Origin of the sequence: Limibacter armeniacum, assembly GCF_036880985.1 — a bacterium.
Classification (GTDB): Bacteria; Bacteroidota; Bacteroidia; order Cytophagales; family Flammeovirgaceae; genus Limibacter; species Limibacter armeniacum.
Window position 1 is genome coordinate 173,015 of the sequence record NZ_JBAJNO010000003.1, and the last position, 57,671, is coordinate 230,685.

The window sequence follows — 57,671 nt, forward strand, 5'->3', positions numbered from 1 at the left end:
TGCAATGGATAAGCACCAGTGTTCTTAATGGCAAACTGTCTTTTGACAACTTCACCTGAATTAAGCGTTACTTCAATCGTATCCGGTACGATTTCAATTACCGGAGGTAAAACTGAAGACCCTGTCATGACAATTTTTGTCTCACCGTTTTTAGGGTCATTACTGTTGATCGTCAGAACGGCATTGAATTGCCCTACCGCTTCTGGTTTAAACCTGATCTTCAGCTTCATGGATTCTCTCATGTCAATGGTCTCCACCCCTTCAAAGTCGGTAGTGAATAACGCATTGTCAGAAGTTATGCTATTGATATCCAAGGAACCAATCCCTACATTTTCCAACGTCAGCTCAAAATCCTTTTCAGCACCCAGCAATACTGAACCGAAGTCCTTAATCTGGTGATCCACCTTGAGCTCACCAATCTGTCCTGTTACCTCCAATGAGACAGGTATAATATGGTTCAGGTCATCGTAATCATTTGTACTGAATGACAGCGGTGTATAGTAGTTTCCATTTGGTAACTCAGTCGCATCGATAGTCACCTCAACTGTCATGGATTCAGAAGGAGCCACTGTACCTCTCACTGGCAATACACTGGTAAAGTTATGATAACCACCACCCTGGAATGCCAATGCTGATACTTGTGAATTGTTAGGGAAAATACCTACCAGTTCCGTTGCACCAGTAGTGGTATCCACTACGCGCAACTCTCCTCTTTCCTCAATATAGTTGTAAGCCGAAAGGTAAATGATATTAGATTTCGGATCCCATGACATACTTTGGTTGTAGTTGGCAGTAAATCCAACATGACCAACAGGTTTCGCTTCGGCAGTAGTTTTGTCAATGTGATAGATGTTGCCATCATTCAACTTGAAGCCCCACATTTCTCCTTCACCGTCACAAGCAATCGCTACCATGATACCGTCACCCATTGAACCAACTTTTGTCGCTCCACCTGTCTTCACATCCAAAATGTACAAGTCAGAAGTATAGCCATTGAAATCAGTACCATATACTACGTTTGCAAATTTATCCGTAGTGATATCATTGAATGGTAAGGTAGCGCCAATGACAGTACGCTCTCCCGTCTCAATATTCAGCTTCATCAAGGTTTCTGTATTATCATTGATGAAGTACATATTAGTTGCATCACCTTTCAGGAAATCAGCTGAAAGCACATTGTAATCAATAAGTCCTCCCTGAGAAATGTACTCACCTGGCTCTGTCGTAGAGAAAGTGATTAAAAACTCTTCTGGGTGAATTTGGTGCGCATAAGCGATAGCACCAGCACTGTATTTAGCTACCGGAACTGACGCATCTACTTCTGAGCTTACATATGGCGCTACGTCTGCTGATACCGGAACATCCAAAGCCATTGGTTGAGCTGTAACCGCTGCAATTGACACTTTTGGTACCTCAATCTCGTTTTCGAAATCAAAAACCAGGTCACCATCTCCAGTATTCGTAATTGTTACTGTTTCAGTAGCGATTGTATTGACAGCAGCATCAATTGATGTAATAATCGAATCTGGTGTCACCACCATTTCCGGCTCCAACAAACCTGTGATGGTTGCTTTGGCATCTACAACAGTTACAGGGTTGATCGGGTCATTACTAACCACATACAGGTCGAAATCGTAATCCCCATTTCTTACAATATCAGCAGCGTCATAAGTTACCTGAATAGCTTGTGATGCCAATGGTTCTACAACCCCTTGATTGATATCCAGTTCCAGACCTTCTACTGTTCTTTCAATTGCTCTAACAGCCCAAACATAATCCTCATATCCAGGGATACTTTGTATATCTATCCACTCACCATTCATGTAAGCAAGGTTTGTATTCGCACGATGACCACCATCTACGATATCATACCCGTACTCTACACGATTTTCAGGGAATACAAATGCTACCCAGAACTGATCACCTGTCTCGAATACAAGAGGCATTTCCAGTGGAATATCCAGGAACCAGTTTCCTTCTTTGTTATCGATATCCTGTGAAAGCAGTAATTCTCCCTCCAAAGGTGTTTCGCCACCTTTAATAATCACGAGTCTTGTCTCTTCCTTCGCTGCGTCAAAGCTCACTTGCATATAAGCCTTAATATGAGAAAGAATAAAGCTATCCTCCATCTCCGGCACTTCAAAAGAGGTAGCCGAAGTCCATGGAATGTAGTTACCATCCACGTTGGTTACTTTCAAAGCCCCTGCGACTTCGTCATCACCATCATCATAAGCAAGGACATTCTTCTCTTCATTCATGAAGTTTAGTCCTACACTTGCAGAAGAACCCGAATTAATTACCTGATTGTCGAAAACCTGATGCACAGAAGTAGTCTGCATTTCAGGGAACGCTACGTCTGTAGCAGTACCTGGATACAGCAATGTAGAAGTCACAGTATTCTCAACTATACCACCATAGATTGGTAGAATGTTATAAGTAAGTGCTTTGTTAGCACCTGTATTCTGAATAGTGAAAGTTCCTGTAGCTGTTGTCTCAATTGACACGTCAATGCTTACACTTGGATCTCCACTGATAGCGATAGTAGGTGCATCTTCTGTAGTTCCAGTCACGACATTTGAGATCTCAGAGCTATTTCTAAAATAGTCTGCTGACTTGATCGCAAAGTAATAAGTAGTCGCCGGAAGTAGACTGTTTACCACTACTGTCTCACTTGCCCTGGTCTTGAAGGCTTTTCCGTTACAAATAAAGTTGCGTCACCAAAGTTGTCCGCATCAATAGGTTGTGTCGAATATCTCAACTCATATGTAGTAACCTGAGATTCATTTGGCAAATCACCTGGAGCTGTCCAAGTAAACATCGCTGATTGGTCACTGATTTCACTTATTGCAAGATCAGTGATTGCCGCTGGACCTACGCCATCATTATCAGCTAGGGCTTTGTAAGCATTTACTCTACCCGTACCCCAGTACTCTGAACCTTCAAAAGAAAGTGGGTCTGTAGTATTCACCAACCTACTTCTGACATGGTCAGGAGTAAGCCCTTGATCTTTGAATTTTGATACAATCAGTGCTGCTACACCCGAAACGTGCGGACAAGCCATAGATGTACCTGAATATTTTCCAGAGTAGCCGTCATTGACTGTTGAACTGAAAATGTTCTCACCCGGAGCAGCGATATCAACCCAGTCACCATAGTTAGATGCATAGAATTTGTAATCTGTATGGTTGGTACCTGCTACCGCAATCACCTTGTCGTCATAACCAGGATAGTACTCATCATTATCAGCGTCGTTACCTGCCGCAAAGATCACAATACCACCTGCCATTGGACCTACCTGATTGCCAGCCTCATCATAACCAGCTTCAGCAATAAAGTAATCGATCGCATCCATCACGGACTGCTCATAAGAACCTGGAACTGTATATCCCCAGCTATTCTGAGAAATAACAGAGCCGTTATCTGCTGCGTACACATAAGAAGCTGCAAATCCACGGCTACCAGAGCCTGTGAATACCTGACAAGACATCATTCTAACCCCATCATCAGCACCCGTACCACCTGCTACACCAGAACCACCTATACCATTGTTGGACTCCGCAGCGACAGTACCCGCTACGTGCGTACCGTGGTTACCAGGTGTGATAGCTCCTTTGCCTTCAGCAAAGTTATATCCGTATATATCGTCAATGAAACCATTGTTGTCATCATCAATTCCGTTGTTAGGAATTTCGGCCGTGTTGATCCACATATTGCCTGCCAAATCTTCATGGTCAAAGTCCACCCCTTCATCATGGATTGATACGATCACATCCATGCTACCTGTTTCCAACAACCAAGCGTTGTCAAGGTCAATATCAGCATCTACCTTACCACCAGTTTGTCCATTGTTTTCATAATGCCACTGGTCTACATAGTTAGGGTCATTTACACCATCCGGCAATGAAAGTGTTTTTGTCATATTACCTGATGGCATGATTTCCTCATAGATCCTGCTGCTTTTCTTGTAAACCAGCTCACTAGTGGAAATCTCGCTTAAGGCATAGAATTCATTTTTTGCACTTAGTACATCAGCACCACCTTCTATCTCCACTTCGTACCAAAGGTGCAAACCATGCTTTTGGTGTTTTGCCTCAAACTTACCAGCATAAGGGAACACCCTTTTCATTTTGACTACCCCGTGTTTTTGTGTGAGTAGATCGACATTACTTAACCCTGTCTCAATGTGTCCATGCGCATTGAGTCTAGTTTTCATTTGAGTCAGTTGGTGTTCAGAGGACTTTTCGAATTTCACTCGAAACACCTGCTTTTCATAGTGCTGTGCCTTTACTGTAGTTATGGCGCATAACACAGCCATAAACAGCATACACAACTTCAATTGTAGCAGCTTTTTCATAATTAATTTTTAGATGTGTTTGTTAGTTTTCTTTCTCTTGGCATCCTGCGTGAAATCATTTTTCAGCTGCTTGATACCCCTTGAAAAAGAAATAAATACTCATGCTGTAAAACTATGGGAGTGGGCTCGGTTTTGACGAAAAACACCTATGCATAAATACACTACAAAATACCAAATGATACTCCAGACTAGTGCACAATTGGTGCACAAGCACTCCTAAAATGGCCAAATAGAGCCTAATAGAGGGGGTTGATCAAGATTTAATGGGTATTTAATAAACGGTTAAAGGTTCTATCAGCATAGAAGCTGACCTAATTATACCGCCGCGAAAAAATCCGCCAAACTGGTCTCCATATTGGTCAGCTGAAGCTTCTTTCTGAGACGGGTTCGAGCCACATTGATACTTCGTACACTCTGCCCTGTCAACGATGAGATTTCCTTGGAGGTCATGTTCAGTTTGACAAATGCACAAAGCCTTTTTTCGTTAGGAGTCAGGTTTGGAAATTTCTGCTCCAATGTCTTGTAAAAATCTTGGTGGGTTTCATTGAACAACAACTCAAATTCTGCCCAAGTCTCATCCTTCGTTCCCTGCTCCAAATTTTTGATCACCTTCTGAATGGTGGATACTTGCCCTGCCTCCATCTGCTCTGACAGGTCCTTAAGTTGTTGAATGACACGGTGGATAAGTTCCTGCTTCTTGTATTGGTACAATGCTTTGGTTACCATCTCCTTATTTTTATAATCCAAAGAAAGGCTCAGGGTTTCTCGCTCCCTTTCAACAGTTCTTTTCTGTAACTTGAGGTAAAAGATGCTTCCCATTGCAACCAATACTGTAAGGAAGAAAATGAGACTTATTATCAGGTAGGTATTGAAACGCTTCTTTTCCAGTTCCAGCTTGTTAGCAGCCTGCTCTTTTTCAAAGTCATAGGAATATTCCATTTCAGCAATCTCCATGACCATCCGTAAATTGTAAAGGCTATCATTGAGTGTTTCATGCAGCTTTTGCTCCTGAAGTGCTCTTTCAAATTGCCCTTTTGCTTCATACACCTTTATCAGCCCTTGCTGCAAATTGATATGGTCTGTTAAGTCTCCAGTTATTTTTGAGGCAGCTATCCCTTTCTGGAAATAGAATTCAGCAGAATCCAGTTGTGACAAGCGCAAAAAATATCGTCCCAGATTATCATAGTTCTGGGCCATCCCTTTGGTATCGTCCTGTGCTCTCCTGATCTGAAGCGAGTTATGAATGTTAGTATAAGCCTCATTCATTTTTCCTTGACCTAGCTGAATATTGCCAATATTATTCAGGATCAATGAAATGTTCCGCTTATCGTTATTGGCAATAGAATATGTAAGTGCCTTATCATAGTATTCCATGATTTTGACCGTATCTTTTTTGTGCTCATATATTATTGCCAGGTTATTATAGATTGACGATAGGTATAGGATCTTCTTGGGAAATGCTCCTGCTGAAGCGCTTTCTTCTATCAGCCTGATCGACTCAAGGCAAGTTTCTTCCCATTTATCAATATCACCTAACCTGAAGTGTACGACACCCATATTGATCAGCAGCTTTATATAGAGTGCTTTATCCTCCAATGCTTCTGCCTGTTTCATCCCCGAAATAAAATGGGTAATCGCCTGATCAAACTTCCCTTTTTTGGTATAGGTTCTACCCAACAAATTATGAACATGAACAAGTAAACTGTCCTGAAGATTTTCCTCTTCCCCCAAAGTCAAAGCCGTCTTCGCATACAGGTAAGCCGAGTCGAGGTTTCGGCTCTGGTATTTATTCCCTAGCTCTAGCAGTATTTTTAACCTGCTTTCGCTGGTAAGATCTTTGGAAAGACAATGCCTCAAGCTATCAACTTTAGATGTTGGAGATTGGGTATAAGCTTGTACAGCAAACAGGATTACTGTAAGTAAAGGCAAAAGGTATTTTGTAAATAGAGAAGTACGCATCGCAAAAAGTTTTATAACAATGATGTCTTTAGTTTAGGTTAAATCAGGCTTATAGCTTTAATGTTCCCTGCCATTAAACAACTCGGACACTAGCTTTTAGGCACTTATAAAAGAAAAGCCTTAGTAACAAAAGTCGCCAAGGCTTTCCTGTTTAAAATCATATGTAGGGACAACAAGGACAGTTATTCAAGTAGTGTCCAGCTAGTATAAATAAATGCTGTCCTCATATTACCCCATTTTGGTTTGTTACGGACAAACCAAGTTTGCCCGTAACAACTCCCATTACTTTTTAATGACTTTACGAACGGCTGTCTTGCCTTCAGACACCAGCTGAACATAATAAATACCAGCTGGCTTTCCTGTTAAATCAACCGTGTAAGTCTCTGATGATTTTACTTCATCACTGAATAGTACCACACCGATTGCATTCACCAATTTAACTGTGATGTTACCTTGGCTATTTGCCCAACGGATATTCAGGTAATCACTTGTAGGGTTAGGGTACAATTGCAACCCTGTCACCTCAAGATCATCATTAACTCCTAACACAACCTCTTCCGTTACTTCAAGTGCCATATCAAAAGTTTTCTCTGCACCTTCCGTATCAGTAGCTGTTATTGTGATAAAAGTCTGTCCGATAGATACCGGCGTAACGATTGCTTTGGTACCTGAAACATATACTTCAGCGATTGATGCATCTGCACTGCTTAATGTATACGTCAGCATGTCTCCATCAGGATCAGCGAATACAGAATCAAATGTAAATGTGTATTGCTTGCTGATTTCAACTTCCACTGCTGTCAGCTCAGATACTACTTCAGGCGCACGGTTAGTGTTAAGCACAGCCACCTGCAAATCATAAGCTTTTTCTGCTCCGTACTCATCAGCCGCTATAAAAGTGAATGTATAGTTACCTGCCATTTCATAACCTGTACCGAATGATACAGCTAATGCACCATCAGCATAGGTAGCTGTTAGGCCATCATATACATCTGCCGCTGAAACTGAAGTAATGCTATCCATATCAGCATCTGTTACTGGAATGCTCAACATAAGCGTATCTCCTTCATTTACTGTTTGCGATACAGGCATACTCATCACTGGTGCAGAATTGACACGCAGATTGACATGTACTTTGGCATCCTCAGCATATGGGTCATTACTACCAATCTTCAGGAATGCCTTATGCGTACCTGCTGCCAATTTTGATGCATCAATAGCTACATTTACTGTTTGCTCCTGCTGGCTGGACACCTTGCCATGAGCAGGGTCAAGCGTTACCCAATGCTCAGGATTAGCTGACATTGCGCGCATCTTAATAGCGGTAGTGTAATAAGTTATCTCATACAGCTCGTACCAATTTGAACCATCATCAGGTGTTACAAAATAGTGGCCGTATGCTGTCTTGCTTTCAAGGTCAAGTGGAGCTGTATAAACGATGTCTTCCGGTATTGCTACCATGATGAAGAATGACTCCCCATTTTCAAACAGGAATTTCTCATCCAACTCTACTGTATCCCAAGCGCCTACTTCATCACCACCGAAGTACTCCTGTGTCAACATAACTTCAGCTGAAGCAATGTCATTTCCTTTCAGTACTGTGATTACGAAAGGAGCCGTTGAGTTCTCTCTGCGGAAATAATACTTTAAGTGCGTCAGGTAGAAACCTTCAGGCTGGTTCACATCATATTTTGTTGCCAGCTTAATCTGGTTTGTCCCTTCTCCAAAAGAGTAAATTCCGTAAGGCTCCGTTTTAGGCTCATCGTATGCCAATGAGTCTGCAAATACTTCTGGTGTATAAGCGTCTTCAGCTACCGACATTTCCATTACTGGAAGTACTGACATTTGCTCAGCCTTGAATGGTGATGGAATAGGACTCATCATATTCATTGGCATTGCTGAAGTTGTTGCCATAGCTCCAACACCTCTTTCTGCATCCCATCCCCAGTGAGCAAGACCAAATGACATTCCGTAATCCAATGTTGCCTCCTCACTATCATTAGAGAAAGTGTAGGCAAATTGCTGTTGCGTTCCTTCGTTGACAATCCAATTTAAGGTATCAGTACTATAAGAAAGTACCGCAGCAATCAAGGCATCACCACTAACTGGCAATGAGAATTCCTGCTCGTCAGCAACAAACACAAGGTTAGCAGCATGTACATCAGCATCCATCGCATTAAAAGTCAACTCCACTTCCAAGCTTCCAAATGCAGGAATCACAGCACCAGAATCAAGACTCGTATCAAAGTAAGCTGTATCTGCATCAAACAGCACTGAAGTTACAGGTGCTGGCTTACTACCTTCATTATACACTGTAAAGGATGTTGTTGCCGTCGCAGAACCGTCATTCAAGAAGAATACTTCACCAAAGTCCACTGAAGCAACACTGAGTGACAGATCTGACGCACCGTATACATCCAAAGCAATTGGTGTCTCTGTCAGCTGAGCGCTAGCATCATTGGTAAATACCTTGATTACATCCGTATATGAATCTACATCCATACCTGTTGCTGTGTACTGAAATGGAACTTCAACTGTTTCTCCATTAGCCAGCTTTCCAAAGAATGGTGGTTGGATCATTACAGCTCTGTATGACCACTCAGATTGACCCGAAGTCCTCTTGGTTTTGTTTACAACCAAGCCATACTCCTCACTTGGATCTTCAATACCAATCATATAGGAATTGTAATCCATGTCATCCGAATCAAAGGTATTGTACTGGAATTTTATCCTGCCATCAGCATACAGGTGTAGCTGGAAGGTATATGAACCTCCATATCCTCTATAGTAATAGCCCACCTCATTCCACTGAAGGACTGCATATTCGTCAGTTTCATAGAAGTAAACATCAGAGGTTTCATTCAGAAGATGTGAACTCGTCCAGAATGGCGCTACAATTGCCCAGGACCATATGTGTAAGGGAAACTGTAAGAGGGTACATTACCATAAGTTGTCTCTGACAAGTCAAATGCGATAAACCCGTAATGGAACGCATTGAAAGTAGTATATTCTCTACCAAAATAAGGGAATACAAACTTCGTCAGTTCAAGTTGTGTACTGCGTTTGTTGTTGGCATACTTATCTTTAAGTGATATACCAATCTCAGAGATATCTTCCCATTCATAATCAATCTCAGTGTAAGTATAGCCGAATCCATTGTCCATAGAATCTGCATCAACCTTTCTGTTGTTGATCTTCATCCACTCCGGTGCGTACACTGTATAGATCAGGTCTGTTCCCGGTTTCGTGTTGGAGATAGTCACTGTCGCAGACTTACCTGCTTCTGTTCCGTAAGCCAAACTGTCTTTTGACAAATCGTCACCGTTCCATGCAAAAGATGCCTTTGGTGATGGAAGTGCTACACCACTCAAAACAATATTAAAGGTGTCAAGTGCTGCTCCCTTGCTGGCATCCAATGTAATAACTGATACAGTATCTGTATAAGTACCCTCTTCTATAGGAGAGAAGAAAAGGCCGTATGATTTCACTGCATTTGGTGCCAAAGTAGCCGTACCGGAAGAATCCGATGCAGTGAAACGCTCGAATGAGAACACTGATGAATCAGACAGGGCTACTACTTTGTAGTACTGCTTATCAGAACCAGTATTTGAGAATTCAAATCCTCTTGCTACTGTCTCACCACTTCCGGCAATCAGTTCCCCAAAGTCAATCACCGTTGTTGTATCCACCTCAAAGTTTGGCTCACCCGCTACAAATGCTTTTGCAGCGTACACAGACTTAGTACTTCCATCGTATTTCATTGAAACTATGAAAGACTTAGCGTATGTAGTCGCATTCTGACCTATCAAATTCAAGGTAAAGTTCACTGCCAATGTATCTCCTGGCTGGAGTGCCCCACTTGCTGGAGAAATATTGATGATATCAGCATCTTCTTGATCAAACTCGAAGTTCGCCACTTGGTTACCTGTATTCATAATCAGGAAAGTAGAATCAACCTGAACACCAGACATCAGTGTATCATATACCGTCACTGAATCATCAGTAGTAAGCAATGTCATATATTCCACCTGAGGGCCTACGATGTAATTGACCTTCATAGGAATTTGCAAGCTATCATTATCAGCATTCAGGTTCAGATTTGTATAAATTGAACTTTCCAACCCTGAGGACTGGCTGTTTGCCCTAACCCTGATCTTCGTTTCATAACCTGGCTTTAACTCAGCAACGGTTTTAGGGTAGATGTAGAATTTAGATGCATCAGCACCCTCTACCACAATTTGAAGGTTGGTAAGTGTTTCCTTTCCTTCATTTTTCAGCATTACTTCCACATAGTCAGAAGCCTTGCTTTTGAAGAGTGTTCCGAAGTCAATTTCAGCAACACTAGCAGTCAGTTCTGGATTATGCCCCGTAACTGTTACGTGTGCATACTTTCTGATGGCACCTTGCTTTGGATCATCATGCATCATAATCAATGGAATCTCGTATCTGCCATTGTTCAGTGCCTGACCATCAAAGCGAGGAGTGATCTCAATCTCCTGATTTGGCTCAATTCTACCTGATGGAATGTCAAACCTCACCAATTCAGCGTTTCGTTTGCCTTCATATGCGCGTACCATAAACACCTCACCCCATACCTGTCCGGCATCTGTGTAGTAGTGAAGTCCTTTGTGCAACCTTACAAAGCTAGCACCTGTTTTAGCAAGCGTTTGTGTACCAATTGGGTAAGAAATACCATCCGGAGTTCCAACTACAACCCAGAAGGTTTGACCTGCTTTCACATTTACCTTCGCTGAAAGTGTTGTCTCAAACCAGCCACCATTTCTTAGGCCTCTTACATACTTTCCAGTTGATGCCAACGGCTCACCAGTTGGTCCATCCTCGCCGCCAACATAAATACCAAAATCATACTTGATTGGATCGTAAATTTCAGTTGCAATAAATGCTGATACATGCGTAAGCTCCATATCACGCTCAGCTACAAACTTGTTGGCAATCACTACCCCAAGTTTGTCACCATCGTGAAACTCACTGAAACTTCTCATAAAATCAGGATTGTCCTTTGTATCATGACGAACAGTATCCAAATAGGTATAAAAATTTGGACTCTCATCAAAACTAGGACTTAACAGTGGTTGAATTCCTGTATCAACTGGAGCCTGATACTCCAAGGCTGAAGGCGCAAAAGTCTCAGAAGCTGAAGACGCATGTGGTAGTGAAGCTGCTACAGCTGCTGCTGCTTCCTCCTCCATTTCTCCAAAACCTTCTACCAGCCAGTAAAACCTTGACACGCCTTCACCTGTATTCTTGAATGAGAACGGAGCATTTGCATACTGACCATTTTCCACATTGATATTTACCTCCAAAGGAGTCTCATCTGTAAGTGCCAATACACCTGCTCTCCAAGTTGTAGCTACCAATGGTGCTGAAACCGGCGAAAAGTTTCCATCCACGTCTTTTGCCCTAATACAAACTGTATATGTTGTATTTGGCTCCAATGGTGAAATCAACAAGTTACCAACTGTACCAGTGGTCGTTACGTGGTGCTCATAAGCAGTTGCAACCTCAACAATACTAGCCAGTTCCTCCTCACTATATACACTGTCTTCTCCATGGAACCTTCCTTCTGCTACCAAAACCTGATAGTCGTTGATTCTAACACCAAACTTATTGGTAACCAGTAACCAACCAATATCAAATGAGTTTTCATCATAACCGTAGAAACCCCAATCTGCAATTGCCGGAACTTCCTCCGCATCGTCTACCAAAGCAGCATACGCATCAATACGTCCAGCACCCAAGTAACCAGCCATTGTTGGGTTGTAGTCATCAATATTTTTGGCTGTTGCCTGAAGACGTGCCTTTACCTGATCTGGTGTTAACTCATACAGGTATTTAGATGCAAGCAAAGCCGCTATACCTGTCACATGGGGGCTGGCCATTGAAGTACCTGTCCATGCCGGACCTCCGTACTTATTGCCAGGAAGCGTTGAATAAATCGCAGTACCCGGTGCCGAAATATCGATTTGAGGGCCAAAACATGATGAAAGGTGTTTCCTGTCAGCATGATCTGTATTGGCAACTGCAAATACTTGCTCCAGATTTGCCGGATACATAACATTTGGACGTGTATAAGCACTAGTAGCAGAGAAGTTACCAGCTGCAAAAATTGGAAGACCACCCTTCAGAGCTCCTTCAAACTCACCTGTAACAGGGTTCTTACCTGCATTTGCAATGTAGTAATTGATACAGTCTTCCATCAATACAGATGGTAGACCACCGCCCCAAGAGTTATTTGAGATGGTAGCGCCATTATCAGCTGCATATATAAATGCCTCTTCAAAACCTCCTACTATATCACCATAATTTGGGTGATAACTGAAAGTAACACAGGTCATCAGGCGAATACCATCACCTTTACCGCTACCACCTGCAACACCTGCAAGTCCAATACCGTTATTGTTCGTCGCAGCGATAGTACCAGCTACGTGCGTACCGTGTGAACCAACGATAATGTGCGACATGTTATCTGCAAAATTCCAACCATGGATATCATCTACATAACCGTTACGGTCATCATCAATTCCGTTGTTAGGAATTTCATCCTCATTCACCCACAGGTTATCTTTCAGGTCTTCATGGTTGATGTCAATACCACCATCCAGAACGGCTACCACTACTTCAGGACGTCCTGTTTCAATCGTCCACGCCTTTCTTACATTGGCATCAGACCCTACTCTACCTTCAGTCTGTCCCACGTTTTCGTAGTGCCACTGATTATGGTAAAGCGGATCATTTGGCTTCTCTGTCATTGTACGGTTGTGAGCACCACTTTCCTCAACCTGACCGAACTTTCTGTAAGAAGCCTGCATCTCTACATGCTCAACCTCAGTCAGTTCACCATACTTAGTGATTAGTTCTTCGGTTGAGATAGTGCTATCCACCCTTACTTCATACCATAGGTCTAACCCGTATTCACGGTGCCTTGTCTCAAACCTTCCAGCAGGTCGGAAAACCCTCTTCAGTTTTGTAGCACGAAACTCACCATTCAAGATATTGAAGTCCACCAACCCTGTACGTACAGGATCAATCCCTTCTTCTTCTGAAATGTTGACTGCTTCTTCAGTCAATTGGGAAGCTGCTTCGGGCGTTAATTTAACCCGAATCACCCCCTTTGTAAACCCTCCTTCTGTGTCCTGGGCAGTAGCAATACTCCCCCCTATAATTAGGGAACCCAGTAGAACGAGTAGTTTAAAAGTTAGTAACTTCTTTTTCATAAATTTTTGTTTGTAGTATAAAAGATTGGGCCCCTCATCTAATCAAATAATAATTGAATTGGTTGTATTGATGTGAACCACTTTGTAATAAAATTTTGACAATTGTTTTAGCATTAACAGTGGTTCAATATTGACAATAATTAAATGAGTTGCACAGTGTTACTCCTTAACCCTTTTACTACAGGCATTAAAAACAACCATAACAACACCACTCAAAGCCCAAAAAGATGTTTTTTAAATGGGAAAAGTACTTTTTAGATAGGGTTAAAAAACAAGAAGGGAGGTTTGAATCACCAAAACATTAAAATGAAATACACCACACACACAATACAATCAATCACACAACACACCAAAAGCAAGTAATAAAAAGTAAAATACAGCTAAACAACGAATGATAATATGTTTTTCTTAAGTGATATAATGGGATAGGAATATGAAAACAGCAATATCACATCAAGATTGACCAATGTGAAAGAAAAGTATAATACTACATTATTTTTACATGATCTTATATTTCACTAAAAGCCATATTTTAAAACTAAAAACCAACCAATTGTTATATATATAACTAGTTATTTTAAACAACAATAGCTCATATTTATATAGATTTTAGATTCGCAATAATAAATAAAAATATAATCTCATCCTGCTTAATCTATTGACCATTAAACACAAAAATCCATCATAAACCTGAATCAGGCTTATGATGGATTTATATACATTTTATCTCTTTGTATTCTAGGTTCCTACCCTACGTAGATCTCACAAACTAGCTTCCCTTACATCTCCATTAAGAAAGTATTCAGGTTGGTACTTGTATTTGTAAGTTTTAGCTTTTTTCTCAGTCGTGATCGGGCTACCTCAACACTCTTAACACTTTGATGGGTAATATCTGCAATTTCCTTGGAGGACATTCCCAACCTCAGTAAGGCTGACAACTTTTCTTCTCCCTGAGTCAGATCAGGAAAATCTTCTCGCAGTTTTTCATAAAACCCCTTGTGCACTTTCTGGTACCTGACTTCAAACTCCTCCCAAACTGTTTTGTTGATACTCGAATTGACATCTTTGATTACCTGCTTAAGTACTTCCTTATCTTCAGGTTGTACTTTTTCTTTTAAAGATGACAGTTGGATCACAACTCCTTCCATTGCCGCATTCTTTTCCAACAGGTATATTTCCTTCATTACCAGTTCCCTTTGCCTGAGCTCAAGGTCCTTTTCCAATGACTGTTTTTCAAAGTAAGTACTCGCTGCACGGCTCCGATTCAACCACAGAATCAACCAAGTTATCACCACTGCAAAAACCAGCAGGATAATAATGATACTATAAATAAGTCTTGTTCTTTCCTGTTCTGCCTTTGCGACCTCCTCCTTTTTCTCAAAATCATATAGCATATGGAGGCGTGTGATTTCCTTGATACTTTGCTCGTTGAAAATACTGTCATGGTAAGTCAGGAAATTCTCATGAGCTTGCAATGCCTGATCACTTCTACCTAATTCCTTATAAATAGTGTAAAGGAAATAAGAAGCACTTTCCATATGATCCAAGGCACCGATCTGGTCAGCACTGCTCAAAGCGTCCTCTGCTCTTTTCAATGCTTCCTTCGGCAATTCCTTCTTCAGGTAATAATTAGCCAAAAGCAAGTTACTCTCAATTAACTGTAACTGGTTGTTGGTTTGCTTACTATGCACTTTTGCCTTTTGAAGATACTCAAAAGCCTCTTTATCATTGTCCATGTGAAGGGCATTGTCCGCAAGGTTATTGTAAAGTGCACTAAATCCTGATAGGTCATCTATGTCATAGGTATTGGCGATTTCAAGTGCTTTCAGAAAATATTCTTTTGACTTATCAAAATCCTTTTGTTCTGAGCTGATACTACCAAGGTTGTTGTAGAACTTGTAGACCTGATTGATATTGGATGAATCCCCTTTTTCCAGCAATTTCTCTTGCTCCGAAATCACGTACCTTGAGAGTTCAGCAGCTTTGTCATACTCTTTCATCTGCATATGGACAATACAGATATTGCTGATCTGCCCTATTTCACGACTGGTATCACCCAACTTCTCATATATCTTACGACACTTGATAAAATAGTCAAGTGCCTTACTGTGTTGTCCACTCTGAAACAGTAAAATGGCGATCTTGTTATTGGCAAAACCTTCCATTTCAAGATTTTCTATCTTTTTGGAAAGCACCAATGCCGCCTCGGCATATTCTAAACTTTTATCAAAATCATTGCTTAGGTAAAGTTTGGATAAATCCAAAAGCAGCAACGCTCTGACACTATCATCAACAGCTACTTCGAGCTGGTGTCTCAAGCTATCTACAGCAGTCTGCTTTTGCGCTATTCCACTAACCGACAGCAGCAAACCTATAATTAGACTAATTATCCTCTTGCTCATTTTCTTATGCCTGAAATGCTATTCCCGCTGTTGGTTTTTAACTTACCTCTTTATTTTTAGTAAGGATGAATCAACTCTCTCTGTCATACAAGTGGTCACACCCTCAACCGCAATTTATATATTATTTTAATAAAAATATAGATTATTTTTACACCTTTCATTGTAAATAAGACACTTTTATTCCTCTTTTCACCTAAAACTCAGATGAAAACTACATTCTCAATAAGTTTTCATCACTCCCTGTTCTCATATGCACATGAATCGATTTAGAATGGAATTTCTTTGATAATTTTGTTTTTGCGCAATCGATTGCATAATTTCATGGCAGCTACAACCAAAATTTAAAAAGTCCTTCTCCAAAAACTAAGGAGTATGGATACATATAAGGTATTTTCTTAAAACCAAAGACAATGCAATCGATAACACAGACCCAAACGATTTTTACTGAAAACTTTCTGCTCCAAAACAAGACAGCAGAAGCGCTCTACCATGAGTATGCCAAGAGTCTTCCGATTATTGACTATCACTGCCACCTCCCTCCTAACGAGTTGGCTGCCAACAAACAGTTTGAAAACCTGACACAGGTTTGGCTGTATGGCGATCACTATAAGTGGAGAGCGATGAGGACTTACGGTATTGATGAAAAGTATGTCACTGGTCAGGCGAGTGATCAGGAGAAGTTCCAGATGTGGGCGAAGACGGTTCCGCAGACTGTCCGCAATCCACTTTTCCATTGGACCCACCTTGAGCTGAACCGCTATTTCGGGATAGATGAGTACTTGAATGAAAAATCAGCTGACTCAATTTATCAAGCCTGTAACGAAAAGCTGACGTCAGGAGATTTTTCTGCAAGGGCTTTACCTGTACAGATGAATGTAAAAGTAATCTGTACGACAGATGATCCGACAGACTCACTGGAGCATCACCTGAAATTACAAGCTGAGAATTATGCGGTAAAAGTGCTGCCCACTTTCCGTCCTGATAATGTGCTGCGCATTGATGAACCTGCTTTTTTCCTAGACTATATCCAAAAATTGGAAAAAGCGGCTAACCAAGATATTGCTACGCTGGATGATCTGCTATCTGCACTAATGAGTAGAGTTGAGTTTTTCCATCAGGTGGGTGGTCGCCTTTCTGACCACGGACTGAATTACCTATTCTCCGCAGACTTCCATTTGGACACTGTTAAGAATGCTTTTCTAAAAGCTCGAAACGGACAGGCAGTAAACCCTGAAAATGCAGAGCAGTACAAATCGTATGTCCTATACGAATTGGGCAAGATGTATCATGCCAAAGGCTGGACACAACAGTTCCACCTAGGGGCTATCCGTAATAACAACGAGCGATTCCTTCGCACGTTAGGCGCTGATTGTGGAGTAGATTCAATTGGTGATTTCAGCCATGCGGAAAATATGTCACGTTACTTCAACCGCCTTGACAATGAAGATGCATTGGCTAAAACGATCATCTATAACCTGAACCCTGCGGACAACGAGATATTCGCTACCATGATTGGTAATTTTCAGGATGGCAGGACTGCTGGCAAGATGCAATTTGGTTCAGGCTGGTGGTTCCTTGACCAAAAGGATGGGATGGAAAAACAAATGAATGCGCTTTCCAATATGGGATTGATCAGTCAGTTTGTGGGTATGCTTACTGACTCACGCAGTTTCCTTTCCTACCCAAGGCACGAGTACTTTAGAAGGGTACTCTGTAACCTGTTTGCTAAGGATATGGAAAGCGGGCTATTGCCACACGATATGCAATGGATGGGTGGCATTATTAGCGATATCTGCTACTACAATGCAGAAAAATATTTCAGGTTTTAACCCAAAAGCAATTCAATAATGATTACGCAAGAAAATATAGTAAACAATAAAAAAGAGAAAGTAGCCCTTCCGATTAGGGTACTGCAGTTTGGGGAAGGAAATTTTCTCCGTGCTTTCGCTGACTGGGTGATTGATACCCTCAATGAGAAAGCGGACTTCAATACAGGTGTGGCTGTCGCTCAACCGATCCAACATGGCATGACCGATGTACTGGCAGCACAAGCCGGTCAGTATCACCACCTGATTCGTGGTATTCAAAAAGGAAAGCAGGTCAACGATATCAGGCTAGTCAATTGTATCCAGCAGTCGATCAATCCTTTTGAAACTCCTGAAGCCTTATTTGATTTGGCGAAAAGTGAGGAACTTGAGTTTGTGATTTCTAATACCACTGAAGCAGGTATTCAGTTTAAGGAAGAAGCAAAACCTGAAGGACTTGTCCTAGCAGAGACCTTTCCCGGCAAGCTGACACAACTGCTGAAAATCCGTTTTGACTACTTCAATGGCGATGAAAGCAAAGGATTGATTCTGATTCCTTGCGAACTGATCGAGCAAAACGGTGATACGTTGAAAGCTTGTATTATCTCCTATGCCAAGCAATGGAATTTAGGGGAGGACTTTGTAAAGTGGATTGAAAACAGCAACCATTTCTGTAATACCTTGGTAGACCGCATTGTACCGGGTTATCCAAAAGATGAGTTGGCACAACTGAAAGACAAACTGACTTTCGATGATAAGTTGGTAGTTGCTTCTGAGGTATTTCACTTGTGGGTAATTGAAGCCTCACAATATGCAAGAGAGCGTTTCCCTGCAGATAAATTCGGATTGAATGTCGTCTATACGGATGACATTACGCCTTACCGCACCCGTAAGGTGAGAATCCTGAATGGCGCGCATACTTCTATGGTTCCTGTTGGTTTGCTTTCGGGTATTGAGACTGTAAGGGAAAGTATGGAAGATAAAGTGGTCGGTGATTATATCCGAAAAGCCATGCTGGAGGAAATTGCCCCTACCATTGACTTGCCGAAACAAGAGATTGAGGACTTTGCTCACGAGGTAATGGAGCGTTTCTTGAATCCATTTATCAGACATGAGCTGAAAAGTATTTCCCTCAATTCTGTTTCGAAATACAAGGTTCGGGTACTGCCTACAGTTAAAGACTACTACCAATCCAATGGCAAGTTACCACAAAGACTGGTACTGGCTTTGGCATGTCTGATCAAGCTTTACCTGTCTGATGATTTCCAGATCAATGACAATGAAGAGGTCAAAGTATTTTTCGGTGAGTTGAAAAAACAGGCAGGCTCTGTTCAACAAATTACAGAGAAAGTCCTTTCCAATACTGAATTCTGGGAAGAAAACCTTTTGGATTTGGGTAACATGTCTGAACTGGTAAGCAATTTCCTGACACAGATAGCAGAAAAAGGTATTACGGAAACCCTTCAATCAATTCAGTCATGAAAGCAATAACGATACATCCCGATGACAACTTGGCGGTAGCATTGAATAACTTACCGAAAGACGCTTCGGTATCCGTTAACGGAAACAACTATACGCTTCAGGAAAACATCACCCTAAAACACAAGTTTGCCCTTGAAGACCTAGCAGCTGGTGACGAACTGTATATGTACGGCTTGGTAGTAGGCACTGCCAATCGTCCAATACAAAAGGGGACTGCCATCACCACTGAAAACGTTACACATAAAGCTGCTGCCTATGACCTTGACCGAATGGAAGAATACGTATGGGTAAGGCCTGACGTATCCAAATGGGAAAATAAAACCTTCAATGGCTACCACCGTACTGACGGTCAGGTTGGTACACAAAATATATGGTTGGTGTTTCCGCTTGTATTCTGCGAAAACCGTAATGTGGAAGTGATCAAAAAAGCGTTAGGCAAAGCCTTGGGTTACGACACAGACAACCAATACGAAAGGCTAGCCAAGCAACTGGTCAATCAATACGAAACGGGGTCTACTGATACAGAAACCGTTGTCGCTACTGAAACCAAGAAAGAGGTATTTGACAATGTAAAGGTACGTTTTATCACACACCAAGGTGGTTGTGGTGGTATCCGTCAGGATGCTGAAGCCCTTTGCAGATTGCTAGCAGGTTATATCAAAAATCCCAATGTCGCAGGTGCTACTGTACTAAGTCTTGGCTGCCAGAATGCAGAAGTAAGTCTTTTCCAAAAAGCACTGAAATTACAACAAGTAGACAAGCCCGTTATTATTCTTGACCAACAACAAACTGGTAAAGAAGAAGACCTTGTCAGTACAGCAATAAGAGAAACATTCGACCAACTGGTAAAAGCCAATCAACTTACCAGAAAACCTGCACCACTTAGCAAACTTAATGTTGGGCTAGAGTGTGGAGGCTCTGATGGTTTCTCAGGTATCTCTGCCAACCCTTCTGTTGGACAAGCCGCAGACCTAATCGCCGCTTTAGGTGGAAAGGTAATGCTTGCAGAGTTTCCAGAACTTTGTGGCGTAGAGCAGGAACTGATCAACAGGATAGGCAACAAGCCTTTGGCTGAAAAGTTTACAGGTCTGATGCGTCGCTATGAGCAAACTGCCATCGAGGCTGGATCGGGCTTTGATATGAACCCTTCTCCAGGTAATATCAAGGATGGACTAATCACCGATGCCATGAAGTCCGCTGGCGCAGCACGAAAAGGTGGTTTCTCTCCTGTCCACGATGTATTGGATTATACCGAATATGCACAAAAAGGCGGACTAAGTCTGCTTTGTACACCAGGCAATGATGTGGAATCTACTACAGCACTGGCTGGTTCCGGAGCCAATATGATCCTGTTCACTACGGGCTTGGGCACACCAACAGGAAATCCTGTAGCGCCTGTCATCAAGATTTCATCCAATACCCAACTCTCAGAGCGAATGCCTGATATTATTGACCTAAATGCAGGTCAGGTAATTGATGGCAAAACAAGTATTGAGCAAATGGGTGAACAGATGTTGGATTTGATTATCAAGGTGGCTTCAGGAGAGGTGGAAACCAAAGCCATGACATTGGAACAATATGACTTTATCCCTTGGAAACGGGGGGTATCGCTGTAAATGAAGTTTTGTGAGTTATTTTATAAAAAACACCTTCAAAGACCTTTGGTATTTGAAGGTGTTTAGTGTATCAATAAGTTGAAATCATAATCTAGCATACAAGCCTAATCTTTATCTAAATTAATATTAAGGAGGATCTCTGATTTTACTTTTTTACCATCTAAAATCCCCGGCTCCCATTTACCCATTCCTTTCAAAACAACTCCTATTTGTTTCTTAAGCACAGGCAAGTGTTTTTCATTGATTGGCTTTAAAATATGGGAACTATCAAAACTCCAATCCAACATTTCCCCTGTATTGTCAATCGTAACAATCACTTCTATATATTGATGCAAATGCATAGGAATTGTATCCCACCCTTTCGGATAAATTAGGTCCCTTTTTATAAAATACTCTGGATAGGTCATTTTATAAGTAGGGTTTTGATCTAAATGCCAATACATATAGGTTTTTGTCTGCCAAGCTGCTAAATAAATACTGTCTGCCTTTTTCTCCATACTATCAATAAAACCTTGACTGAATCGGGATTTTACCACACTATCCATATAGTAACCATAGCAATTTCTTTCAACTGTAGTACATGACAACCTGCTATCAAAGTGGATATTCTCTTTTGACCACAGTTCTTTAAGCTCTTCGTTGTAACGTGGCGTTCGCCCATAATATACTGTAAAAGTCAAGCTATCTTTTTCGGCATCAACTTTTGCCTTTTCTAGCTGCTCAAGACATTCTGTAGATGAATAATCTAATCCAAATTCCCATATATAGTTTTCGACCAAAGCTTCCTCTTTATCCGAAGTAGTATTTTCAGATTTGTTGCAGCTCACCAGAAGAACAAGTAAAAGAGATATACTTACGGTAAAATACTTCATCATATTCAATAGTTAGCAGTTATCAGTTTTCTGACCATAATAATGAGCATCCTAGGAATCGTTACAATATCAAATTACTTTCTAGACTAACTGATGATCATAGCAAAAGCTCATGATAGCTAGTTTCTTGCCATTTTGTTTTCACAAAAAAACAGCGAGCGTCTTATTCAACCCTCGCTGTCAAATGGCTATTTATGCCTGTACTGTTTTTTTCTATAAAACTTCCAGCTTTGCTTATTTTTATTTAGCGTAGCATTAATTGTCTCAAAGCCATGTGGAAAACAAAAAGAGCAGCCCATTAGCTCTCCCAATTCCAACCTAGAAACTTTTACATTCGAGATTTTAGACGGAAAATCTGCAAAACCAAACTCATTTTCCCCAAAGGCATTCAAGAACACTTTTTTGTCTTTCATATCATTGCATTTAGATGAAACCATCTAATGCAATGCACCTTTTTTAAAAGTGATTAATCTTATCAATTGGACTTTGTTTAATATAAATTTCTATATACAAACAAAACAATAAATGGCTTATACCAAAAACCCGACTTACAATGTAAGCCGGGTTTCCTTCAGCAAATATGAAAACATGTTTTTTTACTACTCCTTGATAAACATCTTGAGCCTTGTAGGTCCATGTGATTTCAATTGAATGATATAGATTCCTTTTGGCAGCATACTGATATCCACACCAGTTTGCTGGTCTTCCAATTTGATTTTCAACATTTCCTTTCCTTGCAAGCTGACTATTCTCACTTCCTCCGCACCTGTAAAATCAGGTACTTCAAGGGTAAAGAAGTTGGTTGCTGGATTTGGAAACAGGTTTACATCTGCCAGCTTATCCATGACTTCCATCCGCTTTCCAAGTCTTGCACCACTGCTGATTTTACCAACCCCTGCATTGGCTACTATCACAGATGGCACATTGGCAGAAGTTGTCAGAATTGAAGTATAGCTGTAAGGGATACTCGCTGTACAATCCAATGGGTCGTTCACATCTGACTGAGACAGGTTCCAAGTCACATTGTCAAAGGTATTGCCACTTTCATCAGTTGCGCCCAAGGTGCTGCTATAAGCTGATACAATTGGGTTCTGTGAATCCTTAAAGTAGTTGTTTTCTACCTTCAGACAGGCTCCCATTCTTGAGTTGACTCCCGTGGAAGCTATACCACTGTAATAGTTATTAAAGATATGCCCGCTACCGAAACGGAAGAGCGGCATTCTTGAGTTCACATTGTCAAAGTAGTTATGGTGGATGGTGATTTTTCGGTCGTAGTTATCAGAATCAGAACTACCAACCAGCATCATTTTCCAACTGTCATGCATATAGTTATAGGAGTAAGTAATGTACTCAGCATCTTTTTTAGCATCCAGCAAGCCGTCATAGTAATCCTTATCCACACCATCGTATTCTGCATACAATTCACAGTGATCCACCCAAACATGATCGGCAGGACCTTCAATGCTGACCGCATCCTTATCGCCAATATTCACATGGTGTACCGTTACATTCTGAATAATCACGTTGCCTGCCCTGTACACCTTGATGCCAATACCATCAAACACACCTGAAGTACCTACTCCTATAATGGATACATCTCTTACATCCTTGATGTCAATCTTGGTAAAGGATGTATTCGACGGTGTTACCGTACCATTTACATAAATAGTCAATGGCTGTGAAATGATGTCATCCTTCTTTTGATCAATCAGATCCATAATACAGTCGCCTGTACTACAGGTATAGCTGACACCTCCCTGTCCTCCGGTAGTACCTCCTGCCAAAGATGCATACCCGATTGGTCCTCCTGTTGATGGTGGCGGCGTTGATGTTGAGATAAAGTTTGCTACAATTGATTTGTTTGCATCCAATGTAAGTGTCAATGGGTTTGTTGAGCCAGATGCATCACCTCCCCAACCTGAGAACTCATAGCCACTGGCAGCTGTAGCAGTTACTGTAACCTGTGTGCCATTATCATAGGTACCACTTGATGGGGTAACACTTCCCTGCCCTGTTACACTGGCTGACAATGTATAGGTTGTGGTTCCACCTCCACCATTGTCTCCACCACCAGTACTGCCTGATGCATTGTACACTTCAAACTCTGCGATCTGTGGAGCTGAGGAAGCAGAAAGAATCACAAGGTTAATCTTATCCAATGTAACATCTGAGAATGTAATCGTCTTCTCTGACCCTAACCCACTTCCTGTTGCCAAAACGTCACCTGTATCGTGGTTGACCACTTCCCAACTACCTACGACATCCCCGATTTCCTTTATGACGATGGTATTACAGGTTACACTACTGCTCCACTTGATAGAAATCCGCTCATTGCTTGTACTACTTGGTTCCCAATAGGTACTGGTGTCACCATCTCGCACATTGCCATAAGATGTTCCTCCACCTTTACTTGTTCCATCAGAGCCGACTCCCGGACCTGTTATTGCCAGATTGTCTCCCAAGTCTCCGCCACCTGACTGCGTATCTTCTATAAAGGTGGCTGTAATGGACTTGTTACTACTCATCGTTATGGTCAATGGATTGGATGCACCTGAAGCATCTCCACTCCAGCTACTGAATGACCAACCACTTGCTGCTGTTGCAGTAAGCGTTACACCTGTACCATCATCAAAGGTTCCACTTGATGGGCTTACTGAGCCTTGTCCTGATGAAGTTACTGACAAAGTATATTGTGGAATTTGAATCTCAGTAAAGTTAGCTGTCATAGATTTATGGTTATCCATTGTCAAGGTCAGTGGATTTGTTGTACCAGACGCATCTCCACTCCAACCTGTAAACTCGTATCCAGATGCTGGCGTAGCAGTTACAGTTGCCTGATCTCCGTCATTGTAGGTACCACTTGTTGGTGAAACACTACCCTGACCTGTATAATTGGCTGTCAATGTATAAGTAGTGATAGTTGGCGTTCCTGTTGCATTGTAGACTTCAAACTCGGTAATCTGTGGAGCTGAAGAAGCTGAGACAATAATCAGGTCTATCTTACCAAGGGTTACATCATCAAAGGTGATGGTTTTACTTGTACCCAAACCACTTCCTGTTGCCAGTACATCTCCATTATCATGGTTGACCACTTCCCAACTACTCACCACATCCCCGATTTCCTTTATCACGATGGTATTACAGGTCACATCACTACTCCATTTGACCGAAATACGTTCATTACTAGTACCACTTGGCTGCCAATAGGTACTGGTATCACCATCTCGCACATTGCCGTAAGAAGTACCACCGCCTTTACTTGTTCCGTCAGAGCCTACTCCCGGACCTGTAATGGCTAAGTTATCCCCTAAGTCTCCACCTCCTGACTGTGTGTCTTCAGTAAAGACCGCTGTAATAGATTTATTTCCATCCATGGTAATCGTCAGTGGGTTAGAGGAACCTGATGCATCTCCACTCCAGCCACTAAACAACCAGCCACTAACTGGAGTAGCTGTCAATGATACAGAAGCCCCATCAGCAAAAGAGCCTCCAGATGGACTTACTGATCCCTGACCCGATGAAGCCACCGTCAATGTGTAGCTTTGCCCTGATACTTCTGTGAAGTTGGCAACAATGGACTTGTTTCCATCCATTGTTAAACTCAATGGGTTCGAGCTGCCTGATGCATCTCCACTCCAACCTGTAAACTCCCAACCACTTGCAGCCGTAGCTGTCACTGATACCGTTTCATTTGCATTAAACGTCCCACTGCTTGGCGTTACACTACCTGAACCATTGACAGAAGAAGAAAGTGTATATGTAGTAGGCGGTGTTACAGTCCCTCCATATTCAATGGCTCCTATATCAAGTGCTGAACCATTGTAAGCCACTCCTGAAACTGTGCATCCTGCATCAATAAAACCACTGCTGCTAGCCAAGTTCAGGAAGCCATTGGACGTTGGGTCGCTGTCAGGACCTGGTGTCATGGTTTGAAAATCTGATGTGGTAGTCACCAATGTCCACTGTGTATCGGTATCATCAAAGGCATTACAACCTGTTGGTGCATCTCCCACAATCCTGTCAGTATGATTTCCACTCAACGTGATATTGTTTCTGAAAATGTGTGTTGCATTATCCCTTGTGTGATAGTTGTAATCGCCATTGTTGTAAGAAGTATTGTTGTAGAACTTAATGCTACCAATATTTCCGTTATCCGTAAATCCGTGTTTTCCATTGTTGAAGGCGATACAACGCAAAACTGTATGGTTCACTGTATTGGAAGATGACCCTAGCTTAAAGCCGTTCTTGTCTCCACCTCCTGAAGTACTTCCGTCACTCAATGTTCCATTATTGTGGGCAATACAATCTTCCAACAGTATTTCCCCAATTGGTCCTGTTTCAGACTTGGTGTACATATCCCAACCATCATCGATATTATGGTGAGAAACACATCCACGAAAGACATTGCCATCCCCTACCGTCAGCTTGGGAGCAAAACCGTCTGCATCCTCCGCATCACTGTCTGCATTATCATGCGACTCGCAATTCAGAATCAGGTTATACGCAGGCCATTCACTTTTCGTGTCTGCACTAGTGCTATAACGGCTCAGCTGTAACCCCGAATCATGGTTATAGCGGAACACACACTCCTCAATGATACAGTAGTTGGCCGAAAGCAGCATGCCGTTATCACCTGCCTTCTCGATGATAATCCCTTTCCAGTGCCAATAGTGGGCATCCTGTACAATTCCCCGACTTGAGGAAAGTTCCACGTCATCAAACTGAAGTACAGGCACTTCACTTCCATAAGCCAATACGGATATCATTGCACCGGAAGTACCACTTTTTGAGCGGTCAATCACAAAGGAGGTTCCCATTGAGTAAGTTCCTCCTCTCAGGTAGATGTTGTCTCCTGGTGTTACCATACTCACTGCTTGTCCCAAAGTAAGGAAGGGTGCAGAGATTGACCCTGAGTTACTGTCATTGCCATTAGTGGCAACATAGTAGTCTGCTGCGAAGGCATTCATCCATACCGAGAGCAGCATGAGCGTAGCAAGTAGAATAGTTTTTTTCATTGCATTCAAATCTTATGTGAAATAAAGGTTCATTGGTTGGTTACAATCAAACCTATCAAAAGTGATATGAATACAAGTCCCAAAAACATAACCGCCCGTTGAGCAAAGTGAACAGATGTTGCAAATTGGAATGGAGTGGTACCGCCATAATTTTATGCTAACAGATTGTGAAATTATGCAGAGTGGTGATCCATATTTCGCAGGTAACGACTCGGGGAAACCCCTATATGCTTACTAAAAGTTTTTGAGAAGGAGTTGGGAGAACTGAACCCGGTTTCCTTTGCGATGTCTGCAATACTTAGCTTCCGTTCTTTAAGTAGCTCAATCGCTTTTTTGATTCGGAATGCATACAAATACTCTGAAGGTGTCTGACCTGTCTGTGACTTCAGCTTGCGAAACAACTGGCTTCGGCTCATGCAAAGGTCTTCAGCCAATTCTTCTACACTCAATTCTGTATTGCTGTAATGCTCATTCACCACATCCAGTAACCTCGACAAAAAATTCATATCCAATTTTCCATCTCCCTTCCCGGATTCAATCAGTAAACCGTCCTGAATGTTCTGCAGCAACCGTTCTCGGTTCTTTAGCATAGCCAGCAACTTTGCCTTCAGTACCTCCGCATCAAAAGGTTTGATAATATAGTCGTCTGCTCCTTGCTGATACCACTCAACCTGATCCTGCTGTCGGCCACTGTCAGCCAAGACAACCACCGCCATATGATTTGTGACGACATTCCCTTTCAACTCCTCATAGCATGCAAAGCGACTTTCTTCCTTTTTCATACTCCCTAACAATATAAGGTTAGGTTCAAAATCAAAGAGTGCTTTTTCAGCTGACTTCCAATGCTGTATTGCCAGCACCTGAAACGTATCGCATAAAACATGTGTCAGGAAACGGAGTAAATCCGCATTCTTTTCTACGATAATAAGTTTGTAACTGGTAGACGCAAAATCTACTAAGGGAATGGGGTCCAGCTTGTCTTCTGTGTTATTTTCATCAGGAAAAGCCTGTATATCCTGTGAAGTATTTTCTTCAAACAGGTCTACCAGTTGCTCGAAGGCACCTTTTAGCTGACCTCCAACCTCAAGAGTGCATTCCACTTCCCTTTTCAAAAGTGAGGATTTAGTGGATTGTTTCGTCAAGCTAGCCAAGGAAGTCAGCATTAATGTTAGTGGTGTTCGAAACCGTTGAGTCGCTTCATAAAGACCTTTAATTTTTTCAGTTTGCTCTTCTGATTGTTGCCTGTGTTTTTTAAGACTATTCTGAAGCACTTTATACCTGACCCAAAAAAGATATAATAGATGAATGGTAAAGATAAAACCCAAAAGTAAAATCGAATATGCTATTGCTCCCAAACGTTCTTGAAGGTGCCATTCATTTGTCAGAAGCAATACAGATAAGATAAAGTCCGGTACAACATACAGCCACTCAAAAAAGGTCAAATCATAAAAATAAAGTTTCAGTAAAGATAGTGGTGTTTCGGTTAGGAAGTAGATTAGTTTCATACACAGTCAACATACTGTTGCTTTAACACTTAAAGCAAAACAATGAAAAAAAAGCCGATGACCTGAATTATAGTATCGGCAGTATAATGTGATTTTTAATATACAGAATACAATTTTTGAAGACTCTTCCATATTCAACAAATGCTATTCACATTCTAATAAATATAATAGTACCATATACAGTTATTATTGCTTTAAAACTTGATTGATGTATTGAAAATCATTAGAATAGGGCACAAACAGAAACCTATTGATAAACCGGACAGTTGCCCTAGCAATAACCGTCATTTTTCATTGCTGATTAGCAGTACACTGCTTCCGATACTAACAATTTGAAGATGCAAAGACATCAACTCTCTATTCTATTTTTACTGTGCTTGCTTAGTGTTTATTCTTTCGGGAAGGAACAATATCAACCAAAAATAACAGACCCCATGCTAGAGCCTTGGAGGTATGTTGATTTTCCAGAACTGAACGGTAAAGGAGTCAGGTGCATGACTTCAACTTCTGAAAATGAACTATACTGGTTTGGGCTTGACTCAGGAGTAGTTTCCTATAACGGCTACGACTGGCATTACTATGGAAAAAAAGAAGGACTCACTGGAACTCCTGTACAGCAGTTATTTTCAAATAATAAAGGCGAGGTCTATGCCGGTACAGCTAAAGGTTTGTATCTATTCAGCAACAATGAATGGCAACCTGTTTTTGAGTTATCAGAAAAAATAACCCTCTCATTTCAGTCAATTTCTCAACTGAAAAGTGGCACATTGGTATGTGGAACCAACCTTGGCGCTTTTCTGATTCAGGATAAGCAACAAGTAGTCCTGACTAGCCAAGAGAAATGGAAAAAGCTACAGGAAGAAACTGCCAAACTCAGGTTTGTCGAAATACCAAATGAGTTATTGTTGAAAGGAAACTTCCAGCGTATCTCTGATATTTTTGAGTTAACTGACGGGCAGTTATGGTTAGCCACTACTTTCTCGTCGGAAGATGAGATTGGAGATATCATGATGTTTTCCGAAAAAGAGATCCTTAGCGGAAAAACAATCCACTATAACCTTTTAAGCCGTTTCTACTCCATCAAATTAGGCTATGAGCAGAAAATATTCAGGGAGTCCAACGGCAATATATGGATTATCAACAAGTCAAATAAAGTTCCTACCTCCCGCTTTTCCAATGGCAAATGGCAATATATAGAACACGGTGCCCAGTTTGGTAATGACGAATATTCTGAAGCCATTATCGAGACTGCTGATGGGAAAATATGGATAGCCGGAATTGGTAATCTGTACTGTCTAAATAGAAGTGGACAATGGTCAAAATATGATTTCCAGACTTTGGATATTCCACAGGGACATTTGGGGTTGCACTCTGGAAATGGCACCGACCTATGGATATTCGGTTACCAGTCAGAGGTTTCAAAAATTGACCTTTCAACCGATAAGTGGTTATCTTATCTTGATCTGAATTTTCAAGGTAACCAACAAAATGGCACAGAGTGGTTTCTTAATTTTGAAGGGGATGTCATTCAGCATCAGGATAACAATTGGAAAGTTTTCAATCATGCCGATGGGTTGATGGATGCTCCCGTAAGTCTTTTTATTACTTCCAACGACATTGTTTGGGCTATCGGCAGTGATCAGGAAGTGTCATGTGCTGGCTATCTCAAAGATGGTAAATGGACCAACTTTCATTTTGATTCACTCTCATGGGGTGTAGACTACAGGGCATTTTATGAAGCAAAAGATGGCAGTATCTGGATTGGTGGCAGCACAGATGTTTACCTTGACAAAGGACAGAATGGTGGGGTACTTCAAATTGTAAACCCTTATGAAAAAGACAAAAAAGTAGTCTATCACAAACCACGTACAAATGGTCTAAATCAGTTGAATGCCTATGGCATTACACAATCCGCAAACGGTTATATCTGGATTGGTGGCAGCAGGCTTTGTTATTATGATGGATCCATTTGGCAATCATTGGATAATAAAAGGCTCGACAACTTTGTCAATACGGTACACAGTGACAGTAATGGAAAACTGTTTGTTGGGACCAGACAGTATGGCTTATATATATATGAGCAAAACGAATGGAAAAACTACTATGTAGGAAATGGGCTTATCAGTAATAATATCATTAGCATAGCCACAGATGATGAAAACAATGCCATTTGGCTAGCGACTGACAAGGATTTCAGTTTTTACAATGGAGAAACATGGATCAATAACATCTTTCCAAAAGATCTCACTCTTTCATACGAAGGAGGTGCTTTGGTTTTTAATCATAAAAATGAAGTATGGGTCAACAAGTCCCTAAGAGAATGGAAAAGAAGAATTTATACTGGAAAAACCCCTAGAAAATCCATTCGGGATAAATTTGTCACCTACCGTTTTATCAAGGACAATCACTTGCCCGAAACTTCAATTGATATCTATTCAGATGAAGTTGATTACTCAGGAAACAATACTGTTTTCTGGTCAGGAAGGCATTTTTTCAATAAGTCAAAACCATCAGAACTATACTTTTCATTTCAACTGAATGATGGAAATTGGTCTAGCTTCAGCAAGAAGGACAACCATACTTTTATTGACTTACCGGATGGGGATTACACCTTTAGGGTGAGGGCTATGGATCAGGAAGGTAATGTAGACCCAACGCCTGCAACGGTTAGTTTTACTGTAAAACCTCCTATCTGGAAACAAGGCTGGTTCCTGCTATTGATAGCCACTTTCCTGATTACCGTTGCTTTCTTCCAATTCCAAATCCTGAAAAAGAGAAAGATTCTGGAAAAACTGAACCTCTCTCTTCAGGATGCGAACAGTAGACTTGAATCCAGCAATAAAGAAATTGCCATTCAAAGGGACAACTTGGGAGAACTGGTAGAAAAAAACAGTGAACTGACCAAAGCCAAGTTGAGATTCTTTACCAATATTACACATGAGTTCAGAACACCATTGAGCTTAATTCTTGGTCCTATCGAGCAATTGTTACAAGAAAACGGCTCGGATAGTCAGACTTCTGTAACCAACTCCTACAACCTGATCAAGAAAAATGCGCTCAGGCTACACCGATTGATTAACCAGTTACTGGAAATCAGAAGAATTGAATCTGGCTCCTTAGAACTGAACCTTCAGAAAGATGATCTTGTAAGGTTTGTTTCTGACACCAAAAGCCTTTTTCACAACAAAGCCGCTGGAGATAGTATTTCACTATTTTTCCATTCTGAATACAAACAACTGTCCATCTATTTTGATCAGGATAAAGTCGAAAAAATCCTATTTAATTTGCTCTCTAATGCATTCAAGCATACGCTTAAAAATGGAAAGATTTCGATCAAGTTACTGAAGCCTGATACCACATACCCCGACTACTTCCGTATTATGGTAGAGGATAGCGGGCAGGGAATTGATGAAGAGATTCAGGACCTGATTTTTGACCGATTCACTGTCGGAAACAAGTTGAGCAGTACTGACATTGACGAGAGTAGTGGGATCGGACTCTCCTATATCAAAGATTTGATTGAGTTCCACAAAGGGCATATCCGCGTTAGCAGTAAAAAGGGTATTGGCAGTACATTTACAGTCTATTTGCCAGATCACTTAAAGCCTTCTACTGAAACGGATGGTATCTCGGATTTCGATATCATGGGTACGGTAGATGCCAATATTATGACTACCAAATCCCTGCTTTCTTATGAAATAGCCAGCAATACAGATGGTGGAGAATTACCTACTTTGCTGATCGTGGAAGACCATAAGGATATGCGCTTTTTTATTGCAAACCTGTTGGATAAACAATATAGAATCCTGACAGCCGAAGATGGCTCTGAAGGGTTAAAAATATTGGAAGATGAAGATGTTGACCTTGTAATCAGTGACATTATGATGCCAGAAGTTGATGGCATTACATTCTGTGAAAGGGTCAAATCCAATCCTGTGACAAGTCATATTCCAGTCATTTTGCTAACAGCCTTAGCCATGGATGAAAAACGGATTATGGGATATGAATCAGGAGCAGACTCCTATATTGTCAAACCCTTTAAGCCTGAGCTACTGAATGCACGTGTCAAAAACCTGCTGGAAGCAAGAGACGAGATCAGAAAGAAACTTTCTGAAGACCTTCGTTTCAGACCTAAGGAAATCAGGGTAACATCTATGGATGAGCAGTTTATGGAAAAGCTTGCCTCACTTATAGATGAGAACATCTCCAACTCAGAGTTTGATGTATCTACCATGTGCGAGATGATGAACATGAGTCATATGCACTTTATCAGAAAAGTGAAACAACTTACTGGTAAAAAACCGATAGACCTGTTGAAGCATTACCGCATTACAAGAGCCAAACAATTGCTGGAGCAAAATAAGCTCAACATTTCGGAAGTGAGTTATATGGTCGGGTATGATTTACCCAACTCTTTTGCACGGGCATTTAAAAAAGAAGTGGGGATCTCCCCCACTCAGTTTATCCAAGAAAATGCAAGTAAAACAGTCTCTCAGGAGATCGATAACTGATAGACTTTCAAATAAAAGAACACCTTGTCTGACGAGTTCAGACAAGGTGTTTATATTTTATCCCATCAACCATTCGCTCCTTTGGTTGCCTTATAATTCAAAATAGAAAAAGGTATCCACCAAATAGCGATAAGCCAATATGTCAATGCAGGGTCATATTCGGGAAATAACTTAGCCCCTACAATAATCAATGCTGCAAAAAGTAGCGACAGTGCAATATTGAGAAATACTGTTTTCCTTGAGTTCATCATATCATTCTGTTTTAGCCAAACCATTTCGATCAGGCAAATCCAATTACAAACTTTCATTGAGAAATAGCTTCCCATTCTTCCTTTCCCAACCTATACCAGTTTACAGGTTCTCCTTCATACTCAAATATTTCTATAAATTTAAAACCTACTTTCAATATGATTTTGTTTGAAGCAATATGGTCAACATCTGCCGCAGCAAAGATCTCCTTTAGTCCCAACTCTGTAAAACCATACTTCAGTGCTGCCAATGCTGCCTCAGTTGCAATTCCTTGCCCCCAATAGGCTTGCTTTAGCCGATAGCCCAAGTCATAATATTTTAATTCTGGTCTAAGCATTTGCTCATATTTCAGCCCTGCCCACCCCACAAAATCTTGGGTTTCTTTATCAATCACAGCCCAACGCCCAATACCAAATTCCTGATACTGTTTTCTGATATTCGCAATGATTTCTTTTGACTGCTCAATATCCGTTACTGGATTGTTACCTAAGTATCGATGCACTTCAGGGTCTGAGTCCAATTCATAAAATCCCATTAGGTCATCCTCTATAACCTCTCTTAGGATTAACCTTTCCGTTTCTACAATCGCTTCCAATTTGATCCTGTTTAGTATTAAAAAATAGACTTGGGTAATTTTTTGCCTTTACTTTCTAAAAGTCATTTAGTTTCAACAAGATAAAAAATGTAAGTAGTAGGTCACCAGTTCTATTCAATTATTGTCACAACTCTACCCATATTTCACATTGTATATTATGAAATTTACGCTCTTGATATATTAGTATTTATCACGATTAACAATCTATGTATTAACAAGTCTTCTCCTTCGAGATCTGAAGTTATGTAAACCCGCTCCAATTTTCATCACTCTATCTAATGCCCCTTCTCTTCTTAGCCTGAAAATATCCTTGAGGATTCTGAGCCTTTTAATCCCGCAGATAGCATGCTCAACACGAACCCTTATACTTGCCAGCTTTCTATTCGCCTCTTTCATAAAATCAGGTAGCTCAATCCCTTTGTGTTTTTTGATAGGCACAATGAATGTAACATTATCAAGATCAATGCCCTTGAAGGCTAAGTCCCCCAGTAGCTTGATACCTTTTTTAGGAAAGGCAAACTGTTGTTGATCAAAAAGCTTTTTATCATGAATACTACCTGCTACAGTCTCAGAAAGATAGAGCACTTGCTTACCCTCTTTGTCGGTGATGACAAGGTTCTTGGTAGTATGTCTCTTCTTCTTTCCACTGTAGTTCATCTTTTGCTTTTCCGAGTCCTTTGGACGCTGTATGAGGCGTTCTACTCCATCCACTAAGAATACTTCACTCCAGTAAGGCTTAAGTTTTTTTCGAAACTCTTCCATTACATTGGCAGGTAGCTCTCCTACATAATTTAATGTTTGTAGTAAGCAGTTTCCCAGGAAATATAGCCATTCACTTACCTTACTTTGACTGATATTGAAATACAATCCTAGTGATTCTTGCGTGGGATTCTCCTTCAAGCTATATAGAATAAAAAAGAGTTTAGTCTCTATCCCTTGGAGACTGCTGTTACGGTAATCATCCAGCTTCTTCAAAGGCTTCCTGCGAGGCCTCCCTTTCATGGTATACTGCTGTAAGGCTTCAACATAAACATATGAGAAAATTCCTTCCAATTCTCTCAACTCTTCCTTGGTCAAGGACGTTAAACTCTGTAGGCGACGGGCACTTATGGATTTAGGTTTCACAACTAAATGAGTGCTTTGTCGCCTTCTTTTGTTCCTAATTCACAACTTTTTGTTAATCGTGATAATGTCTATTGATTAAGCACCTGAAATACTTATACATACCTCCTTTAAACTTATGGGAAGTTAATCTACTTTTAATCTTTTTTACGCTTGTGATAGTGTATTTTTTTATCAGAAAATATTTTATTGACCATATCAGAAAGCTTTAGCGTTCTACAACAAACGTAGTCTTAAAGCGAAGCAGTACTTCATATTTTCTAATAGTAGTATAAAAAAGGGATCCCATTATGGAATCCCCTTTCTGTTACAATTTACTCAACTTCAACTTATTTAATAAGCAGCTTCTTGGTGAAACGCTCTCCCTGAGCCTGAATGCGCAGCAGGTAAATACCTGATGGCATCTTGCCCCTGTTCAAGGTCGTTTTCTGACCAGTCAGCTTTTCAGTTCTGATCAATGCACCTGTCAGGTCATAGAATTGAACCACTGATTGCGCATCCACTTGCCCATTGAAACTGATTGTAAAGTAATCCGCATTCATTGGGTTTGGATAAACGTTCAATTTTTCAGACACATCCAGTTGCTCCCTTGTAAAGCCCGCAACTCTCGAAGAAGAACCACCAACAGGTTCCAGTACCCACTTGGCACTTCCCCATGCATCATAGATGGTGCCGTGTTGCGCATGTCCTTGCAAGTTCTCCACATGGATATAGTTATTGCTTTGCCACGCATTGCGGATTCTTGACTCTCCATTTCCTGCATCTTCCACTGCCCAGCGTGAGCTGTACCAGCCAAATGTTCTGGTGGTAGCCTGCACATAACCTGTCAGGTTCTCGATATGCATATACTCTCCAGTTCCTACGTTCTTGATCTCCACATATCCACCACCTACATCTTCCAGCTCCCACTCAAAGTTGCTGCCTGATGCTGTCGTATTGTAGGTAACCCGATCGCCACCGTCCGCTAGATAGGTATTCTGCCATACATTTCGGATACGGTATGCAGATGCGCTTCCTCCTCCACTTGAGGTAACTGTTACCGTGCTGCTTGCTGTATAACCACCGTCTGCTGTCGTTACCGTGATGGTTGCCGACCCTGCCGCTACTGCTGTTACCAAACCGGAACCACTCACCGTTGCTACGGATGTATTATTTGAACTCCACGAAACAGCTTGGTTGCTTGCATTGGATGGCGCTACTGTTGCTGACAGCTGCTGTGTGTTTCCTTCGCTCAATGATACGGATGTTGGGGAGACACTCACACCCGATACCGGTACGGAGCTTGGAGAACCAACTGTAACAGTTACGTCATCCGAGCTGCTCAATGAACCATCGCTGACAGTCAATCGGAACACATAAGTATTGCCATCTGCCAAGCCTGATACCGTTGCATTGGCACTGCTTGCATTATTGATTGTAACTGATGCGCCACTTACCTGCGTCCAGGCGAAAGTGATCGGGTCATTGTCAGCATCAGCACCTGAGCCACTCAAACTGGCTGATGTACTACCTGAAGCCAAAGACTGATCGTTGCCTGCATTGGCAGATGGCGCCTGATTGCTTGGCACACCACTACAGTCGGTCAAGTAGATCGATCCGAACAAACTTGGATTGCTCCAACCTGCATCGCTTGTCGCGATAGAAACGACTTGTGCATCACGGTCACCGCCGTTGTCGTCGTCATCGACTGCCACATCAAAACCGATTGCTGTCCCGATATTCGGTGTTGTACCGATTGTAGACCAAGGAATGGCTGCTTCCAGTACATAACCACTTCCTGATGCATACATACTGAAACTGATGCCTGTCGTATTCTGAACGGAGTTGCCTCCTACATTAACCGAGGCATCATTCCAACGGAATGCCAACTGGAAGTCATTCAAACCATCGTAAGAAGTCCCTTTGCTGTTATCCCCATCGATAAAAATCTCCACCACATCGTCATTCCACCAGTTTGCACCTGAATCATTGGTACGGGTTGCATCTCCAACTTCTACCAGTACATACAGGTTGTTGTTGTCATACAACGCTCTCCATTGACCAGAATAATCACCTGGTGTTCCACCAATCGTTGTATTGCTGATATTCTTGGATGGAGCACTTCCCCAAACCGACTCTATACTTTGGTCGATTGCAGGAGTAGTAGAAGCATAGCCAATGATAGGAGCCGTACAAGGCGGGAAGTCATTGTCCGCAATGGTAACCGTCGCCGATGTGCTGCCTCCCAACTGATAACCACTACCTGACAGCAGTGTAATCTGCAAGGTTTCCGCTCCCTCAAATTCAGCATCATCCGAAGGGGTAATGGTAATTGTCTGGGAAGGATTGGAAGGCGTCAGTGTTACAGAACCGCTCAGTGATGGGCTGCTGCTGTAATCACTGCTTGAAGCTGTACCACCTACCGAATAATTTACCGTGATGTTCTGTGCAATGCTGGACGTACTGATCACGAATGTACCCGTGTTGCCACCTTCCGCAGCTGATGCATCCGTTGCTGTAATATTCACGGCTGCATTCACCGTTACCGAAGTGGTTGCCGTAAAGCCTCCGTCTTCTGTCGTCACAGTGATAGTCGCCGTACCTGGAGCTACCGCTGTCACCAAACCTGCTGCATTGACTGTTGCCACATTCGCATTGGATGTCGCATAGGTCACGTTCTGGTTGGTCGCATTGGCAGGCTGAATATTCGTAGACAACTGCTGCGTCTGTCCTTCAGCCAAAGAGAAATTCTGTGGTGAAAGGCTTACACCTGTAACCGCCTGATTGCCTAGCGTGTTTATCAAAAAGTTCGGGTCCGACTCATTCTGGATGGAAGCCGTTGGTGTGTTGTAGATATTCAGGTTCTGGGTGGTCATAAAACCATCCACTTCCGGCAATACCAGCAGACCGTGCCCCTGATAATCATCATAATCACCTGATGTATAGTTGTTGGCGTTGCCATCCATACCTGCGCCATCGATCGTCACATTGATCAGCTCCACGTTGGTGATGGTATAGTTGGAAGCGACATCGTAGATCATGATGGCATCCTTCTGTGAGTTCAGGATATCCACGTTTCTCAGTCTCAGGTTCTGCACGTTGTAGAGCCTTGTAAAGATATCCACGGCACCATAACGGTTGAACCACAGGTTGGCATTGGTACCACAACCAATCACGGTTGTCTCATAGATTTCCATCCACTCTGTTGTGCTGAACTGGTGATTGACAGGGAAGTCAGAGTTCACACGGATTCCCGTCTCGACGTTATCCTTGATGATCAGGTGGTGCCCTTTGTGACCTCCGCCACCGAAGAAACCGATACCTGCCGCACGCCACGTATTCTCCGCTGTACAGTAACGGAACTCGTTGTTCACACTCGCTGATGGCCCGTCCGCAGACCAAGTAGCCATTGCATCATCCCCATTGTTACGCATATCGGAATGTTCACAGATCGAGTTACGGGTACCTTTTGCGAAGTTTACACCATCTGCATAGTTGTTTCTGAAACGGCAATTTGAGATCACCAATCCATCTGTCACATCTGTGCTCTGGTAGTTGGCAATCCATGCGCCTACTTCAAAGTGCTCTACCCAAACACGCTCAATAGTAGAGTTTGTGTACAGTCCTACAAAAGCTTTGTAGGCATCCGTTCTCGTAGTGTTTTCAGAACCCAAATGGAAGTCCTGGAAGTGAAGGTTAGAACCTCTTGTCTCGAAACCACCATTGTTGGAAGAGGCATTGTAGCAGTACAAATCCGTATGCCAGATACCTGCCCCTTGGAATGTCAGGTTACTGCCATCCACCCAAAGTCTTCCGATTCTGAAGTGTCCTGCCGGTACATATACAGATTTTCCTTGTGTAATCGCTGCTTGGATACAATTCTGGAATGCCTCCTGATCGCTGTTCAGGTCTGTTCCGTCTGCCCCATAATCCAGTACAGACAGGGAGTTGGTAGGCTGAGGAATCACTGGCTCAATTGGTTCCAGCTCCACAAAGTCCACCACATAATCGATATTGCCTGAAGCGCTTGTCTTCTGGATTTTCACCTCAGCGCCTACTGGAATCTGCGAAGCCAGTTTTACACGCACCTCATCGAATTTCATTCTGGAAGTATAACCTGCAATCGGTGTATTGGATGGATGCTTGGTACCATCTCCCGGATTCGGGCTGAAGTACTGCCATGCCCATTTCGAGCTGACATCAATATCCTGCACAAAGTTTCCGTCAACATACAGTGCCAGCTTGCCACTCTGTCCACCACCACCTGCTGCATCTGGCATACTGAAACGCATTACCAAACCTTGTCCCGCTGCTGTGGTTGTCCATTTTACAAAGGAATTTACAGCGCTTAATTTGGCACAAACCTGATCGGTTGCTTCTGATTCCACCTTGGTCTGATCAAAAGATGGTCCCATCAGGACAGCACCTCCACCCAACGAGCTGGCATCTGACTCATATCGGGTATATGGCATCATATAGGCACCTCTTGAGGTTCCGTCACCGCCACCTCCTGTAGAGCCAGGGTTGTTCACCGTCAAGGTAACATCATCTGTCGCACTCAGTTCACCGTCGCTTACTGTTAACCTGAAGGTGTATGAATTGCCATCTGTCAAACCTGATACCGCAGTGGCTGCACTGTTGGTGCTGCTGATGGTTACCGCATTACCACTTACCTGTGTCCATGCATAAGTTAGTGTACCATTCTCAGGGTCAGCTCCCGAACCGCTTAGGTTGGCTGAAGTGGAGCCTGCCGCCAGTATCTGGTTGCTGCCTGCTTCAGCTGTCGGTGCCTGATTGGCTGCTGGCGAATTAACAATTACCTGTACATCGTCAGATGCGGTAATCTCTCCGTCATTAACCGTCAGCCTAAATACATATGTATTGCCATCTGCCAGTCCTGTTACTGACGTGCCTGCGCTAGCAGCATTGCTGATTGAAGCTGCCGGACCGCTCACCTGACTCCATGTGTAGGTCAAGGCATCACCATCTGGGTCTGTCGCTGAACCATTCAGGTTTACAGAAGTGGTGCCTGCCACCACAGTCTGGTCGCTGCCTGCATTTACCGATGGCACCTGATTGCTTGGTGCACCGCTACAGTCAGTCAGGTAAATCGATCCGAAAATACTTGGGTTGCTCCAGCCTGCATCTGTTGTTGCGATCGATACCATTTGCGCATCCCTGTCTCCCCCGTTATCGTCATCATCCACTGCTACATCGAAACCGATCTGCGTACCAATCACGGGTGTAGTACCTATGGTAGACCAAGGAATGGCTGCCTCCAATACATAACCACTACCTGCCGCATACATGCTGAAGTTGATCCCTGAAGTATTCTGAACAGAGTTGCCTCCTGCATGGACTGTGGCATCATTCCAACGGAATCCCAACTGGAAGTCATTCAAGCCATCATAGGTAGTGCCTTTGCTGTTGTTTCCATCAATAAAGATTTCCACCACATCGTCATTCCACCATTCGGAACCTGAGTCATTGGTGCGCGTTGCATCACTCACTTCCACCAGTACATACAGGTTGTTGGCATCGTAAAGTGCTTTCCACTGTCCTGTATAATCACCTGGTGTTCCGCCAATCGTCGCATTACTGATTCCTTTGGCAGGAGCGGTTGACCATACTGCGTCTATGTTCTGATCAATGGATGGCGCTGTCGCGATATAACCGATCACCGGAGCAGTACAAGGAGGGTTTTCATTGTCGCTAATGGAAATCGTAGCCGAAGTGTTACCACCCAACTGGTAACCTGTTCCCGGAAGTAGGGTCAGCTGCAAGGTTTCCTGCCCCTCAAAGGAGGTGTCATCGGTAGGGTTTATCGTAATGGTCTGTGACAGATTGGTTGGCGTAAGCGTTACCGAACCTGTCAGGGCTGGATTGGCTGCATAGTCTGAAGCAGAAGCTGTACCGCCTACTGAGTAATTTACCGTGATATTCTGTGAAGTCGATGAAATGGCAATGGTGAACTCACCTGTATCACCACTTTCGCTCGCCTGATTGTCCGTAGCAATAATATTGACCGCTGCGCTAACCGTCACCGTTGTACTTGCCGTGATGGAAGGATTCTCTACAGAAGTTGCCGTAATGGTCGTTGTTCCTGTCCCGACTCCTGTCACCTGCAAGCTTTGTGCATCAAATGTCGCTACAGCAGGGTTTGAGTTACTCCAAGTCACGCCCTTATTGGTAGCATTGGTTGGGTTAAAGCCAATGGCTATCTGCTCAGTCTCCCCTACTACCATATCTACCGGAGCTGGTGACAGGGTGATACCCGTCAGGTCAATCTGCGTATCAATCACATTCAGGTTGAAGCCAGCATTGCGGTTCAGGATATCCTTGTTGCCGTCCTCATTGACTGACTCAATATCTGACATGGCAATCTTGTTCACGGTGAGCGTACCGCTGTTGGCCTGTACCATCATTGCCAGACCGCCGTACACATCACCAGCGATATTTCTGACTGTTGCATCCTTTCCGGTGCCATCCACCGTGATGTTATTGAAATTCACATCATTGAAGCCATTTCCTTCAATCTGAATGGCATGTCGCTGCGAATTCAGGATATCAATGTTCTCAAACAACACATTGTTCAGTCCTTGCGGTACGTTGATCTCGATTGATCCTCTTTTCCTGTCCCACAGGTCATAGCTTGTACCACAGCCGATAATGGTGTTCTCATAGATTTTCATCAGCCCTGAAGCCTTGAACTTGGGAGACTCAGGGGTTGAGAAGTCCGTAGTCAGTCGGATACCGGAACCCGCAAAACCATCCTTGATGATACAGTGGTGAATCTCATGGTTACTTCCCCCAAAAAGGGCAGCACCACCCGCCCGGTAAATATGCTCTACAGTATTGTAACGGAAGATATTTCCTTCTGCAAATACAGTGGTTCCACTGCCGTCAGGCCATACTGCCATCCCGTCGTCACCGCCGTTACGGACGTTACTATGTTCCAGTACACAGAAAGAGGATCCGTTCGCAAAGTTACAGCCATCCGCATAGTTGTTACGGATTCTCATTCTGGAGAATGTGGTGTTCATGGCGATGTTACGAGGCATATGATCGTAGTCACCCATCCAGATTCCCACCTCGAAGTGTTCTTGCCATACGTCATGGATATTGGATTGCGCGAAGGTTCCCATAAACGCCTTATAAATCTTGTATGGCGTCCCTGGTGCTTCACTGTATCCTTCATGGTAATCCATACGGTCGTTGTTGACTGTATTGATATAGAAATTACCCATGGTCACATTGGTAGCACCATCTCCATAGATACCACCCCCAAACTGGTCGTTGTTGGAGAAGTACAGGTTGGTATGCCACATACCAGCACCCGTTACGGTAACATTACTTTGTGGGACTATCCATCGGAAATCTAGGTACCATGTTCCTTCCGGAATGTAGACACCTGTTCCGCTTGCAGCCGCAGCCGCCATACAGCTTTCCAGTGCCGGAAGGTCATCGCCAGTATCGTTGGCTACCGCTCCATAATCACGGATATCCAGAAATCCTGCCGGCTTCTGAATGGCAGCAGGCACAGGTTCTACCTCGATAAAGTCAATCCCATATTCTGTTCCATCACTCGCATTCTTGGCTATGGTGATGGTACTTCCTGCTGTTACATTCTGGTTCAGTTTGAAGTGCACCTCATCAAAGCGCATCCTTACCTTGTTTCCCGCACCGGGACTGTTGGAAGGATGGATGCTTCCAGTGGCCAGGTACTGGTAAGCCCAATACGAACTCACATCCACTACCTGATCAAGGTTGCCATTGACATACACTGCCAATGTTCCATTGATGCCGTCACCTCCTGCCGCATCAGGCATTGTGAAACGCATGGTCACCCCCTGACCCGATGTTGTGGTGGTGAATGTTACGGCACTGCCATTGCTCGGCAATCCTACATACTTTTGGTTGGAGGCTTCTGAAGCCGTTTGTGACTGGTCAAAAGCGTTTGCCTGATAAAGTGTGCCGCTAAAAGATGCATCTTCTGCCTCGTAGCGAGTATAAGGCATTTGATAGGCACCCCGTGGCAATCCGTCACTTTGCGCATTTAGCCACAGGGGTATAAACAGCATACATAGGGTTATTGCTGTTGTCATTGTAGATTTTGCAAGGTGTTGGACCCATTGTTTAGGCGTAATCCGCCCTGCTGTATGGAGAGACGTTCCCCTCCCACAGGCTAAAACTTGGTCATACATTGTCATTGGTTTAGAAAATTGAAATAAGAAAAGAAGGAACCGGTACCGAATGACCGGTTGCTTGAAGAAATAGTTACAGATTCAAATGTGGTGCGCTGCTGCATTCAACAGAAAAATGTTGGGTAAAACTGCCGGGAAGAGCTCCCGACAGTCATTTCAAAGTGAACTTGTTCTAACAGCGATATGAAAATGAAAGTCTTGGGTTTTGTGCTGTTGCTTGATTCAGATTGACTAAGTAACTGACATGTATATCGTCCTACTAGCACTTGTTAGATGTTGCTTATACGACGATGGGATAAATCCCATCACTGATATATTTTGTCCCTTCGGGACAGCTTCATTACTTTCAGATAAATACTCAAACTTGATAAAACAACTGCACACCAACTGCCTATATATTGTTTTAGGAAAGATGTCATCAGCAAAAGGTAGTAACGAGGCATACTGTACCTACCGCTATTTAGTGCGAAGGTATTATCCAGATCAACAGTATAAATGGTACAGCATACCTTGCACTACACAATCAGTTGCTTGAAGTTTATTGTGTCAGTTCGTCTATGACGCCTTTTGCCTCATCAATCCTTAATGAAACCAGCTTATAAAATACCTGATCGAGCTGCTGTGTCATCTCCTTACCTGTAGACTGCTGACGCAAGTCATACAGCTGCCTTACCAGTTTTAGCTCCTCTTCACCAAATCCTACGCCCAGCTTTTGCTGCAAGGTGGTCAGGAAACCGTAGCCAAACTCCTCAGTCGGCTCAATCATGGTGCCCTCCCCATAGTCGTTCCAGGTTACCAATTGAATATATTGGAGATCAGCGTCCAATGCCAGATCCAATGTCTGCGTAAAAGTGGACAACTGGTTATGGTCAATGCTAAAGGTTGGTCCACCCCATCCGCCTTCGTTGTAAAAGGTCTTGAAGCCGGGATACACGGATCCTATTTTCAAACCGCCATAATTGTTCTCATAGAAATTTTTCAACCCGTTCATATGGTCACTGTACACCCAAGCGTATTCGCCTGTTGCATTGCTGCCTGCCTCCCCTGACTCATGCCATAGTGTAATGAATGAAGTAGAGGCAACTGACAGGATTTGTGACCACGAAGCTTCCGTAGTGAAGGTTTGAGGACCGAATACCATCAGCAATGGTTTTCCATTGACCTTGATGTAATTGCTGTCCTTGAAATAGTTTTGAGCCATATAGGAAACATCTGCCTGTGCTGCCTGTATCTTGTTGGTTACGACTCCCTGATCATAAGCGATATTGATGTTCTGGTCCTCATAAACTATGGCATACTCCAACCCCACTTTTTCCAACTTGTCAATAATGGCATTGCTGTTGGCAAGATTGGCAGCATAATCATAAAGGTCTGTCGTTCCGGGCCAATCAATCAGTACTCCATCAATACCTGACAGCTTCATTAGCAACAGCTGGTATTCAATGATATCCCTGTCTCCTGATGCATATGGCCCGGTAAGCGGATAGTAATGGGAAGCGATCTGCCTGCGGTCTCCATCCAGCTGATCGGGATTCTGGTTAGCCATCGTCCAATGGATACCCCAACTCCCGCTACCTGATGTCTCCTTGCTTTCAAACCAAGGCATCAGGTGTACATACACTTTCTGATCGGCAGTTTTGGATACTGCTACAGGTTCATGTTCCTCCAGTTTAAAGCCACTGTCAGACGGATCGTCCTCATTACAGGAAAACAGAAAAAGAAAACACACACATCCCAGTAGTAATCTTTTCATGTCCATTCAGTTTTAGTTTTTAGCCCTTTAGGAATTCCGGTACCAATTGACCGGAACCCAAAGGAGCTATATGCTAGGTACAAGAGTAATTTTAGTTAGAATAGCCAGGGTTTTGCACCAACTTAGCATTGGCAGCCATGGCATTGGCAGGGATCGGGAAGATCGTTCTGTATGGTTCACTCACCTCTTTAGCCCACCATGCTTCACCAAACCTTCCGAAACGGATCTGGTCTGTTCTGCGGTGTCCTTCCCATACAAACTCACGAAGCAGCTCATCATACATAAAGTCCAGATCAATATCTGTTGGTGTTGAGAGCCCTGCACGATCGCGTACTTGCGCCACCAACGACTGTGCCTCGCTAGTTCTGCCCAGTCTCATCAGTGCTTCAGCCTTGATCATCACGATTTCTGCATAACGGATCAACACCCAGTCGTTGCTTCTTTCCCAGTTGTCCCCTTTTGCAATCTCATACTTGATATTTCGGACACCGTCACCTTGTTTCGCATTCTCAAGGCTTGTGATCTCTGGCGTATGGATGACAGGGTTACCATCATCTTGCAGCAATTGTGTTCCGTCAGGAGCCAACAATGGACCTTCCAATAGACCGTTACGGCGCTTATCCGCTTCATCATACAAGCCCCATACCTTAGGCTCAGCGCACATACCATTACCACACCATGCATTGATCTCAAATGCAATACCTGACTTGTAGTGCAGGTACAGCGACTGCCAGTAATTACCAATCGTTACACTCTCATCGAAAGGTATCACAAAGATGTTTTCACTTGACCCCTCATTCTCTTTCAGGAAGTTGTCAAAGATATTGCCTTCCAGGCTGTAACCTGTCACCTGATCTGCGGCATCAATTGCCTTCTGCCACATGGCTTCTCCCTTGAATACCTCAGCATTCAGGTACAAGCGTGCCAGCATGCTGTAGCCAACATTCTTGGTGAACTTTCCGTACCCTGAAGCAGGCAGGTAATCAATTACGTCCAGCAATTCTGACTCGATAAAATCGAAGATTTCGGATCGTGAAGTATTCGATTTCAGCTCCTTGTCACTGAAGTCTGTCTGCAACGGCACATTGCCGAAGAGGTCACAAAGAACATAGTAATAATAGGCACGCAGCCCTCTCAATTCCGCCTTGATATTGTTCTTGTCTTCATCACTTAGCTCTGCCTTGTCGATCTCATAAATAATTGAGTTGACCTTTGAAACACCCGTAAAGTAGATGTTCCATGACTTTTCAATGGCTACGTTATTGACTGTCCACTGGTGACGCTGGATATCCTGATGTAATCCGCCATCAAACCAGTCTGTACCTCTTGTCGGGATTACCGCCTCATCAGATGCACCTTCCACCAGAAACAGTGGAAACTCCAAAGTCCAGTTGCCATCATAACCTCTCATGGAAGCGTATGCACGCCCTACGATGGTCTCAATTTCGGCAGGTGTTTTACCGTATTCATCTGTCAGGACTGTGTTGTACACCTCCTCACTCAAATCTGTACAGCTTCCGATCATCAGTGCAGGTATTGCAGCCATTACCGAAGCCCATTTCTTGAATTTATATTTTCCGTTTAACATGGTATTCATCAATTTTTGGGAATAAAAACTTAGAAACCTTACCCTGTTGGGGTAAGTGCCTGCCGCTTTTATCTGCGGCAGACACAACTGATCTCTTTGATCAGAATTTCACGCTTGCACCTAAAGTGATCGTGCGTGGTCTAGGATAAACATTATAGTTGTCGATACCTGGGTTCAAAAGTCCCGACATGTTTACTTCCGGATCTACACCTGAGTAGTTGGTGATCAGGAACAGGTTCTCACCCGTTACGTAGATACGCGCGCTTCTCAGCTTGGAAGTAGCCTTGACAGGTACTGTGTAGCCCAACGTTACGTTTTGCATTCTGACAAATGAGCCATCCTCGATCCAGTAATCTGAGAACTGAGGAGCGTCATTCAATTGGTCTGTCAGTGCTTCATCCGGTACGTTGTTGCCTGGTAGCCTGCCCTCATCCATAATACTCATCTTCGTAGCATTCAGGATGTCGTGACCGATAATAGAATTCAAGAAGAAGCTAAGGTCAAAGTCTCCGTAACGGAAGTTCATTCCCAAACCTCCTACAAGATCAGGCTGTGCATCACCCAAAATCTGCTTGTCTTCCTCACGTCCTTCTCCTTCCAACACATACTTGCCATCCTCATCAAACTCCTTGAATTTGAAGCCGTAGAAAGTACCTGGTACATAACCTTCACGGATTGTTTGTGTGTATAGCTCAGAGAAGCCCCTGTTTTCGATCTTGCCAGACTGGATAGCGTCTGTTGTATAGATATCATTTGACAGCGATTCAATCTTCTGCTTGTTGTAAGCGATATTGAAATCAATGCTCCAATTGAATTTACCTTTCTCCATCACCGATGTGTTCAGGCTGAATTCGATACCCTTGTTGCTTAGTGAACCTACGTTGGCAAGCATATAGCCATATACATATGGCGGCTGAGGAACTTGGTAAGTATAGAGCAAGTCATCAGTTTGCTTGTCATACAGGTCGATTGAACCTCTGAAACGGTTCAGCAATGCGAAGTCGATACCAATGTTCATCTGTGTTGTTGATTCCCACTTCAGGTCAGGGTTAGGGTTCTGTACAGGGCCATAACCATACTTCCAAGTACCTGAGTTTGAATCATAGTAAGGGTCGTTACTTGTCGGTCCTGACAAAGCCAGTGACTGGTAAGGAGCAATTCCTTCCTGATTACCTGTTATACCGTAACCTGCTCTCAGTTTCAGGTCATTTACCCAGCTTTGAGCGCTTTCCATAAAGGCTTCGTCCGCAATGTTCCAACCTACTGATACAGCAGGGAAAACACCCCACTTGTGATTGTCTCCAAACTTGGATGAACCATCCCTTCTCAATGAAGCCTGCAACATGTATTTGCCCATATAGCTGTAATTGGCACGTCCGAAGAAGGACACCAGCTTGGAGCTGTTACGTCCTGACCATACATCACCGATACGGTAATCCTGACCTGCACCCATGTTGTCATATCCGAAGATGTCTGAATCAAAGCCTCTTCTGCCTGCACCAGACCACTCGTTCATCTGGTCGAAGTATGAATAACCACCTACCAGATTGATGTTGTGATCTCCAAATGACTTGTTGTAGTTCAAGTAAGCTTCCAATAACCTTTGGTGCTGCTCATTCTGCTCCTGCAAGGCAAAGCCCTTGTCCTGTTCTCCCAACCTTGAGTCAGTTGGCAGGTAATATTTTCTTTTGTATGAGTTTACACTGTAAGACGTATTCAGTACTGCATTCAAGCCACTGATGATCTCCAGATCAACTTTCGCCACACCCAATGTTCTGCGTCTTGAACGGTCATCCTGACGCTGATGCAGCAAGGCTACAGGGTTGTTGTATTCATTCAAGCCCCTTGACTCAAAGAAATCGCCGTTGGCATCATACACAGGCATTGTTGGGTTCAGGTTGTATGCGAAACGGAAAGGTGAGTTATGTGCCTTGCCATCTGGCTCCGTCAGTAGGTTGTTCACCGGAACGTATTCGTCAAAAGTTGAACTCAAGCTCAAGTCCACTTTCAGTTTGTCATCCAATGCTCTTTGCTGTACGTAAAGCTTGGCATTCAACCTTTCAAGCTCACTGGTCTTTACGATACCCTCATTCTGGATAAAGTTTACCGAAGCCCTGTATGAAGTATTCTCTGATCCGCCTGACAAAGCTACGTTGTGCGAATGTGAGATAGCTGTCTGAAGGATTTCTGCCTGCCAGTCTGTATCTGCACCATAGTCGATCGCACCTTGGACATCATTGTCACGTACATACTGTCTCCACTGGTTGGCAGACAACATGTCAAGGTATTTAGCTGCTGAACCTACTGATACATAAGTGCTGTACTCAACGCTGCTGTCACCTTTCTTCGCTTTCTTGGTATTGATGATGATGACACCGTTAGCTGCTCTCGCACCGTAGATGGCTGTCGCTGCAGCATCTTTCAGTACATCCATTGACTCAATGTCGTTAGGAGATACCGTATTGATATCAGCACCCGGTACACCGTCCACTACTACCAGCGGAGCGTTACCACCTGAAAGTGAAGTACCACCACGCAAACGGATCGAAGCACCTTCTGCTGGATCACCGCCTGCCTTTACAATTGTAAGACCTGCTACTTTACCTTGAATCAGCTGCTCAGGCGAGTTGATTACCCCCTTGTTGAAGTCATTGGAAGTAACGGATGCTGTTGAGCCTGTTACCTCACCTTTCTTCTGGATACCGTACCCTACTACCACAATCTCATCCAGTTGCAGGTTATCCACTTCTAAGGATACATTAATTTGAGACCTGCCGTTTACAGGTATTTTTTGGGTAGTATAACCAATAAATGACACTACCAACATTGCATCGGCATTGGGTACTTCCAAGCTGAACTTACCATCTACATCTGTGATAGTACCGATACTTGTTCCTTCTACTGATACTGATGCTCCTGGTAGGAGCTCATCTGAATCAGCCGTCTTGATCTGCCCTTTGACCATTATCGCAGCCGAGTTTTCTTGGGCAACGGCAGCGGAACCCCAAAACACTATTAGCACAGTGCTGAGGATATATATCAATTGTGAAAATTTCATGCGTAGATATTTTAATAAGGTTATGAACATTAGTTCGTCTTGACAAATGTGAAGTCTGACTCATGGAATGTGATACCGAAGTTGTCTTTAACCACCACATTGATCGACTCTACTTCCTTATCCTTCAACCAGCCACTCAGGTTAATGATCGCCCTGTATTCAGGATTTGCGCCATCGAATGTTCCTTCCATTACATCCTCACCAGCAGTGATTTTATAGTGCATAGACGAAACCTCCTCATCACCATTGGTGGCAACCAAGGTAAGGATATCGTTCTTCGTCACTTTCTGAGGGAAAAACTGGAAACCAGGCTTTACATCAGGCTCAACCACTATCTGATTGATAATAAAGTCAGCACAACCAGCATCAAGTCCCAATAGACTCCACTCCTTGTTAGCCAAAACCACATCTATACGCTTAATTGGCGTATCACCACTACCGTAGTACTCGCTAGGGATCATGTCCATTCTCCAGATACCATCACCCAAATGTGTCAGGGCAGTCTTCTCAAAATTGTCTGGATTGTTTTCTACCACGTTCTGCCACTCATTGATACCTGAATGCAAGTGTACAGCATCCGCCCCAGCCAGTTTACCTACATTGCCACTTCCTGAGTCATCACAATCAGACATGGTATTGTTAGCATTGAATACCATAGAGAATGGTCTATCAACAGGAATTTCTTTTGGGTAATAATCTACCGTCAGGGTAGTCTTGATATCCGTCAGGCTATACAAGTTTACAGCGTTCCCCTTATCAGGCGCAAAGGCATCTGTCACCTTTGAACCGTCCTTGTTTTTCAGCAAGCCATAGATGGAAACAATACTTGATGCATCAACTCCATAGTACTCTGAAGGAACCATCGTGATCTGCCAGATATCGCCTTCTACATGTGTCAGCTTGGCAAATTCAGAGGAACTTTCCCAGTTGCCTGCATCCGGTTCTGAAGGGAACCAAGACCACAAGTAAACATCTTCTGATGCTCCAGCCAATGATGTCCCTGTTACGTCAAAGTATATCGTCACTTCTTCATCTGCCACGAAGATGGCAGGCTGTGTCCAGATATCTGCAATCCGAGCCTGACAAAAACCAAGAATCGGCATTGCCAGTATGGTAAGTGTAAATAGTAATTTCTTCATGAGAATGGTGTGTTATTTAATTGGTTTCAGGTGAAAAAGTGAAAGTATAAGACAGGAACGGAACGCTACTGCCTACTACCGAACGGCTAAGTTTCAAAGCCAAAGAAGGTGTACCTCCTGGCACATTGGTCACTTCCAACTGACCTATTTTCTGTGACTTTGCCTCATCTGAGTATAGGTTCATGATAGCAGCTTCTCCATCAGCAAATGCTGAATTCAAATCCCAATACCCCTTCTGAACAAATAGCTGAGGAGCATCGCCTGTCACTTCAAATGAAGTTGGGTTGTTTGACTCATCCTCATTCAGTTTGATTTTCATTGTGGCGAAGTCAAACTTGCCATAAAGGCTCAGTTCTGTTACTCCTGAGGTAGCCTGCTCGTCAGCTTGAACAACATCTGTCAATGTCCAGCTGCCTTTCATTTTTTCGTATCGTGTAATTGGTTCTACAAAGCTGCCATCCTCAGGCGAGAAACAGCCGTAGAGCATGGTTGTCAGGAATAAACCTATTCCCACACCTTTGATGATCGATCTCATTTTCATACTTATGATAGTTGTTGGATGTGAATGAACTATAACTCCATAGACACAAGGTGTCTGGTATGCAGTATCACCAGAATATTTTCCTGACACTGCCATCTTGGTGGATAGCTCCCTAATTGAACAGGAGCTATCCTTTATCATATATGTTTTAAAATTGGGTTGCTTATCAGATTTGCTCCATTGGCTGGAAGCTTACTGCTGCCCCTCCTCCCGGTGCCAGCTGCAATGTCAGCGTCGTACCATTACTGCTTATCGTATCACTGTCAATCTGCATGGATAATGGGTTACTGGTCATATCAGCATCCTTTCCATCAGCGTAGACCGTCATCTGGTATGTCGTGTTAGGATCCAAGAAATCCAATGGCACTTCCAGTGTTCTCCCCTTCTCATTGGTAATGCTTCCCAAGTACCACGACCTGCTTTCTTTATCTCTCCTAACGGTAGTGATATACTCACCAATCTTAGCATTCAATACCTTTGTTTCTTCCCAGTCAACCGGCACATTCTTGATAAACTCAAATGCTGGCTGATCTTTGTAATTCTCGGGAAGATCGGCAGTCATCTGCAACGGACTGTAGATTACGATATAGAGCGCCAATTGCTTCGCCAGTGTAGTCTGTACTCTGTTGTTCGGTCTGCTTTCGATCATGATATCAAAGATACCCGGCGTGTAATCCATTGGTCCTGCCAGCAGTCTTGTAAAAGGAAGAATAGTCGTATGGCTTGGCGGGTTTCCATCACTCCACGCGTCATACTCTGTTCCTCTTGCGCCTTCCGCAGTCATCAGGTTCGGGAAGGTTCTACGTAAACCTGTCTGTTTTACTGGCTCGTGGGTATCCAACATGATCTGTCTTTTGGCCGCCTCTTCCATCACTCTTCTGAAGTGACGAACCATGTACTGACCTTGGTGTCTTTCCTTATCGTTGATCAGTTTAGAAACATAGCCCGTTTTGACATAGTGGACGTTATGTGCCTTGTAAAGGTCAAAGGCATCTTCCAATTGTCTGTCATAGCTCTCTACATTTCCTCCTGTCTCGTGGTGACCAATCAGTCCAACGCCCACTTCTTCACCATATCTTGTGATTTCTGCCAAGTCAAAGTCAGGGTATGGTTTTGTAAAGTCAAACCTTCCTTCGGTCCAGTCGCCATCCCATCCTTCGTTCCATCCTTCTGCCAATACACCCGAAAGGTTGTTTTTTGCGGCAAAGTCCATCATGGCTTTTACATTTTCCGTTGTCGCACCATGCTTAGGTCCCTGTCCCCAAGTCTGCTTTTCCAGGTGCATTCCCCACCAGATACCAGTATATCTTGCTGGCTTAATCCAAGAATCGTCTTCCAGCTGATTAGGTTCGTTCAGGTTCAAAATCAGGTTGGAAGTCACCAAATCACCTGCCTTATCACCAATCAGAATCGTTCTCCAAGGTGTTTTCATTGGTGCTGCCGTCTTAACCTTTGTCCCATCTGACCAAGGCACCAAATCACATGAGAGCGTATTGTCACCGATATTCAGCAGTGTCATCCCTGCATAATCTACCAAGGCCGCCTCATGGATACTGATATAAAGACTGTCCTTATATTCCATGGTCAGTGGCGTATGCACTGCTTCACGCAACACATTAGCAGGACTTTTCTTATACAAATACTCATAATCCTGATTGTCTCCCACTGCTGGAATCCACCACGCCTGAAAATCTTTTGCCAAGGCAAACTCCGTCAACTCATCCATGATTACCAACTCTTCCAGATGTGGCTGCTCTGGAATTTCATAGCGGAAACCAACACCGTCATTAAATACCCTGAACTCCAGATTCAGCTTTCGGTTCTCTCCGCTTTTCTCCTCCAAAGCTACATTCATGCGCTGGTGATAGTCTCTTACAGTCTTGGACTCTCCCCAAGGCAATTCCCATGTATTGTCCACTATCTCTTTCTTGATATTGACAATATGGAAACCTGTATCCAAGGCTGCTGCATTTTGGAAAATAAATCCCAATCGGGACGGGCTGATAATGGGCTCTCCTTCTTTGGAGATCTGATAGTAAGGGACGCCATTCTTTACTTCGAATGTCAGGGCAATTTTTCCATCCGGTGATGTTACCTCTTCCTTGTCTAGGTCAGGTACTTTTTCAGCACAGGATGCCATTACCAACACGACCCAAAAAAATAGAATAACCTTCTTCATGTGAACACTGCTTTATAATGCTTTTACTTGAGAAATACTTACCAGCCAAATCTGATAAGAGTATCTCCAACACTTGTTTCACAAATAAAGGTCAGTTGTACACGAACATGAATTTATCAAAACAAAATCTAGAAAAAATAAGACAAAAAAAATCTCAATCAACTGATTATCAATATAATTATTGAATCAAAAATCTAGACAAATCAAGAGCTTATCAAGCCCGAAAATGCTCTATATTGAACATTTCAAAGAGTATTTTTCATGATTTCTGATACAAAAACAACAAGTATATGGTTTACGCTTACCCATTAATACCATTAGAATCGGTCACTTTTTATAAGGAAAGAGTACGATGTCTTTTATGTTTTTTAAGCGATAAAGTGTACCAAATCACTTTAAAAAAACAACCCCCAACCTGTCAGTCAAAACTAACAAGTGGGGGTGTTTCGTTATACACACTTTTACCGAATATTAAAGCTTAGTTGAATACATTCCTTTTGCTTTTGTAATGCTCCTTGGAAAGTACTCTCAATCTTGCTGCCGCCTGTTCCGCTGTAATATCACGTTGCGGATTTGCCAGCATCTCATAGCCTACCATAAACTTCTTGACTGTGGCTGAGCGCAACAATGGCGGATAGAACATCATATGCATATGCCATTCCTCATGAGCTTTGCCATCTGTAGGAGCCTGATGGATACCTGCCGAGTATGGGAAAGAAATCTCGAACAGGTTATCGTACATAATACCTAATTGCTTATAGGCATCAGCGAAGGCATCTCTTTCTGCATCTGTCAGGTCAGTGATACGAGCTACATGGCGTTTAGGGACGATCATCGCCTCAAATGGCCAAACTGCCCAAAATGGTACCAAACCCACAAAGTGCTCATTTTCAAACAAGATACGCTCACCTGATTCCAGTTCTATTTTCAGGTAATCAGTCAACAACGATGTTCCATTTTCTTTCCAATATGCAAGCTGTTGCACTTGTTTTTTGGCTGGTTCTACCGGAACTGTCTCCTCTGCCCAAATCTGACCGTGCGGGTGTGGATTGGAACAACCCATCGTAGCACCCTTATTCTCAAAGATTTGTACGTAATTGATAAATTCCTTTTTACCGAGGTCTTCGTATTCCTTTGCCCAAAGGTCTACCACTTTTCTGATGGCAGCTACTTCCATCTCAGGAATTGTCAGGTCATGGCGTGGTGAGAAGCAAACTACTCTTGCCATTCCTCTTTCACTCTCCGCTTTCAGTAGCCCACCTTTACTGAAGCTTCCTTCTGGAGTATCTGAAAGCAATGCTGAGAAATCATTGGTAAACACATAGGTATCAGTATATTCAGGGTTTTTCTCCCCTCCTACCCTAGTGTTTCCGGCACACAAGTAACAGTCAGGGTCATGCTTCAGGCGCTTCTCCTCCTCCATGTCTTCAACCTGACCTTGCCAAGGTCTCTTGGAACGGTGAGGCGATACCATTACCCATTCGCCAGTTAGTGGATTATATCTTCTGTGAGGATGTTCCTCAAATGAGAATTCTTTATTCATTTTCTTAAGATATTAGATACTAGATAGGTATAAGAAACCAGAGGCTTGTACAAACCTGTTTATAAGCAAAAATCCAGTTTCTTATACCTATTAATTTATGCTTTCAGAAACTGCTCAGCCTTAGCACCATCTCCGATTACGACCGTATAAGCCGTCATATCCTTGCCCATCGCGGCTTTATAAGCAGGTCCTACTTCTGCAATAAATGCTTCTACCTTTTCTTCTTTGACTAAGTTGATGGTACAGCCTCCGAAGCCACCACCCATCATTCGGGCACCCAGAACATAGTCCTTGTCGAGAGTCTGTTCTACCAGAAAATCAAGCTCCTTACAGCTTACTTCATACTTCTCACTCAACCCTTTGTGTGACCCGTACATCTGCTTACCTAACCCTTCCAAATCCTGATTTTCAAGACAATGACATGCCTCTTCCAAACGCTCATTTTCTTCCACTACATAGCTGCAACGGTCATATACCACTTTATCCATCTCTGCCTGACATTCGTCAAGCATCTCATGGGTTACATCACGCAGGTTCTTTACCTCAGCATACTTGGTTTTTATCACTTCGACACCTGACTCGCACTGTGCCCTACGTGTATTGTATTCTGATGAGGCCAATGAGTGTGCTACATTGGTATTGCACAAAACCAGCTTGTAGCCTTCTATATTCAGTGGGAAATGCTGAATTTCTTGTGTTCTGCAATCCAAACGGATAACATGGTTTTCTTTGCCAAATGTTGAAGCAAACTGATCCATGATTCCACACTTAACACCTGCAAAATTGTGCTCCGCAGCCTGTCCTGCCAATGCAATATCCACAGGCTCAAGAGAACCTTCGAAAAGCGAGTTAAGGCCCGTTCCCAAACCACATTCCAATGCCGCAGAAGATGACATACCTGCTCCCAGTGGTACATCACTGGTAAACACGACATCAAAGCCTCTCACTTTCAGTCCTTTTTTCTGCGTTTCAGCTACTACACCAATAATGTAGTTAATCCACCCTTCTTGAGGAGAAAGGTTGTCCAAGTCAAATTCTCCGTGCTTATTAAGGTCTATAGCATAAGCCTGAACCTTGTCCAGATCATTCTTGCGTAGCACAAATACCATTTCCTTGTCAATGGCAGCAGGCAATACAAAACCATCATTGTAGTCTGTATGCTCGCCAATAATATTGACCCTTCCGGGTGCTCTAGCAATCACCTCTGGAGTACCAAACAGTTCTTCGAACTTCTTTACTGCATTTCTTGTATTCATAATCCCCGAATTGATTGTAACTTTCACATTTATAACACTAGTATAGTGAGATAAGATTGATAAATTGCCACTCATAACAAGCTAATTTGACACTAAAAGTGAAATACCGTTTCCGGTAACGTTATCGGAAAAAGGCTGCGTTAAGCTTTTGACAATCAACCATGAAAAAGAAGAGAAATACCACCATAAAGGATCTAGCCCGAAGACTTGATATTTCCGTCTCCACAGTATCAAGGGCTTTGCGTGATGCACCTGATGTCAACTACGAAACCAAACAGCAGGTACTAGCATTGGCGGAACAGCTAAACTACAAGCGCAATATGCTTGCTACCAGCCTTGTAAGTAAAAGAACCTACAATATTGGTGTGATTGTTCCTGAACTGTCTGTCCCATTCTTTGGCTACGCCATCAGTGGTATACAACAGACACTTTATGAGTATGGATACAAGATGTTGATTGGACATACTTCAGAGCAGTTTAAGCTGGAACAGGATAGTGTACAGATGATGATTGATAACCAAGTAGACGGTATCATTATCTCTGTTTCTAAAGACACTGAAGACTATCAGCACCTTCATCAAGCAAAGGAAGAAGACATTCCTGTGGTTATGTTTGACCGTGTAATCCCTGAACTGCAACAAGTATTTTCCAATGTGATAGTGGATGACAAGGATGGTGCGTTCAATGCCACTGCCCATCTGATTGAGCACGGCTATAAACGAATCGCTCACATCAGTGGCCCTAAAAACCTGTATATCAGCCAGAAACGAATAGAGGGATATAAAGAAGCGTTGGAGATGTATAACATTGGTTTTCAGTCTGAATACCTGATCCATTGTAACCTGAGAGTCGATGCGGCAACTGCTACAGAGCAATTACTTAGACTTCCAGAGCCTCCTGATGCTATTTTTGCAATCAATGACCCTGTAGCATTTGAAATTTTACATTACTTGAATGAACTAGGTGTAAAAGTCCCTGAAGAAATTGGGGTTGTAGGCTATACAGGAGACCCTATGGGTAGACTTTTTAACCCAAGCCTTACCTCTATCAGGCAACCTTCTGCCATGATGGGGTCAAAAGCAGCTGAGTTGCTAATCAAAGAAATAAACCATAAGCACAACCCTGCTACCAAAAACTTGCCTTTTGAGCATAGCACCATAATCTTACCCACTGAATTGATTACGGGAAGGTCAAGTGTGAAAAAGAGACTTTAGAAACGATATTGGAGATTGTACACAAAAAAGACCTACCGGAAAATCTGAATCCCGATAGGTCTTTTTTCTGATATCTAGTGTCTAGAATCTACTATCTAGCTACCACCAAAGTGCATAAATTGCAGCTACGAAAGTAAATAGAAGGATTGACACCATATTAAACACTGAGCTGGTCTTGAATAACTCCATCCCAAAGGTAAAACCTTTACTGTGTGAATACCCTTCGATATATGTAATAGCAACCATCATTGCTGAAAGTATCAAGAAAACTACACCCATTTGGTCGATAAATGGCATCTCTGGGAACAATACACTGTCTACCAGAATTGAGAATGGAATAGAAGCTACAGCCACTGCCAATGCAGCATTTGCTGTCGATTTTTTCCAGAACAATCCGAAAATAAAGATTACCACAACACCTGGGCTTACATAACCAGAGTATTTTTGGATAAACTGGAATGCCTGATCAAGGTTTGCCAGCTGAGGGCCAACCAA

The 57,671-nt window shown here is 42.8% G+C and carries 28 protein-coding genes (2 of these 28 running past the window's edge); 5 read left to right on the plus strand and 23 right to left on the minus strand.

Annotation, left to right across the window (positions count from 1 at the left end):
- From V6R21_RS03130 to V6R21_RS03155, 6 genes are all read right to left on the minus strand, one after another.
- On the minus strand, positions 1 to 2,660 hold the beginning of the coding sequence (locus V6R21_RS03130; protein ID WP_334240800.1) for an Ig-like domain-containing protein. 4,378 nt of this gene lie to the left of the window's left edge; 2,660 of the gene's 7,038 nt are visible here — the first part of the coding sequence; it begins with the start codon at positions 2,658 to 2,660; its stop codon lies off the left edge, out of view.
- Positions 2,660 to 4,354 (minus strand): S8 family serine peptidase, encoded by a 1,695-nt coding sequence (locus tag V6R21_RS03135; RefSeq protein WP_334240801.1) that lies wholly within the window; start codon positions 4,352 to 4,354, stop codon positions 2,660 to 2,662. Before V6R21_RS03135 ends, V6R21_RS03130 begins: the two co-directional genes overlap by 1 nt.
- A gap of 315 nt (positions 4,355 to 4,669) precedes the next feature.
- Positions 4,670 to 6,313 (minus strand): tetratricopeptide repeat protein, encoded by a 1,644-nt coding sequence (locus V6R21_RS03140; protein WP_334240803.1) that lies wholly within the window; start codon positions 6,311 to 6,313, stop codon positions 4,670 to 4,672.
- Positions 6,314 to 6,595: 282 nt separating this feature from the next.
- Complete coding sequence (locus V6R21_RS03145) at positions 6,596 to 9,112, minus strand: T9SS type A sorting domain-containing protein (protein WP_334240805.1); 2,517 nt, start codon at positions 9,110 to 9,112, stop codon at positions 6,596 to 6,598.
- A 92-nt stretch (positions 9,113 to 9,204) separates the two neighbouring features.
- Positions 9,205 to 13,548 (minus strand): S8 family serine peptidase, encoded by a 4,344-nt coding sequence (locus V6R21_RS03150; RefSeq protein WP_334240807.1) that lies wholly within the window; start codon positions 13,546 to 13,548, stop codon positions 9,205 to 9,207.
- Between the two features lie 779 nt (positions 13,549 to 14,327).
- A complete protein-coding gene (locus V6R21_RS03155; RefSeq protein WP_334240809.1) occupies positions 14,328 to 15,950 on the minus strand; it encodes a tetratricopeptide repeat protein in 1,623 nt (540 codons plus the stop codon).
- A 410-nt stretch (positions 15,951 to 16,360) separates the two neighbouring features.
- Here V6R21_RS03155 and uxaC point away from each other — a divergent pair, with 410 nt between their 5' ends.
- Genes uxaC through V6R21_RS03170 form a run of 3 tightly spaced genes read left to right on the plus strand, consistent with a single transcriptional unit; the run spans position 16,361 to position 20,853 of the window.
- Positions 16,361 to 17,779 carry a glucuronate isomerase gene (gene uxaC / locus V6R21_RS03160; protein ID WP_334240811.1) on the plus strand — a complete coding sequence of 473 codons (1,419 nt, stop codon included), beginning with the start codon at positions 16,361 to 16,363 and terminating at the stop codon, positions 17,777 to 17,779.
- 18 nt (positions 17,780 to 17,797) lie between these two features.
- Positions 17,798 to 19,237: a tagaturonate reductase gene (locus tag V6R21_RS03165; protein ID WP_334240813.1), complete on the plus strand. Its 1,440-nt coding sequence runs from the start codon at positions 17,798 to 17,800 to the stop codon at positions 19,235 to 19,237.
- On the plus strand, positions 19,234 to 20,853 hold the full coding sequence (locus tag V6R21_RS03170; RefSeq protein WP_334240816.1) for a UxaA family hydrolase: 1,620 nt from the start codon (positions 19,234 to 19,236) through the stop codon (positions 20,851 to 20,853). Before V6R21_RS03165 ends, V6R21_RS03170 begins: the two co-directional genes overlap by 4 nt.
- Positions 20,854 to 20,957: 104 nt before the next feature.
- Here the strand turns inward: V6R21_RS03170 and V6R21_RS03175 are convergent, their stop codons facing one another.
- From V6R21_RS03175 to V6R21_RS03190, 4 genes are all read right to left on the minus strand, one after another.
- On the minus strand, positions 20,958 to 21,728 hold the full coding sequence (locus tag V6R21_RS03175) for a hypothetical protein (protein ID WP_334240818.1): 771 nt from the start codon (positions 21,726 to 21,728) through the stop codon (positions 20,958 to 20,960).
- A gap of 185 nt (positions 21,729 to 21,913) precedes the next feature.
- Positions 21,914 to 22,138: a hypothetical protein gene (locus V6R21_RS03180; RefSeq protein WP_334240819.1), complete on the minus strand. Its 225-nt coding sequence runs from the start codon at positions 22,136 to 22,138 to the stop codon at positions 21,914 to 21,916.
- 186 nt (positions 22,139 to 22,324) lie between these two features.
- Positions 22,325 to 26,740 carry an InlB B-repeat-containing protein gene (locus V6R21_RS03185; RefSeq protein WP_334240822.1) on the minus strand — a complete coding sequence of 1,472 codons (4,416 nt, stop codon included), beginning with the start codon at positions 26,738 to 26,740 and terminating at the stop codon, positions 22,325 to 22,327.
- 173 nt (positions 26,741 to 26,913) lie between these two features.
- Positions 26,914 to 28,245 (minus strand): helix-turn-helix domain-containing protein, encoded by a 1,332-nt coding sequence (locus tag V6R21_RS03190; RefSeq protein ID WP_334240824.1) that lies wholly within the window; start codon positions 28,243 to 28,245, stop codon positions 26,914 to 26,916.
- A gap of 338 nt (positions 28,246 to 28,583) precedes the next feature.
- Between V6R21_RS03190 and V6R21_RS03195 the strand changes: the two genes are divergently transcribed.
- Positions 28,584 to 32,756, plus strand: a complete 4,173-nt coding sequence (locus V6R21_RS03195; protein ID WP_334240825.1) for a hybrid sensor histidine kinase/response regulator transcription factor — start codon at positions 28,584 to 28,586, stop codon at positions 32,754 to 32,756.
- Between the two features lie 65 nt (positions 32,757 to 32,821).
- On the opposite strand, the gene V6R21_RS03200 is transcribed toward V6R21_RS03195, so the two are convergent.
- The 12 genes from V6R21_RS03200 to galK form a co-directional block, all read right to left on the minus strand.
- The gene (locus V6R21_RS03200) at positions 32,822 to 33,007 is read right to left on the minus strand and encodes a hypothetical protein (RefSeq protein ID WP_334240827.1); all 186 of its coding nucleotides are present in this window, start codon (positions 33,005 to 33,007) and stop codon (positions 32,822 to 32,824) included.
- A 53-nt stretch (positions 33,008 to 33,060) separates the two neighbouring features.
- The gene (locus V6R21_RS03205) at positions 33,061 to 33,600 is read right to left on the minus strand and encodes a GNAT family N-acetyltransferase (protein WP_334240830.1); all 540 of its coding nucleotides are present in this window, start codon (positions 33,598 to 33,600) and stop codon (positions 33,061 to 33,063) included.
- Between the two features lie 204 nt (positions 33,601 to 33,804).
- Entirely contained in the window at positions 33,805 to 34,725 is a 921-nt protein-coding gene (locus V6R21_RS03210) for a transposase family protein (protein ID WP_334239830.1), read from the minus strand.
- A 326-nt stretch (positions 34,726 to 35,051) separates the two neighbouring features.
- Positions 35,052 to 42,782, minus strand: coding sequence for a sugar-binding protein (locus V6R21_RS03215; RefSeq protein WP_334240831.1), 7,731 nt, complete (start codon positions 42,780 to 42,782; stop codon positions 35,052 to 35,054).
- Between the two features lie 661 nt (positions 42,783 to 43,443).
- Positions 43,444 to 44,658, minus strand: a complete 1,215-nt coding sequence (locus V6R21_RS03220) for a glycoside hydrolase family 71/99-like protein (RefSeq protein ID WP_334240833.1) — start codon at positions 44,656 to 44,658, stop codon at positions 43,444 to 43,446.
- 91 nt (positions 44,659 to 44,749) lie between these two features.
- The gene (locus tag V6R21_RS03225) at positions 44,750 to 46,246 is read right to left on the minus strand and encodes a RagB/SusD family nutrient uptake outer membrane protein (RefSeq protein ID WP_334240835.1); all 1,497 of its coding nucleotides are present in this window, start codon (positions 46,244 to 46,246) and stop codon (positions 44,750 to 44,752) included.
- Positions 46,247 to 46,346: 100 nt separating this feature from the next.
- Positions 46,347 to 49,304, minus strand: a complete 2,958-nt coding sequence (locus tag V6R21_RS03230; RefSeq protein WP_334240837.1) for a SusC/RagA family TonB-linked outer membrane protein — start codon at positions 49,302 to 49,304, stop codon at positions 46,347 to 46,349.
- A gap of 29 nt (positions 49,305 to 49,333) precedes the next feature.
- Positions 49,334 to 50,443: a hypothetical protein gene (locus V6R21_RS03235; protein ID WP_334240840.1), complete on the minus strand. Its 1,110-nt coding sequence runs from the start codon at positions 50,441 to 50,443 to the stop codon at positions 49,334 to 49,336.
- A 16-nt stretch (positions 50,444 to 50,459) separates the two neighbouring features.
- The gene (locus V6R21_RS03240) at positions 50,460 to 50,984 is read right to left on the minus strand and encodes a DUF5004 domain-containing protein (RefSeq protein WP_334240842.1); all 525 of its coding nucleotides are present in this window, start codon (positions 50,982 to 50,984) and stop codon (positions 50,460 to 50,462) included.
- Between the two features lie 166 nt (positions 50,985 to 51,150).
- Entirely contained in the window at positions 51,151 to 53,163 is a 2,013-nt protein-coding gene (locus tag V6R21_RS03245; RefSeq protein WP_334240844.1) for a glycoside hydrolase family 97 protein, read from the minus strand.
- A 478-nt stretch (positions 53,164 to 53,641) separates the two neighbouring features.
- Entirely contained in the window at positions 53,642 to 54,706 is a 1,065-nt protein-coding gene (locus V6R21_RS03250) for a UDP-glucose--hexose-1-phosphate uridylyltransferase (protein ID WP_334240846.1), read from the minus strand.
- Between the two features lie 95 nt (positions 54,707 to 54,801).
- Entirely contained in the window at positions 54,802 to 55,962 is a 1,161-nt protein-coding gene (galK, locus tag V6R21_RS03255; protein ID WP_334240848.1) for a galactokinase, read from the minus strand.
- Between the two features lie 161 nt (positions 55,963 to 56,123).
- Here galK and V6R21_RS03260 point away from each other — a divergent pair, with 161 nt between their 5' ends.
- The gene (locus V6R21_RS03260; RefSeq protein ID WP_334240850.1) at positions 56,124 to 57,176 is read left to right on the plus strand and encodes a LacI family DNA-binding transcriptional regulator; all 1,053 of its coding nucleotides are present in this window, start codon (positions 56,124 to 56,126) and stop codon (positions 57,174 to 57,176) included.
- A 99-nt stretch (positions 57,177 to 57,275) separates the two neighbouring features.
- Here the strand turns inward: V6R21_RS03260 and V6R21_RS03265 are convergent, their stop codons facing one another.
- Positions 57,276 to 57,671, minus strand: partial view of a sodium/sugar symporter gene (locus tag V6R21_RS03265; protein WP_334240852.1) — the 3' end only. 1,170 nt of this gene lie beyond the right edge of the window; only the last 396 of its 1,566 coding nucleotides appear in the window; its start codon lies off the right edge, out of view; its stop codon occupies positions 57,276 to 57,278.

Excerpts from the sequence above, each read along its gene's own strand:
- V6R21_RS03135 (WP_334240801.1), bottom strand. The coding sequence starts at position 4,354 with ATGAAAAAGCTGCTACAATTGAAGTTGTGTATGCTGTTTATGGCTGTG.
- V6R21_RS03140 (WP_334240803.1), bottom strand. The coding sequence starts at position 6,313 with ATGCGTACTTCTCTATTTACAAAATACCTTTTGCCTTTACTTACAGTA.
- V6R21_RS03150 (WP_334240807.1), bottom strand. The coding sequence starts at position 13,548 with ATGAAAAAGAAGTTACTAACTTTTAAACTACTCGTTCTACTGGGTTCC.
- V6R21_RS03155 (WP_334240809.1), bottom strand. The coding sequence starts at position 15,950 with ATGAGCAAGAGGATAATTAGTCTAATTATAGGTTTGCTGCTGTCGGTT.
- uxaC (WP_334240811.1), top strand. The coding sequence starts at position 16,361 with ATGCAATCGATAACACAGACCCAAACGATTTTTACTGAAAACTTTCTG.
- V6R21_RS03165 (WP_334240813.1), top strand. The coding sequence starts at position 17,798 with ATGATTACGCAAGAAAATATAGTAAACAATAAAAAAGAGAAAGTAGCC.
- V6R21_RS03170 (WP_334240816.1), top strand. The coding sequence starts at position 19,234 with ATGAAAGCAATAACGATACATCCCGATGACAACTTGGCGGTAGCATTG.
- V6R21_RS03175 (WP_334240818.1), bottom strand. The coding sequence starts at position 21,728 with ATGATGAAGTATTTTACCGTAAGTATATCTCTTTTACTTGTTCTTCTG.
- V6R21_RS03180 (WP_334240819.1), bottom strand. The coding sequence starts at position 22,138 with ATGAAAGACAAAAAAGTGTTCTTGAATGCCTTTGGGGAAAATGAGTTT.
- V6R21_RS03185 (WP_334240822.1), bottom strand. The coding sequence starts at position 26,740 with ATGAAAAAAACTATTCTACTTGCTACGCTCATGCTGCTCTCGGTATGG.
- V6R21_RS03190 (WP_334240824.1), bottom strand. The coding sequence starts at position 28,245 with ATGAAACTAATCTACTTCCTAACCGAAACACCACTATCTTTACTGAAA.
- V6R21_RS03195 (WP_334240825.1), top strand. The coding sequence starts at position 28,584 with ATGCAAAGACATCAACTCTCTATTCTATTTTTACTGTGCTTGCTTAGT.
- V6R21_RS03200 (WP_334240827.1), bottom strand. The coding sequence starts at position 33,007 with ATGATGAACTCAAGGAAAACAGTATTTCTCAATATTGCACTGTCGCTA.
- V6R21_RS03215 (WP_334240831.1), bottom strand. The coding sequence starts at position 42,782 with ATGCTGTTTATACCCCTGTGGCTAAATGCGCAAAGTGACGGATTGCCA.
- V6R21_RS03220 (WP_334240833.1), bottom strand. The coding sequence starts at position 44,658 with ATGAAAAGATTACTACTGGGATGTGTGTGTTTTCTTTTTCTGTTTTCC.
- V6R21_RS03225 (WP_334240835.1), bottom strand. The coding sequence starts at position 46,246 with ATGTTAAACGGAAAATATAAATTCAAGAAATGGGCTTCGGTAATGGCT.
- V6R21_RS03230 (WP_334240837.1), bottom strand. The coding sequence starts at position 49,304 with ATGAAATTTTCACAATTGATATATATCCTCAGCACTGTGCTAATAGTG.
- V6R21_RS03235 (WP_334240840.1), bottom strand. The coding sequence starts at position 50,443 with ATGAAGAAATTACTATTTACACTTACCATACTGGCAATGCCGATTCTT.
- V6R21_RS03240 (WP_334240842.1), bottom strand. The coding sequence starts at position 50,984 with ATGAAAATGAGATCGATCATCAAAGGTGTGGGAATAGGTTTATTCCTG.
- V6R21_RS03245 (WP_334240844.1), bottom strand. The coding sequence starts at position 53,163 with ATGAAGAAGGTTATTCTATTTTTTTGGGTCGTGTTGGTAATGGCATCC.
- V6R21_RS03250 (WP_334240846.1), bottom strand. The coding sequence starts at position 54,706 with ATGAATAAAGAATTCTCATTTGAGGAACATCCTCACAGAAGATATAAT.
- galK (WP_334240848.1), bottom strand. The coding sequence starts at position 55,962 with ATGAATACAAGAAATGCAGTAAAGAAGTTCGAAGAACTGTTTGGTACT.
- V6R21_RS03260 (WP_334240850.1), top strand. The coding sequence starts at position 56,124 with ATGAAAAAGAAGAGAAATACCACCATAAAGGATCTAGCCCGAAGACTT.